The sequence below is a fragment of the Pseudonocardia zijingensis genome (assembly GCF_042657305.1).
Taxonomy (GTDB): domain Bacteria; phylum Actinomycetota; class Actinomycetes; order Mycobacteriales; family Pseudonocardiaceae; genus Pseudonocardia; species Pseudonocardia zijingensis.
On the sequence record NZ_JBHSKO010000003.1, the window covers coordinates 401,859 to 456,945 of the forward strand.

55 protein-coding genes and 1 tRNA gene (1 of these 56 running past the window's edge) are annotated in these 55,087 nt (G+C 73.5%); 20 read left to right on the forward strand and 36 right to left on the reverse strand.

What is annotated here, in order from left to right; genetic code table 11:
• The 5 genes from ACFPL3_RS08915 to ACFPL3_RS08935 all read left to right on the forward strand — a co-directional run.
• Window positions 1-1,174 carry the 3' portion of an ABC transporter substrate-binding protein gene (locus ACFPL3_RS08915; protein WP_343943133.1) on the forward strand. The gene continues 515 nt to the left of window position 1, outside the view, so only the last 1,174 of its 1,689 coding nucleotides appear in the window; the start codon falls outside the window, past its left edge; its stop codon occupies window positions 1,172-1,174.
• A gap of 71 nt (window positions 1,175-1,245) precedes the next feature.
• The gene (locus ACFPL3_RS08920) at window positions 1,246-2,250 is read left to right on the forward strand and encodes an ABC transporter permease (RefSeq protein WP_343943146.1); all 1,005 of its coding nucleotides are present in this window, start codon (window positions 1,246-1,248) and stop codon (window positions 2,248-2,250) included.
• Entirely contained in the window at window positions 2,247-3,170 is a 924-nt protein-coding gene (locus ACFPL3_RS08925) for an ABC transporter permease (RefSeq protein ID WP_343943132.1), read from the forward strand. The genes ACFPL3_RS08920 and ACFPL3_RS08925 overlap by 4 nt, the downstream gene beginning before the upstream one ends.
• Entirely contained in the window at window positions 3,167-4,195 is a 1,029-nt protein-coding gene (locus ACFPL3_RS08930) for an ABC transporter ATP-binding protein (RefSeq protein ID WP_343943131.1), read from the forward strand. The genes ACFPL3_RS08925 and ACFPL3_RS08930 overlap by 4 nt, the downstream gene beginning before the upstream one ends.
• Before the next feature lie 5 nt (window positions 4,196-4,200).
• On the forward strand, window positions 4,201-5,325 hold the full coding sequence (locus tag ACFPL3_RS08935) for an ABC transporter ATP-binding protein (RefSeq protein WP_343943130.1): 1,125 nt from the start codon (window positions 4,201-4,203) through the stop codon (window positions 5,323-5,325).
• 61 nt (window positions 5,326-5,386) lie between these two features.
• Here the strand turns inward: ACFPL3_RS08935 and leuA are convergent, their stop codons facing one another.
• On the reverse strand, window positions 5,387-7,183 hold the full coding sequence (gene leuA, locus ACFPL3_RS08940) for a 2-isopropylmalate synthase (RefSeq protein ID WP_343943129.1): 1,797 nt from the start codon (window positions 7,181-7,183) through the stop codon (window positions 5,387-5,389).
• Between the two features lie 281 nt (window positions 7,184-7,464).
• Here leuA and ACFPL3_RS08945 point away from each other — a divergent pair, with 281 nt between their 5' ends.
• Complete coding sequence (locus tag ACFPL3_RS08945) at window positions 7,465-7,767, forward strand: hypothetical protein (RefSeq protein WP_343943128.1); 303 nt, start codon at window positions 7,465-7,467, stop codon at window positions 7,765-7,767.
• 76 nt (window positions 7,768-7,843) lie between these two features.
• Here the strand turns inward: ACFPL3_RS08945 and ACFPL3_RS08950 are convergent, their stop codons facing one another.
• Complete coding sequence (locus tag ACFPL3_RS08950) at window positions 7,844-9,958, reverse strand: helicase-associated domain-containing protein (protein ID WP_343943127.1); 2,115 nt, start codon at window positions 9,956-9,958, stop codon at window positions 7,844-7,846.
• A gap of 256 nt (window positions 9,959-10,214) precedes the next feature.
• On the opposite strand from ACFPL3_RS08950, the gene ACFPL3_RS08955 reads away from it, so the two are divergent.
• Together ACFPL3_RS08955 and ACFPL3_RS08960 are read left to right on the forward strand one after the other, a co-directional pair.
• Complete coding sequence (locus ACFPL3_RS08955; RefSeq protein WP_343943126.1) at window positions 10,215-11,480, forward strand: aspartate kinase; 1,266 nt, start codon at window positions 10,215-10,217, stop codon at window positions 11,478-11,480.
• A 71-nt stretch (window positions 11,481-11,551) separates the two neighbouring features.
• Window positions 11,552-12,604, forward strand: coding sequence for an aspartate-semialdehyde dehydrogenase (locus tag ACFPL3_RS08960; RefSeq protein ID WP_343943145.1), 1,053 nt, complete (start codon window positions 11,552-11,554; stop codon window positions 12,602-12,604).
• Window positions 12,605-12,622: 18 nt separating this feature from the next.
• Here ACFPL3_RS08960 and ACFPL3_RS08965 read toward each other — a convergent pair whose 3' ends face one another.
• Both ACFPL3_RS08965 and ACFPL3_RS08970 read right to left on the reverse strand, forming a co-directional pair.
• Window positions 12,623-13,666 carry an endonuclease/exonuclease/phosphatase family protein gene (locus ACFPL3_RS08965; protein WP_343943125.1) on the reverse strand — a complete coding sequence of 348 codons (1,044 nt, stop codon included), beginning with the start codon at window positions 13,664-13,666 and terminating at the stop codon, window positions 12,623-12,625.
• A 16-nt stretch (window positions 13,667-13,682) separates the two neighbouring features.
• A complete protein-coding gene (locus tag ACFPL3_RS08970) occupies window positions 13,683-14,897 on the reverse strand; it encodes an MFS transporter (RefSeq protein ID WP_343943124.1) in 1,215 nt (404 codons plus the stop codon).
• Between the two features lie 190 nt (window positions 14,898-15,087).
• Between ACFPL3_RS08970 and ACFPL3_RS08975 the strand changes: the two genes are divergently transcribed.
• A complete protein-coding gene (locus ACFPL3_RS08975; protein ID WP_343943123.1) occupies window positions 15,088-16,014 on the forward strand; it encodes an SCO4651 family lipoprotein in 927 nt (308 codons plus the stop codon).
• Here the strand turns inward: ACFPL3_RS08975 and ACFPL3_RS08980 are convergent.
• The 4 genes from ACFPL3_RS08980 to ACFPL3_RS08995 form a co-directional block, all read right to left on the reverse strand.
• Window positions 16,011-17,069: a LacI family DNA-binding transcriptional regulator gene (locus tag ACFPL3_RS08980; RefSeq protein WP_343943122.1), complete on the reverse strand. Its 1,059-nt coding sequence runs from the start codon at window positions 17,067-17,069 to the stop codon at window positions 16,011-16,013. The genes ACFPL3_RS08975 and ACFPL3_RS08980 overlap by 4 nt on opposite strands.
• A 15-nt stretch (window positions 17,070-17,084) precedes the next feature.
• Window positions 17,085-17,999, reverse strand: coding sequence for a carbohydrate ABC transporter permease (locus ACFPL3_RS08985; protein WP_343943121.1), 915 nt, complete (start codon window positions 17,997-17,999; stop codon window positions 17,085-17,087).
• Window positions 17,996-18,964 carry a carbohydrate ABC transporter permease gene (locus ACFPL3_RS08990; RefSeq protein WP_343943120.1) on the reverse strand — a complete coding sequence of 323 codons (969 nt, stop codon included), beginning with the start codon at window positions 18,962-18,964 and terminating at the stop codon, window positions 17,996-17,998. The genes ACFPL3_RS08985 and ACFPL3_RS08990 overlap by 4 nt, the downstream gene beginning before the upstream one ends.
• A gap of 93 nt (window positions 18,965-19,057) precedes the next feature.
• Window positions 19,058-20,482 carry an ABC transporter substrate-binding protein gene (locus ACFPL3_RS08995; RefSeq protein WP_343943119.1) on the reverse strand — a complete coding sequence of 475 codons (1,425 nt, stop codon included), beginning with the start codon at window positions 20,480-20,482 and terminating at the stop codon, window positions 19,058-19,060.
• A gap of 254 nt (window positions 20,483-20,736) precedes the next feature.
• Between ACFPL3_RS08995 and ACFPL3_RS09000 the strand changes: the two genes are divergently transcribed.
• Complete coding sequence (locus tag ACFPL3_RS09000; RefSeq protein ID WP_343943118.1) at window positions 20,737-21,822, forward strand: ABC transporter ATP-binding protein; 1,086 nt, start codon at window positions 20,737-20,739, stop codon at window positions 21,820-21,822.
• Between the two features lie 80 nt (window positions 21,823-21,902).
• On the opposite strand, the gene ACFPL3_RS09005 is transcribed toward ACFPL3_RS09000, so the two are convergent.
• The 3 genes from ACFPL3_RS09005 to ACFPL3_RS09015 all read right to left on the reverse strand — a co-directional run bounded on the left by ACFPL3_RS09005 (window position 21,903) and on the right by ACFPL3_RS09015 (window position 25,800).
• Window positions 21,903-22,946 (reverse strand): GNAT family N-acetyltransferase, encoded by a 1,044-nt coding sequence (locus tag ACFPL3_RS09005; RefSeq protein ID WP_343943117.1) that lies wholly within the window; start codon window positions 22,944-22,946, stop codon window positions 21,903-21,905.
• A gap of 79 nt (window positions 22,947-23,025) precedes the next feature.
• The gene (locus ACFPL3_RS09010) at window positions 23,026-24,858 is read right to left on the reverse strand and encodes a S9 family peptidase (protein ID WP_343943116.1); all 1,833 of its coding nucleotides are present in this window, start codon (window positions 24,856-24,858) and stop codon (window positions 23,026-23,028) included.
• 18 nt (window positions 24,859-24,876) lie between these two features.
• Window positions 24,877-25,800, reverse strand: a complete 924-nt coding sequence (locus ACFPL3_RS09015) for a cation diffusion facilitator family transporter (RefSeq protein WP_343943115.1) — start codon at window positions 25,798-25,800, stop codon at window positions 24,877-24,879.
• Window positions 25,801-25,876: 76 nt separating this feature from the next.
• On the opposite strand from ACFPL3_RS09015, the gene ACFPL3_RS09020 reads away from it, so the two are divergent.
• Window positions 25,877-26,308 carry a DUF1707 SHOCT-like domain-containing protein gene (locus ACFPL3_RS09020; RefSeq protein ID WP_343943114.1) on the forward strand — a complete coding sequence of 144 codons (432 nt, stop codon included), beginning with the start codon at window positions 25,877-25,879 and terminating at the stop codon, window positions 26,306-26,308.
• Window positions 26,309-26,314: 6 nt separating this feature from the next.
• Here ACFPL3_RS09020 and ACFPL3_RS09025 read toward each other — a convergent pair whose 3' ends face one another.
• Window positions 26,315-26,692: a VOC family protein gene (locus tag ACFPL3_RS09025; RefSeq protein ID WP_379588699.1), complete on the reverse strand. Its 378-nt coding sequence runs from the start codon at window positions 26,690-26,692 to the stop codon at window positions 26,315-26,317.
• A 222-nt stretch (window positions 26,693-26,914) separates the two neighbouring features.
• Here ACFPL3_RS09025 and ACFPL3_RS09030 point away from each other — a divergent pair, with 222 nt between their 5' ends.
• On the forward strand, window positions 26,915-28,087 hold the full coding sequence (locus tag ACFPL3_RS09030) for a Cmx/CmrA family chloramphenicol efflux MFS transporter (RefSeq protein ID WP_343943113.1): 1,173 nt from the start codon (window positions 26,915-26,917) through the stop codon (window positions 28,085-28,087).
• Here the strand turns inward: ACFPL3_RS09030 and ACFPL3_RS09035 are convergent.
• Window positions 28,038-28,613 carry a dienelactone hydrolase family protein gene (locus tag ACFPL3_RS09035; RefSeq protein WP_343943112.1) on the reverse strand — a complete coding sequence of 192 codons (576 nt, stop codon included), beginning with the start codon at window positions 28,611-28,613 and terminating at the stop codon, window positions 28,038-28,040. The two genes, ACFPL3_RS09030 and ACFPL3_RS09035, sit on opposite strands and share 50 nt — an antisense overlap.
• A 222-nt stretch (window positions 28,614-28,835) precedes the next feature.
• Window positions 28,836-29,336 carry a redox-sensitive transcriptional activator SoxR gene (soxR, locus tag ACFPL3_RS09040; protein WP_343943111.1) on the reverse strand — a complete coding sequence of 167 codons (501 nt, stop codon included), beginning with the start codon at window positions 29,334-29,336 and terminating at the stop codon, window positions 28,836-28,838.
• Window positions 29,337-29,391: 55 nt separating this feature from the next.
• Here soxR and ACFPL3_RS09045 point away from each other — a divergent pair, with 55 nt between their 5' ends.
• A complete protein-coding gene (locus tag ACFPL3_RS09045; RefSeq protein WP_343943110.1) occupies window positions 29,392-30,888 on the forward strand; it encodes an MFS transporter in 1,497 nt (498 codons plus the stop codon).
• A gap of 4 nt (window positions 30,889-30,892) precedes the next feature.
• On the opposite strand, the gene ACFPL3_RS09050 is transcribed toward ACFPL3_RS09045, so the two are convergent.
• On the reverse strand, window positions 30,893-31,063 hold the full coding sequence (locus ACFPL3_RS09050) for a hypothetical protein (RefSeq protein ID WP_343943109.1): 171 nt from the start codon (window positions 31,061-31,063) through the stop codon (window positions 30,893-30,895).
• A gap of 232 nt (window positions 31,064-31,295) precedes the next feature.
• On the opposite strand from ACFPL3_RS09050, the gene ACFPL3_RS09055 reads away from it, so the two are divergent.
• On the forward strand, window positions 31,296-31,700 hold the full coding sequence (locus tag ACFPL3_RS09055; RefSeq protein ID WP_343943108.1) for a YybH family protein: 405 nt from the start codon (window positions 31,296-31,298) through the stop codon (window positions 31,698-31,700).
• 1 nt (window position 31,701) lies between these two features.
• Here the strand turns inward: ACFPL3_RS09055 and ACFPL3_RS09060 are convergent, their stop codons facing one another.
• Entirely contained in the window at window positions 31,702-32,136 is a 435-nt protein-coding gene (locus tag ACFPL3_RS09060; protein WP_343943107.1) for an Rrf2 family transcriptional regulator, read from the reverse strand.
• Between the two features lie 126 nt (window positions 32,137-32,262).
• On the opposite strand from ACFPL3_RS09060, the gene ACFPL3_RS09065 reads away from it, so the two are divergent.
• A complete protein-coding gene (locus tag ACFPL3_RS09065; RefSeq protein ID WP_343943106.1) occupies window positions 32,263-33,012 on the forward strand; it encodes an SDR family NAD(P)-dependent oxidoreductase in 750 nt (249 codons plus the stop codon).
• Window positions 33,013-33,078: 66 nt separating this feature from the next.
• Here ACFPL3_RS09065 and ACFPL3_RS09070 read toward each other — a convergent pair whose 3' ends face one another.
• On the reverse strand, window positions 33,079-33,357 hold the full coding sequence (locus ACFPL3_RS09070; protein WP_343943105.1) for a cupin domain-containing protein: 279 nt from the start codon (window positions 33,355-33,357) through the stop codon (window positions 33,079-33,081).
• 82 nt (window positions 33,358-33,439) lie between these two features.
• On the opposite strand from ACFPL3_RS09070, the gene ACFPL3_RS09075 reads away from it, so the two are divergent.
• Entirely contained in the window at window positions 33,440-34,186 is a 747-nt protein-coding gene (locus ACFPL3_RS09075; protein ID WP_379588703.1) for a phosphotransferase family protein, read from the forward strand.
• A gap of 113 nt (window positions 34,187-34,299) precedes the next feature.
• On the opposite strand, the gene ACFPL3_RS09080 is transcribed toward ACFPL3_RS09075, so the two are convergent.
• Window positions 34,300-34,737 (reverse strand): MarR family winged helix-turn-helix transcriptional regulator, encoded by a 438-nt coding sequence (locus ACFPL3_RS09080; protein WP_343943103.1) that lies wholly within the window; start codon window positions 34,735-34,737, stop codon window positions 34,300-34,302.
• 299 nt (window positions 34,738-35,036) lie between these two features.
• Between ACFPL3_RS09080 and ACFPL3_RS09085 the strand changes: the two genes are divergently transcribed.
• The gene (locus tag ACFPL3_RS09085) at window positions 35,037-35,768 is read left to right on the forward strand and encodes an amidase family protein (protein WP_379588784.1); all 732 of its coding nucleotides are present in this window, start codon (window positions 35,037-35,039) and stop codon (window positions 35,766-35,768) included.
• Between the two features lie 127 nt (window positions 35,769-35,895).
• Here the strand turns inward: ACFPL3_RS09085 and ACFPL3_RS09090 are convergent.
• Window positions 35,896-35,972: transfer RNA gene (locus ACFPL3_RS09090), tRNA-Pro, on the reverse strand.
• Window positions 35,973-35,996: 24 nt separating this feature from the next.
• Complete coding sequence (locus ACFPL3_RS09095) at window positions 35,997-36,938, reverse strand: metallophosphoesterase (RefSeq protein WP_343943102.1); 942 nt, start codon at window positions 36,936-36,938, stop codon at window positions 35,997-35,999.
• A gap of 45 nt (window positions 36,939-36,983) precedes the next feature.
• Here ACFPL3_RS09095 and ACFPL3_RS09100 point away from each other — a divergent pair, with 45 nt between their 5' ends.
• Entirely contained in the window at window positions 36,984-37,454 is a 471-nt protein-coding gene (locus ACFPL3_RS09100) for a GatB/YqeY domain-containing protein (protein ID WP_343943101.1), read from the forward strand.
• A 9-nt stretch (window positions 37,455-37,463) separates the two neighbouring features.
• Here the strand turns inward: ACFPL3_RS09100 and topA are convergent, their stop codons facing one another.
• From topA to ACFPL3_RS09130, 6 genes are all read right to left on the reverse strand, one after another.
• Window positions 37,464-40,163, reverse strand: a complete 2,700-nt coding sequence (gene topA / locus ACFPL3_RS09105) for a type I DNA topoisomerase (RefSeq protein WP_379588705.1) — start codon at window positions 40,161-40,163, stop codon at window positions 37,464-37,466.
• A 382-nt stretch (window positions 40,164-40,545) separates the two neighbouring features.
• Window positions 40,546-41,136 (reverse strand): hypothetical protein, encoded by a 591-nt coding sequence (locus ACFPL3_RS09110; protein ID WP_343943099.1) that lies wholly within the window; start codon window positions 41,134-41,136, stop codon window positions 40,546-40,548.
• 84 nt (window positions 41,137-41,220) lie between these two features.
• Window positions 41,221-41,844, reverse strand: coding sequence for a hypothetical protein (locus tag ACFPL3_RS09115; RefSeq protein ID WP_343943098.1), 624 nt, complete (start codon window positions 41,842-41,844; stop codon window positions 41,221-41,223).
• Between the two features lie 4 nt (window positions 41,845-41,848).
• The gene (locus ACFPL3_RS09120; RefSeq protein ID WP_343943097.1) at window positions 41,849-42,391 is read right to left on the reverse strand and encodes a hypothetical protein; all 543 of its coding nucleotides are present in this window, start codon (window positions 42,389-42,391) and stop codon (window positions 41,849-41,851) included.
• Window positions 42,392-42,531: 140 nt separating this feature from the next.
• Window positions 42,532-43,077, reverse strand: coding sequence for a hypothetical protein (locus ACFPL3_RS09125; protein ID WP_343943096.1), 546 nt, complete (start codon window positions 43,075-43,077; stop codon window positions 42,532-42,534).
• 104 nt (window positions 43,078-43,181) lie between these two features.
• Entirely contained in the window at window positions 43,182-45,494 is a 2,313-nt protein-coding gene (locus tag ACFPL3_RS09130; RefSeq protein ID WP_343943095.1) for a sodium-translocating pyrophosphatase, read from the reverse strand.
• A 214-nt stretch (window positions 45,495-45,708) separates the two neighbouring features.
• Here ACFPL3_RS09130 and ACFPL3_RS09135 point away from each other — a divergent pair, with 214 nt between their 5' ends.
• Window positions 45,709-48,090 carry a DEAD/DEAH box helicase gene (locus ACFPL3_RS09135; protein ID WP_343943094.1) on the forward strand — a complete coding sequence of 794 codons (2,382 nt, stop codon included), beginning with the start codon at window positions 45,709-45,711 and terminating at the stop codon, window positions 48,088-48,090.
• A gap of 492 nt (window positions 48,091-48,582) precedes the next feature.
• Here ACFPL3_RS09135 and ACFPL3_RS09140 read toward each other — a convergent pair whose 3' ends face one another.
• Complete coding sequence (locus ACFPL3_RS09140) at window positions 48,583-48,876, reverse strand: hypothetical protein (protein ID WP_343943093.1); 294 nt, start codon at window positions 48,874-48,876, stop codon at window positions 48,583-48,585.
• A 108-nt stretch (window positions 48,877-48,984) separates the two neighbouring features.
• Here ACFPL3_RS09140 and ACFPL3_RS09145 point away from each other — a divergent pair, with 108 nt between their 5' ends.
• The gene (locus ACFPL3_RS09145; RefSeq protein WP_343943092.1) at window positions 48,985-49,170 is read left to right on the forward strand and encodes a MerR family DNA-binding transcriptional regulator; all 186 of its coding nucleotides are present in this window, start codon (window positions 48,985-48,987) and stop codon (window positions 49,168-49,170) included.
• A gap of 349 nt (window positions 49,171-49,519) precedes the next feature.
• On the opposite strand, the gene ACFPL3_RS09150 is transcribed toward ACFPL3_RS09145, so the two are convergent.
• Genes ACFPL3_RS09150 through ssd form a run of 9 tightly spaced genes read right to left on the reverse strand, consistent with a single transcriptional unit; the run spans window position 49,520 to window position 55,041 of the window.
• Window positions 49,520-49,885, reverse strand: coding sequence for a helix-turn-helix domain-containing protein (locus tag ACFPL3_RS09150; protein ID WP_343943091.1), 366 nt, complete (start codon window positions 49,883-49,885; stop codon window positions 49,520-49,522).
• Window positions 49,876-50,073 carry a MerR family DNA-binding transcriptional regulator gene (locus ACFPL3_RS09155; RefSeq protein WP_343943090.1) on the reverse strand — a complete coding sequence of 66 codons (198 nt, stop codon included), beginning with the start codon at window positions 50,071-50,073 and terminating at the stop codon, window positions 49,876-49,878. The genes ACFPL3_RS09150 and ACFPL3_RS09155 overlap by 10 nt, the downstream gene beginning before the upstream one ends.
• A 3-nt stretch (window positions 50,074-50,076) precedes the next feature.
• Window positions 50,077-50,553 (reverse strand): Rv3654c family TadE-like protein, encoded by a 477-nt coding sequence (locus tag ACFPL3_RS09160; RefSeq protein ID WP_379588708.1) that lies wholly within the window; start codon window positions 50,551-50,553, stop codon window positions 50,077-50,079.
• Window positions 50,550-50,921, reverse strand: a complete 372-nt coding sequence (locus tag ACFPL3_RS09165) for a TadE family type IV pilus minor pilin (RefSeq protein ID WP_343943088.1) — start codon at window positions 50,919-50,921, stop codon at window positions 50,550-50,552. Before ACFPL3_RS09165 ends, ACFPL3_RS09160 begins: the two co-directional genes overlap by 4 nt.
• The gene (locus tag ACFPL3_RS09170) at window positions 50,921-51,157 is read right to left on the reverse strand and encodes a DUF4244 domain-containing protein (RefSeq protein ID WP_343943087.1); all 237 of its coding nucleotides are present in this window, start codon (window positions 51,155-51,157) and stop codon (window positions 50,921-50,923) included. Before ACFPL3_RS09170 ends, ACFPL3_RS09165 begins: the two co-directional genes overlap by 1 nt.
• 38 nt (window positions 51,158-51,195) lie before the next feature.
• Entirely contained in the window at window positions 51,196-51,933 is a 738-nt protein-coding gene (locus ACFPL3_RS09175; protein ID WP_379588709.1) for a type II secretion system F family protein, read from the reverse strand.
• Window positions 51,930-52,733 (reverse strand): type II secretion system F family protein, encoded by an 804-nt coding sequence (locus ACFPL3_RS09180; RefSeq protein WP_379588710.1) that lies wholly within the window; start codon window positions 52,731-52,733, stop codon window positions 51,930-51,932. The genes ACFPL3_RS09175 and ACFPL3_RS09180 overlap by 4 nt, the downstream gene beginning before the upstream one ends.
• Window positions 52,730-53,932, reverse strand: a complete 1,203-nt coding sequence (locus ACFPL3_RS09185; protein WP_379588711.1) for a TadA family conjugal transfer-associated ATPase — start codon at window positions 53,930-53,932, stop codon at window positions 52,730-52,732. Before ACFPL3_RS09185 ends, ACFPL3_RS09180 begins: the two co-directional genes overlap by 4 nt.
• Window positions 53,929-55,041, reverse strand: coding sequence for a septum site-determining protein Ssd (ssd, locus tag ACFPL3_RS09190; RefSeq protein WP_379588712.1), 1,113 nt, complete (start codon window positions 55,039-55,041; stop codon window positions 53,929-53,931). The genes ACFPL3_RS09185 and ssd overlap by 4 nt, the downstream gene beginning before the upstream one ends.
• Between the last annotated feature and the right edge of the window lie 46 nt (window positions 55,042-55,087).

Consider the following 55,087-nt stretch of genomic DNA (forward strand, 5'->3'; position numbering starts at 1 on the left):
GCCGAACCCCACCACTGCGGTCGTCAAGCTGAACCGGGCGAAGGGTGCCTTCCCCGCGGCGTTCGGGCTCACCTCGCTGTCGATCTCCAGCCCCACCGCGCTGCAGCAGTACAACGCCGACGAGGTCACGCAGAGCGGCGAGTCGTTCAGCTACAGCGCGTACGCCAACGAGCACCCCACCGGCACCGGGCCGTTCCGCTTCGAGAGCTACGACCGCACCAACCAGACGATCACCCTGGTGCGCAACGACCAGTACTGGGGTCAGCCGGCCAAGCTCGACCGATTGATCTTCCGCGTGATCCCGGACGAGAACGCCCGCAAGCAGGAGCTGCAGTCCGGCACCATCGACGGCTTCGACTTCCCGTCGGCCGCCGACTGGCCTGCGCTCGAGGAGGCGGGCCACCAGGTCCTCGTGCGGCCCGTGTTCAACATCCTCTACCTGGGCATCAACCAGCAGAAGAAGCCTTCGGCGAATCCCGCGATGCAGGACGTGCGGGTGCGCCAGGCGATCGCGCACGCGATCGACCGTGAGTCGCTGGTGCGCACCCAGTTCCCCGAGGGCGCCGTCGTGGCGTCGCAGTTCATCCCGGAGACGGTGGCCGGCTACAACCCCGACCTGCAGCCGATCCCGTACGACCCGGAGCGGGCGCGGGCCCTGCTCGCGGAGGCGGGCGCCTCGAACCTCACGGTGGACTTCTACTACCCCACCGAGGTCAGCCGGCCGTACATGCCGAACCCGACCAACATCTTCACGGCGATCGCCGAGAACCTGCGCCAGGTGGGGATCACGGTGAACCCGGTCGCGCAGCCGTGGAACGGTGGTTACCTCGACTCGGTCCAGGTCAACGGCGTGCACGACCTGCACCTGCTCGGCTGGACCGGTGACTACAACGACGCGGGCAACTTCCTCGGCAGCTTCTTCGGCTCCGCTGGCGCCGAGTTCGGGCTCACCCCGGACTCGCCGATCATCGCCGGCATCAACCAGGCGGACGCCACGGTGGGCGAGGAGCCGCACGCCGCCGCTTACCGCGACGTCAACGAGCTGATCATGGACCAGCTGCCGGGCGTGCCCCTGTCGAGCTCGCCTCCCGCGATCGTGGTGCGGCAGGGCGTCTCGGGTCTGATCCCGTCGCCCCTCACCGATGAGCGGTTCCTCACGGTCAGCGTCGACTGAGAGGAGCTTCGAGTGGCACCGCCCCGCGGGGCGGTGCCACTCTCGGGTTCCAGTTCATCGGAGGGGGGATGATGCTGCGCTTCGTGGTGCGGCGCCTGCTGCAGGTGATCCCGACGCTCCTGCTGCTGTCGATCGTGGTCTTCGCGTGGCTGCGCTCCCTGCCCGGAGGGCCGGCCACCGCGCTCCTGGGGGACCGGGCCACTCCCGAGAGGATCGCGGAGCTCAACCGGGTCATGGGCCTCGACCAGCCCATCTGGGTGCAGTACGGCCGGTTCCTCGGCCGGGTCGCCACGGGCGACTTCGGCACGTCCTCGATCACCGGGCAGCCGGTGCTCGACGAGATCGGGCGGGCACTGCCCGCCACCATCGAACTGTCGCTCGCCGCGCTGGTGATCGCGGTCGGGCTCGGGATCCCGCTGGGATACGTCGCGGCCCGCTACCGGGGCAGGCCGCTGGACGTGGTCACGGTGATCGGCACACTCGTCGGTGTCGCCGTGCCGGTGTTCTTCCTCGGGTACGTGCTGAAGGACGTCTTCGCGGTCGACCTGGGCTGGTTCCCGCCGTCGGGCCGCCAGTCGGTGGCGGTCGACGCCACGAACGTCACCGGGTTCGCGGTGCTCGACGGCATCCTCACGCGTGAGTTCGACGCGAGCTTCGACGCGCTGCGCCACCTGGTGCTGCCGTCGCTCGCCCTGGCCACCATCCCGCTCGCGGTGATCGTGCGGATCACCCGGGCGTCCGTGCTGGACGTGCTCGGCTCCGACTTCGTCCGCACGGCCAACTCGAAGGGCCTGGCGCCGAGCACGATCCGCGGCCGGCACGTGCTGCGCAACGCGTTGCTGCCGGTCTCCACGACGATCGGGCTGCAGGTGGGCCTGCTGCTCGCCGGGGCCGTGCTCACCGAGCGGGTGTTCGTGTGGGGAGGCGTCGGCACGCTGCTCGCCGACGCGATCACGCTGCGGGACTACCCGCGGCTGCAGGCGGTGCTGCTGCTCGGCGCGCTGATCTACGTGCTCGTGAACCTGCTCGTCGACCTCTCCTACGCGATCATCGACCCCCGGGTGCGGCTCTCATGACCACCACGTGGCTCGAACGCCGCCGCAGCCGTATCGACGACGTCGCGGCCGGGCGCAGCCTCGGGGCCGAGGCGTTCCGCCGGCTGCGCCGCGAGCCGGCCGCGATCGTCGGTGCGATCATCATCGGGCTCTTCGTCGTCGTGGCCGCGTTCGCGCCGCTGCTGGCGCCGCACGACGGGGGCCAGGCGTTCCCGCAGCTGCAGGAGAACCTGCGGCCGGGGAACATCCCCGGCCCGCAGGAGGGCTTCCCGCTCGGCAGCGACCAGCTCGGGCGCGACTTCTTCTCCCGGATGATCCTCGCCTCGCAGCAGACGCTGCTCGTGGGCGTGCTGGCCACCCTCATCGGGCTCGTGTTCGGAGTGGTGATCGGCACGGTGGCCGGCGCGTTCGGCGGCTGGGTCGACACCGTCCTCATGCGGGTCACCGACGTGCTGTTGGCGATCCCGAGCCTGCTGCTCGCGATCTCGGTGGCGGCGCTGGCGGCCAGCCCCTCGCAGACCACGGTGATCATCGCGGTGTCCATCGTGAGCGTGCCGATCTTCGCGCGGTTGCTGCGCGGGGCGATGCTCGCCCAACGCAACAGCGACCACGTGGTGGCCGCCACCGCGCTCGGCGTCAAGCGGCCGGCCGTGGTGCTGCGCCACATGCTGCCGAACTCGATCGGGCCCGTGATCGTGCAGGCCACGCTCACCCTGGCCACCGCGATCCTGGACGCGGCGGCGCTGTCGTTCCTCGGCCTCGGCGACGCCGACCCCGGCCGGGCGGAGTGGGGGCTGATGCTCGCGCAGGCCCAGACCTACCTCGACGTGCGACCGGCGCTCGCCTTCTACCCGGCACTCGCGATCATCCTCGTCGCGCTCGGCTTCACGTTGCTCGGCGAGTCGTTGCGCGAGGCCATCGACCCGAAGGGGCGCCGATGACCGCCGTGCACCACGCGGACGACGCGCGCAGCACCGGGACCGCGTCCGCTCCGCTGCTCTCGGTCCGCGACCTGCGGGTCGCCTTCCAGCGCAAGGGTGAGCCCGAGACCGTCGCGGTCGACGGCGTGAGCTTCGACGTCGCCCCCGGGCAGGTCGTCGGCCTGGTCGGGGAGTCGGGCTGCGGCAAGTCGGTCACCTCCATGGCGATCATGCGGCTGCTCCCGGAGCGCGGCGTGCGGGTGAGCGGCAGCGTCGTGATGGACGGCACCGACCTCCTCACGCTGTCCGATGCGCAGATGCGCGAACGCCGCGGCCGTGACCTGTCGATGGTCTTCCAGGACCCGCTGACCTCGCTCAACCCCGTGATACCGGTCGGGCTGCAGATCACCGAGGTGCTGCGGCGCCACCGCGGGATGGGCAAGGAGGCCGCGCGCAAGGCGGCCGTGGAGCTGCTCGACCGGGTGGGCATCCCCGACCCCCGGCGGCGCCTCGACTCCTACCCCCACCAGCTCTCCGGCGGCATGCGCCAGCGGGCCCTGATCGCGATCGCGCTCGCGTGCAGCCCGCGGCTGCTCATCGCGGACGAGCCGACCACCGCGCTGGACGTCACCATCCAGGCGCAGATCCTGGAGCTGTTGCGCGAGCTCGTCGAGGAGACGGGCGCGGCCCTCGTCATGATCACCCACGACCTCGGCGTGGTGGCCGGGCTGTGCGAGACCGTCAACGTCCTGTACGCGGGCCGGATCGTGGAACGGGCCCAGCGCCACCGCCTCTTCAGCACGCCGCGCCACCCCTACACGCACGGCCTGCTGCGGTCGATCCCGCGGCTGGACAGCCCGCAGGGGGAGGAGCTGCCCGCGATCCGGGGCTCGGTGGTCGACAACGTGCCGTGGACCCACGCGTGCGCGTTCGCGCCCCGTTGCCCCCGAGCGCTGGACCTGTGCCGGGAGGAGACGCCGGCGGGTGAGACGTCCGGGGGGCGGCTGCTGCGCTGCCACAACCCGGTGCCGGCGAGCGCGGAGTGAGCGTGATGGCGGAACCCTCGAGCGGACCCCTGCTGGACGTGCACGACCTCGCCGTCCACTTCCCGATCAAGCGGGGCCTCGTGCTCGACCGCACGGTCGGACACGTGTACGCGGTGGACGGCGTCTCCCTGCAGGTCGACCGCGGCGAGACGTACGGCCTCGTCGGCGAGTCCGGCTGCGGCAAGTCCACGCTCGGCCGGGCGATCCTGCGCCTCGTGGACCCGACGGCCGGCACCGTCGAGTTCGACGGCGTCGACGTGGCCCACCTGGCCGGGGAGAAGCTGCGCCGCATGCGCCGGCGCTTCCAGATGGTGTTCCAGGACCCGATGTCGAGCCTGGACCCGCGCCAGTCCGTGGAGTCCCTGCTGCGCGAGGGGATCCAGGCCCACGGGTTGTCGCGCGGCCCGGAGGGCGACGCCGCCCGGCTGCGGGAGCTGGTGGACGCCGTCGGGTTGCCGGCGGCCGCGCTGCGCCGCTACCCGCACGAGTTCTCCGGCGGGCAGCGGCAGCGCATCGGCATCGCGCGCGCCCTCTCGGTGGAGCCGGACCTGATCGTCGCCGACGAGCCGGTGTCGGCGCTCGACGTGTCGGTGCAGGCCCAGGTGCTCAACCTGCTGGGCCGGCTGCAGGCCGACCTCGGGCTGACCTACCTCGTGATCGCCCACGACCTCGCGGTGGTGCGCCACGTGAGCGACCGCGTGGGCGTCATGTACCTCGGCGGCATCGTCGAGGAGGCGCCGTCGCAGGCGCTCTACGACGACCCGCAGCACCCGTACACGAAGGCGCTGCTGTCGGCGATCCCGGTGCCCGACCCGGAGCTGGAGGACCGCCGCGAGCGGATCCTGCTCACCGGGGACCTGCCGTCCCCGGCGGCCCCGCCGTCCGGGTGCCGGTTCCACACCCGCTGCCCCTGGCGGCAGCCCACGCGGTGCGACTCCGAACGCCCCGAGCTCCGGGTGATCCCCGGTGCGCCCGCAGGCCACCGGGTGGCCTGCCACTGGGCCGAGGAGATCCGCAGCGGCGCGCTGCAGCCGCACCGCGTGGAACCCGCCGCGGCGGCCGATGACGTGCTCGGGCCCGGCGCTGTGCCCGAGCACCCCGGCTCGGTGACGGAGATCCTGGGCCGCTGACCCGCAGCCGTGAGTGGATTCGAGTGCTCTGGCACCCGTAGCCACTCACGGGTGGGTGGCGTCAGCGCATGGCGCGGTTGATCGCCGAGACGACGGCCTTCAGCGAGGCGCTCACGATCGAGCCGTTGACGCCCACACCCCAGAGCACGGTGTCCTCCACCGCGCACTCGACGTAGGCGGCCGCCCTGGCGTCGTCACCGGCGGACATGGCGTGCTCGTGGTAGTCGAGCACCCGCACGTCGAACCCGATGCCGGCCAGCGCGTCGACGAACGCGGCGATCGGGCCGTTGCCGCTGCCGGTGATCTCGTGGAGGTCGTTCTCGACGCGGACGGTGGCGACGATCTCGTCGTTGCCCTCGCCGTCGCTGGTGATGCGGTGGCGGATCAGCTTGAGGGGCGTGACGCGGTCGAGGTACTCGCCGTCGAAGACGTCGCGCATCTCCTTGGGCGAGATCTCGCCGCCCTCCGAGTCTGTGACCTCCTGGATCACCCGCGAGAACTCCATCTGCAGCCGCCGCGGCAGGTCGAGCTGGTGCTCGGCCTTCATGATGTAGGCGACGCCGCCCTTGCCGGACTGGGAGTTCACCCGGATCACGGCCTCGTACGTGCGGCCGATGTCCTTCGGGTCGACCGGCAGGTAGGGCACCTCCCAGCGGAAGTCGGCCACCTCGACGCCCGCCTCGGCGGCGTCGGCCTGCATGGCCTGGAAGCCCTTGTTGATGGCGTCCTGGTGGCTCCCGGAGAACGCGGTGTACACCAGGTCGCCGCCCCACGGGTGGCGCTCGGCCACCGGCAGCTGGTTGCAGTACTCGACGGTGCGGCGGATCTCGTCGATGTCGGAGAAGTCGATCTGCGGGTCGATGCCCTGGGTGAACATGTTCATCCCGAGCGTGACCAGGTCGACGTTGCCGGTGCGCTCGCCGTTGCCGAACAGACAGCCCTCGATGCGGTCGGCGCCGGCCTGGAAGCCCAGCTCGGCGGCGGCGACCCCGGTGCCGCGGTCGTTGTGCGGGTGCAGCGAGAGCACCACGGCGTCGCGGCGGGCGAGGTGGCGGTGCATCCACTCGATGGAGTCGGCGTAGACGTTCGGCGTGGCCATCTCGACGGTCGCCGGGAGGTTGACGATCATCGGCGACTCGGGCGTGGGCTGCCACACTGCGCTCACCGCGTTGCAGATGTCCACGGCGTACTCGAGCTCCGTGCCGGTGTAGGACTCGGGCGAGTACTCGAAGCGCCAGTCGGTGGAGGGGTACTTCTCGGCGAAGCGCAGCACCTCTTCCGCGCCGTCGGTGGCGATCTTCGTGATGCCCGGGCGGTCGGACCGGAACACGACACGGCGCTGCAGGATCGACGTCGAGTTGTAGAGGTGGACGATGGCCCGGGGGGCGCCTTCGCAGGCCTCGTAGGTGCGCTCGATCAGCTCGGGCCGGGCCTGCGTCAGCACCTGGATCGTGACGTCGTCCGGGATCACGTCCTGCTCGATGATCTCGCGGACGAAGTCGTAGTCGGTCTGGCTCGCCGCCGGGAACCCGACCTCGATCTCCTTGTAGCCCATGCGTACGAGCAGGTCGAACATGCGGCGCTTGCGGGCGGGGCTCATGGGGTCGATCAGCGCCTGGTTGCCGTCGCGCAGGTCGACGGCGCACCACAGCGGGGCCTTGGTGATCCGCTTGTCCGGCCAGGTGCGGTCGGGCAGCGGCACCGGCTCCACCAGCTCGTGGAAGGGCCGGTAGCGGTGGACGGGCATCTGCGAGGTGCGCTGCGGGTTCCAGGCGGGCTGGCCCTCGGGTACCGGGCCGTCCGGGGTGCGCAGCCGGCTGGACGTCGACGATGTGAAGGCGTCGGGGGACGTGGTCATTCAGGGTGCTCCTGGAGGTGTGGACCGATCATCGAGACCGGCGCACGCCACGACCCGCGACGAGGGGCCGGTCGGTCAGACCCCGCCGCGGCGGCGAAGGAGCAGGCGTGCCACGTCCCCGAGAGTAGCCCCGGGGTGGGGGAGTACCGCAACCCACCCCGGCCACCCGCGCCCGGCGGGACACTCGAACCGGTGTCACTCGATCGGGTAATACCGATCGGTAGCGCACGCGGGTGGGCACCGTGGGATCATGGCGGGCAACGAGCCCGGGGAGGTCGCCAGTGGCAGTGGGGAGCACGGCACGGCGGGGTATCGACGCCCTCGGCAACGTGCTGCGAATCGTCGGAATGCTGATCGTCACGGTTCTCGTGGTGCACATCGTGCTCACGTTGCTCGGCGCGAATCCGGCCAACGGGCTCACGCAGCTGATCCGGGACGCGGCCGACACGTTCAACCTCGGCCTGAGCGACCTGTTCCTGCCCGAGGACCCGCGGCTGGGCGTGGTGCTGAACTACGGCGCCGCGGCGCTGCTCTGGTTCGTGATCACCACGATCGTGGTGCGGTTGGTGCGCCGGATTCCCTAGCGCTACACCGCCGGTTTCGGTTGTCCATTGCGGTCGCCGCAACGATGGGCAACCGAAACTGCCGATCGGGAGCACGTCACCCCGAGTCTGCGAGGTGGGCGGCGATCGCGGCCACGTCGGCCGGCAGCCCCGGCCGCTGCGCCGCGGCGGGCACTGCTGCCCGGCGCACCGGTGGCCGGGCGATCACCGGGGCGCCCAAGGCGTCCTGCTCCGCAGGCGAGTAGCCCGCCGAGCGCAACGCGTGGAGGACCTCCGCCGCCGGGTGCTCGCTCACCAGCACGGTGTCGGTGAGGGGGCGCAGCCGCAGCGGGGCGAGCGCGCGGTGTGCCGCGAGCTCGGCGCCCAGCGCCGCGTCGGCCACGCGGACGCAGGTGGCCACCGCGCACACCTGCACCTGGCCGTACTGGCGGGCGACGTCACGGACGAGGTAGTCGAGCGGCTGGGGGAGCGGGCGGTCGGCGGCCTCGGCGAGCGCGGCCAGCAACCCGTCGGCGGTGTGGCCCGCCTCCAGCGCGCGCCGCACGCTCCCGGCCGTGAACCTCCAGATCGACGCGGTGTCGCGCCGCTCGGGATCGGCGGCGGACTGGAGGAGCCGGGTGAGCGGGGCCGCGGCGGTGCCCGTGACCATCGCGGTGAGGTCGGGCAGGAACGTGGCGGTGCGGGTGGGCGCGGGCAGCGCCTCGGCGAGTGCGCTGCGCAGCGCCTCGTGCGCCCCGTCGGTGCGCACCGCGGCGAGGAGCCGGTGGCCGATCGGCGTGAGCGCTCCCGCGGCGACGAGGCCGAGCAGCTCGGCCTCCTGGACGGTGGCGCGCAGCCGGGCGGCGTCGCCCGGGAGGTCGCGGTCCGACGGGGCACGGTGCTGCAGCAGCTCGCGCAGCGCGCCGGTGTCGACGATGCCCCGGTGCGGCCCGAGCGAGGCCAGCGCGGTGAGGGCGGAGGCGCGCATCCGGACGTGCTCGGGGTGGCCGTAGCTCCGGACGAGGGCGGGGGCGGGCCGGCCCGACTCGTCCACGCGCAGGCTGGGCACCATCGGCAGCCCCCACCAGGCGAGCAGGAGCCGGGCGTGGGCGTCGTCGGGCTCGGCCTCGAGCCACTCGTCGGCCGCCTCGGTGGGCATCGCGACGCCGACGGGATGCGCGGTGGCGCGGCCCTCGCCGTCGCGGGCGAGCGCGACGAGGCCGGCCGCGGCGGCGGTCTCCAGTCCGAGCCGCACGCCTGCGACGTCGGAGCCGATCTCCTTGGCCGCCCGCCGCAGCTCCCGCGCGCCGATGCCGCCACCGCGCACCGTGGCGAGCGGGGAGCGGTCGAGCAGCGTGATCAGGGCCCGGACCGACTCCAGCGCCGCGAGCGCCGCCCGCTCGCTCGCCGCGCGCAGCTGCCCGCGATCGACGGGCGCGGTGGCGGGGCGGGGCGGGGTGGCGTCGAACGGCGCGTGGTAGCCCGGGCCCCGCACGGCCAGCGCCATCTCCCGCGGCATCTCGGCGATGCCCCACTCGGTGGGCACCGCCCAGCCCTGCAGTGCGAGCAGGCGGCCCACGTGGTGGTCGGCGGGCTCTCCGGGCTCGGGGAAGCGCACCCCCGAGCGTCGGGGCCCGTGCCAGGCCAGCTGCCGGACGGCCGCCGCGACCTCCGCGGGTGCCTCGGCCAGGCGTGCCTGCACGGCGTGCGGATCGGTGAGCGTTGCCACCACGGTGTCCAGGCCCGCCCGGTCGAGGCCGGGGATGCCGTGGTGGGTGCCGACGCGCCTGAGCTGCTCGGGGCTGAGCAGGCCGTAGAGCGTGCGCGCCGGGCGGCCGAGGCCGAGCGGGTGCGGCGTGACCGCTCCCCACCCGCCGACCTGCCGCACCTTCCCCTGCAGCGTCCAGGCGAGCGCCACGCCGGTGAGCTCGGAGACGGCGTCGTCGACCGCGGACTCGAGGACGGCATCGCGGGCACCGAGCAGCGCGTGCAGCTCGTGGCGGGCGGCCGAGCCACCGAGGGCGAGCAGCGCCTCGGCGACCTGGAGCGCGGGCTGGGAGAGCGCTGCCAGCGCCCGGTTGACCGAGGCCTGGGCCGACAGCCGCTCGGCGAGCATGGCGAGGTCGGTGGGCACGGGGTGGCGCAGCACGTCGGGCCGGGCGCGCAGGATGGCCTCGAGCTCGGGCGCGCCCACCGTGGAGAGCCATGTCGCCAGCTCAGCCACGCGGCTCATGACAGCAGGGTAGGTGGGTGCCCCGACAGTGGGTCCCCATCTCGCGCCGACCCGGCGCCGCTGCTCGACGGGCGGTAGCGGGTAGCGATCCGGCGCGCTGTGGCGAATGCCATTTCGACCTGCGTCACCGGGTGCTGCCGGTAGGGTGGGGTCCCGACCAGCACCCGGTGGTGCACGTCCCCACGTGCAGACACCTGCGGTGATGAGCCCGAGGCCGCGGGTGGAACGTCCACGTGGCCAGTACAGGAGGTCGGCGGTGGCCCTCGTCGTGCAGAAGTACGGCGGATCTTCCGTTCAGGATGCGGACCGCATCAAGAAGGTCGCCGAACGGATCGTCCGCACGCACAAAGAGGGCAACGACGTCGTCGTGGTCTGCTCCGCGATGGGCGACACCACCGACGACCTGCTCGACCTCGCCGACCAGGTGTCGCCCGCTCCACCGCCGCGCGAGCTCGACATGCTGCTCACGGCAGGCGAGCGCATGTCCAACGCGCTCGTGGCGATGGCGATCCACTCCCTCGGGGTGCAGGCGCGCTCGTTCACCGGCTCGCAGGCCGGCATGGTCACCACGTCCAAGCACGGCGACGCGCGCATCGTGCAGGTCAACCCGCAGCGCCTGCGCGAAGCCCTCGACGAGGGCTCGATCGTGCTCGTCGCCGGGTTCCAGGGCGTGAGCCAGGACTCGAAGGACGTCACCACGTTGGGCCGCGGCGGCTCCGACACCACGGCCGTGGCGCTCGCCGCCGCTCTGGAGGCCGACGTCTGCGAGATCTACTCCGACGTGGACGGTATCTACACGGCCGACCCGCGCATCGTCCCCGACGCGCAGCTCCGCGAGACGATCACCTACGAGGAGATGCTGGAGATGGCGGCCTGCGGCGCCAAGATCCTGCATCTGCGCGCCGTCGAGTACGCGCGGCGCTACAACGTCCCGCTGCGGGTGCGCAGCTCGTACAACGACAAGCCGGGCTCGCTCGTCACCGGCTCGATCGAGGAGATTCCCGTGGAAAAGGCGATCCTCACCGGAGTCGCTCACGACCGGTCCGAAGCCAAGATCACGGTGACCGACGTCCCGGACACGCCCGGCATGGCGGCCCGGATCTTCCGCACCGTGGCCGACGCCGAGATCAACATCGACATGGTGTTGCAGAACGTGAGCCGCACGTCCGCGCAGCGCACCGACATCACGTTCACGCTGCCGCGCACCGACGGCCCCCGCGCCGTGGCCGCGCTCACGGCCGCGCAGGCCGAGATCGGGTTCGCCGAGGTGCTCCACGACGACGAGGTCGGCAAGGTCTCGCTGATCGGTGCCGGGATGCGCTCGCACCCGGGGGTCACGGCCACGTTCTGCGAGGCGCTGTCGAAGGCGGGCGTCAACATCGAGATCATGAACACCTCCGAGATCCGGATCTCGGTGCTCTGCCGGCCCGACCAGCTCGACACCGCGGTGAGCGCGCTGCACGCCGCGTTCGATCTCGGTGGCGACGAGCAGGCCGTCGTCCACGCCGGAACGGGGCGGTGAGCGACGTGACGAACGGGTTCTCCCAGGAGCAGCACGGCCGCCACGAGCACGGTCGCCACGAGCGGGGCCCGGTGCTCGCGCTCGTCGGGGCCACCGGCGCCGTCGGCACCACCATGATCGAGATCATCGACGCGCGCGAGAACGTGCCGTGGTCGGACATCCGGCTGATCGCCTCGCCCCGCTCGGCGGGCAAGGTGCTGCGGGTGCGCGGGCAGGACGTCACCGTGCAGGCGCTCGCGCCCGAGGTCTTCGACGGCGTCGACATCGCGCTCTTCGACGTTCCGGACGAGGTCAGCGCGCAGTGGGCCCCGATCGCGGCCGAGCACGGCGCGGTGGTGGTCGACAACTCCGGCGCCTTCCGCATGGACCCCGACGTGCCGCTCGTGGTGCCGGAGGTCAACGCCGAGAAGGCCGCCGAGCGGCCGAAGGGGATCATCTCCAACCCCAACTGCACCACGCTGTCGATGATGGCGGCCATGGGTGCGCTGCACCGCGAGTTCGGGCTCGAAGCGCTCGTCGTGGCCTCCTACCAGGCCGCGTCCGGCGCCGGCCAGGGTGGCATCGACCGGCTGTACGCGGAGCTGTCCGCCGTGGCCGGTCAGGAGGTCGGGGTGCGGGGCGGCGACGTCGCCGCAGCCATCGCCGCAGCAGGGCTCGACGCCGCCGAGTCGCCGTTCCCGGCGCCGCTGGCGCTCAACGTCGTGCCGTGGGCGGGCTCGCTCAAGGACGACGGCTGGTCGTCGGAGGAGCTCAAGGTCCGCAACGAGGCCCGCAAGATCCTGGGCATCCCGGACCTGAAGGTGTCCGCCACGTGCGTGCGGGTGCCGGTGGTCACCACCCACTCGCTCGCGGTGCACGCCACGTTCGCCCGCGAGGTCACGGTGGACGCCGCCCGCAAGGTGCTCTCCGAGCAGCCCTCGATCGTGCTGCGCGACGACCCGGCGGCGGGCGAGTGGCCCACCCCGGCCGACGCGGTCGGTGGCGACCCCACCTGGGTCGGGCGCATCCGGCAGGCGCTGGACTTCCCCCACACGCTCGAGCTGTTCGTGTGCGGCGACAACCTGCGCAAGGGTGCCGCGCTCAACACCTACGAGGTGGCGGAGACGGTGGCCGGCAGCCTCTGACCGGTCGCCTCCGACCGTTCAGGAGGTCGCGAGGCGCAGCGTCGCGAGGACGGCGCGGTGGTCGCTGCCGCGGATGTCCCGCACCTCGAAGGACTCGGCGACGATGCCCTCTGTGGCGAACACGTGGTCGATCTGGGGGCCGAACTCGCGCAACCGCGGGCTCGGCCCCCAGGTCGGCACCAGCCCGGCGCCGCGCTGAGCCGCTGCGTCGCCGCAGCCCGTGGTGCCCGCGCGCAGCGCGGAGTGGTCGAGCGTGGCGTTGAAGTCGCCCGCGATCACGGCGGGAGTGGGCCCGGAGCACCAGCGCGACAGCATGGCGAGGTCGGAGTTCCAGTCCGGCACGGATCCGGGCACCGGTGCCACCGAGTGGAACGCCACGAACCGGAGCGTGTCGAGCTCACCTCCGGTGACCTCGATGTAGGGGAACGTCGACGTGTCGTCGCCGACCTGGACCTCGACGTCGCCGAGCCCTTCGGACACGACGGCGGTGACCTCCTCGACGTCGTCGTCGTCGGCGTCGCCGGTGGAGACGTGCACCCGGTAGCCCAGCTGGTCGACGAGGGGTGAGAGCCGGTCGGCGAAGCCGGGACCCGATTCGCTGATGGCCACCACGTCCGGTTGCTGGTCCTCGATCAGGGCGGCGAGCTCGCCGGCGTCGGCCTCGCCCTCGAAGGTGTTGAACGCCAGCACCCGCAACGGCGCGCCGCGGGCGGGCACGTCGTCGGCCAGCATCCGGGGCAGCACCATCCCGCCGCCGACGAGGAGCACGGCGAGGGTGCCCGCCACGAACGGCAGCACGCGCCGTTCGAAGATCATCACCACGAGCAGCAGCACGAGCAGGGCCGCGACGCCGCACAGGATCCAGGGGCGCATCGAGACGACCTGCACGAAGGGGCTGCGCCGATCGAGCCCGAACAGCAGGTCCGGCACCGCGGCCACGGCCACGAGCAGCGTGAACACGGCCGCGACGACGTAGCGGGCGATGCCACGGCGACGCCGGGGGCCCGCGCGGGGCGGATCCGGCGGCGGGGCGGGGGCGAGCCGGTCCGGCGGTGCGCTCATCGCCGCGAAGTCTTCCCTAAATCGGTTGAGAAGGAGCTGAGGGCGTGCCGCGCACCCCGCCGTGCGGGCGCGTGAGCAGCGCGACGAGCACGGCGGCGGCCAGGCCGGCGGACCCCACGGTGAGCACGGCGACGGCGGGTGAGGCGATGTCGACCAGCGCGCCGGTCAGCGGCGTGGCGACGGCGGCCCCGAGCGTGATGGCCGAGCCGTGCAGCCCGGTGACGAGCCCGCGCGCGTGCTCGGGAGCCAGCCGGCTCACGGTCTCGGCGCTCGCGGCCATCGACGGGGCGATCAGCAGTCCGACGGGCACGAGCAGGAGCGCGTAGGACCACCAGGACCCGGCCAGCGCCACCGGGAGGGCCGCGGCACCGAGGCCGCCGACGAGCAGCGGGAGCGACCGCGACCGCCGGGCGGCGCCGTACACGAAGCCGCCGACGAGCGAGGCCAGGCACCAGACGGCGTTGACGGCGGGGATCCAGCCGGCGTTCCCGCCGAGTTCGAGGCCGGCGATCATCGACAGTTCGGTGCCGAAGACGACCGTGACCGCGGCCGTGGTGGCGAGCAGCGCCCCGAGCAGGCGCCGGTCGAGCCATTCCCGGACGGGCGGCGGCGGGCCGGGTTCCGCGGCGGCCGCGCGCGTGGGCGGGTTGAGCAGCAGGAGCGCGGTGCCCGCCACGAGCCACCCGGCGCCGACCGTCCACATCGCGGTGGTGGAGGACGCCCGCAGCGCCAGCACCGCGCCGGCCGCGGGCCCGATGATGTAGGAGATCTCGACCGACATGGAGTCGAGGGCGAAGGCCGGGCGCCTGCGCTCGGGCGGCACCAGCACGGCGAGCGACTGCCGGGTGACGGAGAAGACCGGCACCCCGAGCAGCCCGCCGAGCAGCGCGCTCACGAGCAGCGCCGGGTAGGGCAGGAACGGTGCCACCCCCCAGAACACCGCCTGCGCGCACAGCGTGACCGCGAGCATCGTGCGCAGGCCGCGCCGGTCGACGACCCGCCCGAGCAGCGGCGCCCCGATCGCCATTCCGACGGTGGCCGCGGCGCCGACCGCTCCGGCGGCCGCGTAGCCCTGGTCGAGCGTGAGCACCACGTGCAGGGTGAGCGTGATGGCCGCCGCCGACGCGGGCAGGCGGGCGAGGAACGAGACGGCGGTGACGGCGCCGACCCCCGGGATGGCGAGGACCGCGCGGTAGGCGGCGGGCCCTTGCGCGGGGGTGTCGACGTCCACCGGCCCATGGTGCCCGCGGCGGACGCCGAACTCGACCGGGTTCAGGCTCTCGCGGCGGTCGACGTCGCCCCGCCTGGTCTCGTTGCGTGGTGGTCACGGTCCCCCCTGACCGTGCCGGGGAAGGGTAGCTTTTCCGCGCCGATGATCTCTGCCTGCCGGGGCACGGGCGCACACGATGAGGGGGAAACCGATGGCCTACAGCGTCGTACGACGGGGTGCGGTCGCCGTCGCGAGCTGCGTCGCGGGGGTCGCGCTGCTGGCCGGGTGCGGGGGTTCCGGGCCCGGCGGTGGGCTCGCGGCGTCGCCGTTCGACGTCGCGCGTGCCGCGCCGGACCTCACGAAGGCCGCGGGCACGTCCCGCTACGAGGTCGAGATGACCTACAGCACCAGCGGTGGCCCCTTGGGCGACATGACGATGAGGTCGCACGGCTCGGGCACCTACGACTTCGAGGGTCAGATCGGCGACGGCACCTACACGAACGACGACCCGATGACCGGTGCGCCCACGCAGGAGGAGGTCGTGTTCCGGAACAACGTGCTCTACCAGCGCCAGGTGGGGGCGAGCAGGTGGCACGAGGTCGACTTCTCCGGCGTCGTCGACACCCCCATCGGCCAGCACGACCCCTCGCAGCAGCTCGACCTGCTCCGCGGCGTCTCCGACGACGTGCGCGAGGTGGGCTCGGCCGAGGTGCGGGGCGACGAGGTCACCCGGTACGACATCACCATCGACCCGCAGCGGCTCGTGGGCGACAGCGGTGTCCTGGTCGACGACCCCCTCATCCGGGCCGCGATGAGCGCCGCCCGCCCGATCCCCGGCTCCGTGTTCGTCGACTCCGACGGCCGGGTGCGCAGGCTCGAGTTGCGCATCGAGACCGCAGGCTCGGACATCGCCGTGCCGCCGGAGCTCCAGGAGATGCTCGGCGAGGGCTCGCGGCTCCAGGAGATGCTCGGGGACCGGCGCAGCACGTCGGACGTCAGCGTCGAGTACTTCGACTTCGGGGTGCCGGTCACCGCGCAGGTGCCCGATCAGTCCACGGTGGACACCGGTCCGATCTTCACCGCCGTCCCCGGCATACCCGAGCTCCCGGACCTCTCCGAGTTGCCCGGCGGGAACTAGACAACGGGTCGATCACGCACTGCTCGTTCGCCCGTGGCGCTGCCCGTGTCGGGTGGTCGACCGACCGGCCCGGTCGTGCGCCGCACCACGAGCTCGGTCGGCACCACCACGGCGGGGGGCTCCTGGTCCGGGTCGGCCAGGGCGGAGAGGATCATCTCCGCCGCCAGCACGCCCTGGGCCACCACCGGCTGGGCCACGGTCGTGAGGTCCAGCAGCTGCGCCATCTCGTGGTCGTCGATACCGATCACCGAGACGTCCTCGGGCACCCGCAGCCCGGCGTGCCGGGCGGCCTGGAGGGCGCCCATCGCCATCTCGTCGGACGCGGCGAAGAGGGCCGTCGGCGGCTCGGGGAGCGCGAGCAGCCGCGCCGCGGCGGCGTACCCGCCGCTCACGGTGAAGTCGCCCACGGTCTCGAGCTCGGTCGCCGCGGGCCGGCCCACGGCGGCGAGCTCGGCGCGGTAGCCGCGGCGCCGCTCGCCGGGCATCGGAGTGCGCAGCGGGTCGTCGCCGCCGATGAAGCCGATCCGCCGGTGGCCGAGCTCCACCAGGTGGCGCACGGCGCAGCGTGCGGACGCCTCGTCGTCGATGCGCACGCTCGCCCAGCCGGGCACGGCGGCGCCGACCACTGCCACCGGCCCGCCCACCGCGGAGAGCGTGGCCGCCTCGTCGGTGGTGGGGTGCAGGGCGAGCACGAGTACCCCGTCCACGCGCTTGCGCAGGAGGGTGCCCGAGAACGCGCGGCGCCGCTCGTGGGCGTCGGTGCCCAGGCTGTAGAGCAGCAGGTCGTAACCGGCCGCGCGCAGCCGTTCCTCCGCGCTGTGCACGATCGCCCCGAAGTACCAGCGGTTGATGTACGGGGCCACCACGCCGATCGCGTGCGTCTGGCCGCTCGCGAGGCTCGCCGCGCTGGGCGATGCCACGTACCGCAGCTCGGCCGCCACGGCGAGCACGCGCTGCCGGGTGGCCTCGGAGACCCGGGGCAGCCCGTGCAGCGCGCGCGAGACCGTCGCGATGGAGACCCCGGCGGCCTCCGCGACGTCCTTGATCGTGCTCACGGCGGGCCGTCCCGATCAGCCCTTGACGCTGCCGGCCAGCAGACCGCGCACGAAGTAGCGCTGGAGTGCCACGAACACGACCAGGGGCACGACGATCGCCACGAACGCGCCGGGCGCGAGCAGGTACCAGTTCGACCCGCGCTCGCCCGCCAGGTTGGCGAGGCGGACGGTGAGCGGGGCGACGTCGAGGGTGCCGCCCGCGAACACGAGTGCGACGAGCAGGTCGTTCCAGACCCAGAGGAACTGGAACACCGCGAACGCGGCGATCGCGGGCTTCATCAGCGGCACCATGATCGTGGTGAAGATGCGGACGTGGCCCGCCCCGTCCACCCGCGCGGCCTCCACCAGCTCCGCCGGGATGTCCCGCATCGAGTTGTGCAGCAGGAAGATCGCGAGCGGCAGCGCGAACGTGGAGTGCGCGATCCAGACCGTCCAGAACGACCCGGCGAGGCCGGTGCCCACGAAGATCTCCAGCAGCGGCAGCAGCGCGACCTGCAGCGGCACGATCTGCAGGGCGAAGACGGCCACGAACAGCGTGTCCCGCATCGGGAACCGCGTCCAGGCGAAGCCGTACGCGGCCATCGTGGCCAGGATGATCGGGATCGCCACGGACGGGATCGTGATCAGGATGGAGTTGGCGAAGAAGCCCGCGAGCGGCTGGCTGCCCCCGAACAGCACCTCGGCGTAGTTGTCGAGGGTGATGTCCGGGTTCGCGAAGAACGTCCACCACCCGGTGCGCTGGACGTCGCGTTCGGGTCGGAACGACGAGAGGAACAGCCCGAAGGTCGGGATGGTCCACAGCACGGCGATCACGATGGCGGCGAGCGACGCCCACGGTGAGGAGAGCCGCTTCCTGGCCACCGCGGAGCGGGTGGGGGTCTGCTGGACCGTGCCGGATCCGGCCGTGCCGTCCTCGGTCAGAACGGTCATCGCGCGTCCACCTTCCGCATCTGCCGCACGTTGTAGACGACGATCGGTACGACGAGCAGGAACAGGATCATGGCGAGGGCCGACCCCACGCCCAGGTCGGAGAGCCGGAAGCTCTGCACGTAGAACTCGTTGGCCACCACGCTCGTGTCGAACTGGCCGCCGGTCATCGTGCGGACGATGTCGAACACCTTCAGCACCGCGATGCTGATCGCGGTGACCACCACGACCACGGCGGGGCGGATGCTCGGCAGCGTGATGTAGAAGAACAGGCGCAGGCCGCCGACGCCGTCCAGGCGCGCGGCCTCGATGATGTCGCTCGGGATCGCCTTGATCGCGGCCGACAGCACCGTCATCGCGAAGCCGGCCTGGATCCAGATCATCACGACGATCAGCAGCAGGTTGTTCCACGGTCGCTGCAGGATGAAGTCGACCGGTTCCATGCCCAGCCACACGAGCAGCTGGTTGAGCAGGCCGATCTGCTGGATGCCCTGCTGGTTCGGCCGGTAGGCGTAGACGAACTTCCAGATGATCGCCGCGCCGACGAACGAGATCGCCATCGGCAGGAAGATCAGCGCCTTCGCGGCGGCCTCGAAGCGGGTGCGGTCCACGAGCACCGCGTAGACCAGGCCGATCGCCGTGGAGAGGATCGGGGTGATCACCACCCAGAGCAGCGTGTTGCGCAGCACGACCACGAGGTCGGGCTGGGTGAAGATCTTGACGTAGTTGTCGAGTCCGACGAAGCCGGCGCTGCTGGCGTCCAGGAACGACTGCACCGCCGTGCGGCCCGCGGGGTAGATCAGGCCGACGAGCAGGAGCAGGAAGGCAGGCGCGGTGAACGCGATGCCGGACACCAGGTCGGTGCGGCGTCCCCGCACACGGTCGGCGACGAGCAGGACCGCGCCCATCACGGCGGCGAACACGAGCACCGCCACCAGCAGTTGCAGCAGTTTGTCGAGCAGGGTCAAGCCGGCTCACCTCCGAGGGGTTGCTCGAGCACGCCGAGGGGAGGCGCCGGGACGGCGGATCACGCCGTCCCGGCACCGGGTACCGCTACCGGGTCAGGAGGAGGCGGGCCAGGACTGCTCGATGGCGGTGAGCGACTCCGTGGTGCTCTGGCCGGTGATCCAGTCGGTCATGCCCTTCCAGAACGACGCCGAGCCCACGGCCGCGGGCATCAGGTCCGAGCCGTCGAACCGGAAGGTGTTGGACTGGTCCTGCAGGATCTCGGCGGAGAGCTTGTCGATCGGGTTGGACAGGTTGTTCGGGTCCAGCCCGGTGTTGGCGCTGATCCAGCCGCTCTGGCCGAGGTCGCTACCGGCCTTCGCCTTCGCGTTGGCCCATTCCGGGGAGGACAGGTACGCCTGGAAGGCCTGCACCTCCGGCCGGTCGGAGAAGGCCACGACGAACTCCGAGCCCACGAGGATCGTCTGCTGGCCGCCGGGGTTGATCGGGGGCAGTTCGAACGCGAAGACCTGGCCGTTCTCCGAGATGTCGGTGCCCTCGGGGAAGTTCGCCGCGTAGAAGTTGGCCTGCCGGTGCATGTAGCAGGCGTTCATGCCCGGGGTCGCCTCGTCGAGGATCGGCAGGCCGCCGTCCTGGAACGTCGTGGTGGCGATCGAGGACACGTCGCCGAGGCCGCCGTTGACGTACTCGGAGTTCTTGAGGATCGAGCCGACGCGGTCGAGCGCCCGCACCACGCGGGGGTCGTTGAACGGGATGGCGTGCGAGACCCACTGGTCGTAGACCTCGGGACCGTTCTCGCGCAGCATCACGTCCTCGAGCCAGTCCGTGAGCGGCCAGCCCGTGGCGTCGCCGGAGCCGATGCCCGCGCACCAGGGCTTGCCACCGTCGGCGACGATCCGGTCCGAGAGCGCCACCATCTCGTCCCAGGTGGTGGGCACCGCGTAGCCCTTCGCCTGGAACGCCTGCGGCGAGTACCAGACGTAGGACTTCACGTTCGAGCCGAGCGGCGCGCCGTACAGCGTGCCGTCGACGCTGCCCGCCGACTTGAACGTCTCCGAGTAGTACTGGTCGACGTTCGCCACCACGGCCTGGGGAGCGGGCTTCACGGCGCCCGGGTTCTGCGAGACCAGGGTGTTGATCATGCCCGGCTGGGGCACGTACGCGATGTCGGGCGGCGAGCCGGCCTGCACCCGCACCGGCAGCTGCGCCTCGAACTCCTTCGAGCCCTCGTAGACGACCTGCGTGCCGGTGCACTCCTCGAACTGCCGGTAGGAGTCGATGTGCGGCTGGTCCTCGGGGGCGACGATCGAGGTGTAGATCGTGACCCGGGTGCCGGACAGGTCGCCGTACTGCGCGAACGCCGCGCAGTCCTCGCTCGATGCGGCGGGGTTCCCGCCGCCGCCCGCGACGTTGCTGCCGCTGCAGCCGGCGAGCACCAGGCTGAGACCCAGGGCGGCGCCGACCACGGCCGTGCCGCGGGACGGTCTCCGCAGGATCGATCCGGACTTCGGGGCTGGCATCGCACCCTCCGCGTCGATGGGGAGGAGCGGGCGGGGCGCCCGCTCCCTGTTGAGATCCGCGCAATGGAAGCGTTTACGCACGATCACGGGCAACAAGGAGGGGTAACGATGCCGTAACTCCCACTGCAGGTAGCGGACCGCTCACGGTGCGTGTTTGGTCTTCTCCTCGGAGCCCTGCCATGGCAGGCTGCAAGCGCTTTACTCCCTCTCACTCGGATCGTCCGGCACGTTCCTGCCGGTGGAAGGAGCACAGCATGGCTGCTGTGACTTTTGACAAGGCGACCCGCATCTACCCCGGGTCCACCAAGCCCGCGGTCGACGCGCTCGACCTGGAGGTCGCCGACGGCGAGTTCCTCGTCCTGGTCGGGCCCTCCGGATGCGGCAAGTCCACCTCCCTGCGGATGCTCGCCGGGCTCGAGGACATCGACCAGGGCTCCATCCACATCGGCGGCCGTGACGTCACGCGCGTCCCCCCGAAGGACCGCGACATCGCGATGGTCTTCCAGAACTACGCGCTCTACCCGCACATGACCGTCGCGGAGAACATGGGCTTCGCGCTCAAGATCGCCGGGCGCCCGAAGTCGGAGATCCAGGAGCGGGTGCGCGAGGCGGCGAAGATCCTCGACCTCGAGGACTACCTCGACCGCCGCCCCAAGGCCCTCTCCGGTGGTCAGCGCCAGCGCGTGGCGATGGGCCGGGCGATCGTTCGCTCCCCGCAGGTCTTCTGCATGGACGAGCCGCTGTCCAACCTCGACGCCAAGCTGCGCGTCTCCACCCGCACCCAGATCGCCTCGCTGCAGCGCAGGCTGAACATCACCACGGTCTACGTCACGCACGACCAGACCGAGGCCATGACGATGGGCGACCGCGTCGCCGTGCTGAAGGACGGGCTCCTGCAGCAGGTCGACACGCCGCGGGCCATGTACGACAAGCCGGCCAACGTCTTCGTGGCCGGGTTCATCGGCTCGCCCGCGATGAACCTGCTCGACGTCTCGGTCGACGGCGACACCCTGCACTTCGGTGGCGCGGACATCAACATCCCGCGCTCCGCGGTGGAGGAGGTCGGCTCCACCCGCTCGGTCACCGTCGGCGTGCGGCCCGAGGACATGGAGGTCGTGAGCGCCGGGGCCGGGCTGGCCACGGAGGTCGAGGTCGTCGAGGAGCTCGGCGCCGACGCCTACGTCTACGGCTCCACCGAGGTGGGCGGCGAGCGCCGTTCGATCATCGCCCGCGTCGACGGGCGCACCCCGCCCGACAAGGGCTCGGTGATGCACTTCGCGCCGCGCCAGGGCCACCTGCACCTGTTCGCGGGTGACACCGGCGAGCGCATCGACGCCTGACCCGCACCCCACGACCACCGCAGCCCCGGCACCGCCCAGGTGCCGGGGCTGCGGTGTGGATGGCCTCGTCCCGCGAGCGGCTAACCGACCGGCGCGGGCAGGGGGGCGCGCAGCCGCACCTCCGTGCCGTGGATCTCGGCCGCCGGGCGCAGCCCGGCCCGCCGCAGCAGCCGGGTGATGCCGACGTCGTCCGGGCGGGCGCAGCCGACGATCTCGGCGAGCCCGTGCTCGGCCGCCACGTCGGCGACGCGGCGCAGCAGCGCGGTGCCCAGCCCGCGGCCCTGCCACGTGTCCTCGACCAGCAGCGCCGCCCGGGCCGACCCCGGGATGTCCGGGTCCGGGTCGAGGTTGGCGATGCCGACGGCGCTCCCGCCGTCGGTGGTGACGGCCAGCACGGCGTGCAGCGCGCCGGGAGATGCGGACGGGCCGAGGAGCGCGGCCAGCTCGTCGGGTTGGAGCCGCGGCGTGGGGCTGAGGTAGCGGGCCCGCCGCGCCGCGGGCGAGCAGCGGGCGTGCAGGGCCGCCACCAGCGGGCCGTCGCCTGCGTCCGCCGCCCGCAGCCGCACCTCCGACCCGTCGCGCAGCTGGAGGGTGCGATCCGCCATCGGGCGGACCGGCGCCCGCATCGTGAGCTGCGTGGCGAGCTCGAGCAGCGCCGCGGCCCGGGAGAGCTCGGTGGCGGTGAACGGCCACGGGCGCCCGACGTGGATCTGCTGGGTGCCGCCGCGCAGCGTGTGGACGTGCTCGGACGACGGCACCGCCGGGTCGACCAGTCGCGCCCGCAGCATGCCCGCCACCGCGCTCGGGGCGCTGCCCGGATCGGCCACGACCATCCGCGCGAGGGCCAGCGCGGTGGTGGCCGGGTCCGACAGCTCGGTGGCGTCGGCCCGCACGAGCAGCGTGCACGGGATGCCCGCCGCCTCGACCGCGTTCATCAGCACGGCCGGCTCGATGCGCTCGGGGACCTCCACCAGCAGCTCGTCGGTGACCGCGCCGTCGTCGGCCGGCTCGCCGACCACGTGGAGGGAGAGGATGTTGCATCCTGCCTCGCCCACGGCGGTGGCCAGCCCGCCCAGTCGCCCGGGCTGGTCCTCGAGTTCCACGTGCATCCGCCACAGCGCCACGTCGGCCAGGGTTCCCCGGCGATGTTTCCGAACCGCTACCTGCGCATGACGGGCCCGCTGCGATCGGGTTGCGCCCCGATCAGGCGAGCGCCCGCCGGGCGAAGCCGATCTCGGTGGCCACGTGCCGGAGCGTCTCCTCCACCACCAGGCTCCCGTGGCCCGCGTCGAACCGGCTCACCTCGTAGGGCACGTCGCCGCGGGCGGCCAGGGCGTCGAGGTAGTTCTCGACCTGCCGGATCGGGCAGCGCGGGTCGTTCTCGCCGGCGAGCACGAGCACCGGCGCCCGCACCCGGTCGACGTAGGTGAGCGGTGAGGAGTCCCGGTAGGCGTCCGGCCGGTCCTCGGGGGAGCCGCCGAAGAGCGCACGGTCGAACGCGCGCAGCTGCTCCATCTCGTCCGCGTATGCCGTGAGGTAGTCGGCCACCGGCACGCCCGCGATCGCCGCGGCCCACCGCTGCGGCTGCGTGCCGACGGCGAGCAGCGCGAGGTAACCGCCCCACGACCAGCCCTCCACCACGCACCGGCCGGGATCGACCAGGCCGTCGGCCACGCAGCGGTCGAACACCGCGGCGACGTCCTCCAGCTCCGTGAGACCGGGACGGCCCTCGATGGCATCGCGCCACGCGGAGCCGTAGCCGGTGGAGCCGCGGTAGTTCACCTCGACCACGACGAATCCGGCGTCCACCCACGCGGCCCGCCCCGCGTCGAACCGGTCCTCGTCGGCGGCGTGCGGCCCGCCGTGCAGGGCGAACACGGCCGGGGCCTGCCCGGCCACGCCGGTGGGGCGGGCGACGAGGGCGTGCACGCGGCCACCCGGCCCGTCCACCCACAGGTCCTCCACCGGTACCGACGCCGGCGCGCGCTCGCCCGGCGGCGCGACCAGCACGCGGTCGGTGCCGTCCGGGTGCAGGGCCCGCACCGCGGGCGGCTCGGCGGCCGACGAGCACGTGTACTCGACGGTGCCGTCGGGCCGCACCTCGGCGGACCCCACGCACCCGGTGGCAACCGGCAGCTCGGCCAGCTCGCCGGACTCCAGGTCGTAGCGGTACAGCCGGGTGCGGGCGGCAGCGGTGTGCCAGACCAGCAGGTTGTGGCCATCGGGGTGGAAATCGGCGTACACCTCGCCGGGCAGGCCGAGGTCGATCTCGCGCTCGGTGCCTGCGAGCACGTCCCACAGCAGCAGCTCCTCGCGGCCGTGCCGCTCGTGCAGCAGCAGGAGCCTGCCGTCCCCGTGGATCGGGGCGAACACCAGCGGGGTGAGGCCCTTCCCCGGGCCGTCCGACTTGTCGGCCACGACCTCGCCGTCGGCCACCCGCAGCACCCGCACCGCGGGGTGCCGCGAGTCGCCGTGCTCGGAGTGGCTGATGGCGAGCAGCGTCTCGTCCTCCGACAGCGCGCCGACCCCGGCGTCCTCCGCGTGCTGGTAGACGACCTCCGCCGGGCCGTCCCCGCGGCGCAGCCAGATCTTGGTGCCGTCGTCGGTGGATGTGCCCGCCGCCACCACCGCGCGCCCGATCTCCAACCCGGCCGGGTAGCCCTCCTCTACGGCGGGGAGCGCCGGCTCGGCCTCGTCCTCGGCCGGCCGCCCGGCGAAGGGTTCGCGCACCCAGCGCCCGAACTCGTCGCCGTCGGTGTCGGCGAACCACCACACCGTGGCGCCGTCGGGCGGGAGCGTGGCGATGTGGGTGCCGCTGCGCCGGTCGGTGACCTGCCGGTGCTGGTCGGTGACGCGATCCCACACGTACACCTCGGTGGTGCCGCTGGCGTTCGAGGTGTAGACGCAGCGGTCCGGTGCGTCGCGGGCCCACGCGGGCCGTGACATCCGCGGCGCCGTGAACCGGGCGCGCCAGCGTTCCTCGCGCTCGTCGTCGAAGAGCCGGTCCGGAACGGGGGCGACGGGGTGCTCGGTCACCCCCGGATCATGCCCCAGCTACCACCGCAGTTCAGCGCACCCGGTGTTGGAGCCCGGCGGCTCGACCTGCACCGTGAAGTGCGCGAGCTGATGGCGTTCGGTGAGCAGCCGCTGGGCCGAGGTCAGCACCACCGCGGGGTCGCACGTCGCCCCGACGGTGAGGTGCGCCGAGCCCACCTCCATGCCGGACGTCAGCGTCCACACGTGGACGTCGTGCACGTCCTGCACGCCCTCCAGGGCGCCGAGCTCGGCGCGCACGGCCGCGACGTCGACGTGCGCGGGTGCGGCCTGCACGAGGATGCGCAGGGCCTGGCGGCCGAGCGACCACGTCCGGGGCAGGATGAACAGCCCGATCCCGATCGCGACGATCGGGTCGGCGTAGCGCCAGCCGAACAGGAGCGTGACGGCGCCGGCGAGGAGCACGCCGACGGAGCCGAGCGTGTCGGCGATGACCTCCAGATAGGCGCCGCGGATGTTGAGGCTCTCCTGCGCGCCGCGGCGCAGCAGGGCGAACACGAAGAGGTTGGCCGCGAGCCCCACCAGCGCCGTGAGCACGATGGGCAGGCCGGGCACCTCGGGCGGGTCGGCGAAGCGCTGCACGGCCTCCAGCACCACCCAGCCGGCCACCCCGAACAGCAGCACGGCGTTGGCGAGGGCGGCGAGCACCTCGGCGCGGTAGAGCCCGAACGTGCGCTTGTCGTCGCTGCGGGCCGCCCGGGCGGCCGTGATCGCCGCGAGCGCCATCCCCATCCCGAGCACGTCGGTGAAGTTGTGCCCGGCGTCGGACAGGAGTGCGAGCGAGGAGGTCAGGAGCCCGACGACGACCTGCAGCACGAGGGATGCCAGCAGCACGCCCAGTGAGATCGCGAGCCGCCGCACGTGCCGGCCCGATGCGCTCGTGGCGGCCGCGGCATCGGTTCCGTGCCCGTGCCCTGCACCCATGGCCGCGAACATATGCGAAAGTACGCATGAGTTCAATGTGACGATCGATCGGGTGACGGTCTGCCATGATGCGCGCGTGAGCAGCGAGCCCCCCGTGCGACCCGACGACCTGCGCATCTCCGACGCGGAGCGCAGCGCGGTGCAGGACCGGCTGCGGCGGGCCCACGAGGTCGGGCAGCTGGACCTCGGCGAGTTCGACGAGCGGGTGCGCTCCGTCTGGGCCGCGCGCACCCGCGGCGACCTCGCCCGGGTCACCGCCGACCTGCCGGAGCCGCCGCCGCCCGGGCGCAGGAAGGTCTTCTCCGACACCGGTGGCGGCGTCACGATGCGGGTGCTCACGATCGTCTGGAGCAGCCTTGCCGCGGTCAACTTCGTCGTGTGGGGGCTGCTGGGGCTCACCACCGGCGACTTCCTGCACCCCTGGTGGGTCTGGGTGGCGGTTCCCCCGGGCATCGCGCTCGCGGTGCTCTACGTCGCGGGCATCGGCCGCCCGCCGCGGCAGCCCTGAGCCCCGTCAGGGGTTCACGAAGAAGCAGAACGGGTGCCCCGCGGGGTCCAAGAGCACCCGCACGTGCTCCTGGGGCTGGAACTCGGCGAGCGAGGCGCCCGCGTCGAGCGCGTAGGCCACGGCGCCGTCGAGGTCCTCCACCTCGATGTCCAGGTGCAGCTGCATCTGCTGCCGCTGCGGGTCGGCGGGCCAGGAGGGGCGCACGTGGTGCTCCTCGAGCTGGAACGAGAGCCCGTAACCGCCACCCGGCGGGCGCAGCGTGACCCACGTGGGATCGTCCTCGACCACCGGCCAGCCGAAGAGCCGCTGGTAGAACGCGGCGAGCGCGCGCGGGTCGGGGGCGTCGAGCACGGTGGCGGACAGCGTCAACGCAGGTCGCTCCACCCCGCGCAGTATGCCGCTGGCGCGGCCCGTGCGCAGGCCGGTAGCGTCCCGCCCGTGTCGAGCCCCGAGGCGTCCAGAGCCTGACCACCGGTCGATCGGTGGTCGGTGAGCCGGTGGCTCACCCCTCGTGCTCGCAGTTCCCGCACCCGCTCCGTTCGACCGGTCCGGCCTCTCACCGACCTCGTCGACTCGACAACGGAGTGCGCTGTGCACAAACCGTCCATGCCGCCTGTCGTCCACCTGCTGGGCACAGCGGTGTTCGCCCAAGGGACGTCCGAGTTCATGGTGGCCGGCCTCGTGCCGGACATCGCGTCGGACCTGTCCGTCTCCCTCCCCGCCGCCGGCCTGCTGACCTCCGCGTTCGCGGTCGGGATGGCCGTCGGCGCGCCGCTCGTGGCGCTGCCTGCGATGCGCTGGCCGCGCAGGCAGGCGCTCCTCGCCTTCCTCTCGGTGTTCGTGCTCGCGCACGTCGTCGCGGCCGTGACCACCAGCTACGAGGTGCTCCTCGCCACGCGTGTGGCCGGGGCGCTCGCCAACGCCGGGTTCCTCGCCGTCGCGCTGGCCGCGGTGACGAGCCTCGTCCCACCCGACGCCAAGGGCCGCGGGCTCGCGGTCCTGCTCGCGGGCACCACGATCGCCTGCGTCGCGGGCGTGCCCGGCGGGGCGCTCCTGGGCGACCTGTGGGGCTGGCGGTCGGCGTTCTGGGTGGTGGCGCTGCTCTGCGTCCCCGCGTTCGCCGCGATCCTGACGTCGGTGCCCGGCGGCCGCTCGGGCGGGGCGCCGCCGCGGGCGCGCCGGGAGCTGCAGGTGCTGCGCCGGCCGCTCCTGCAGGCGCTGCTGCTGCTCGGCGCGCTGGTCAACGGGGCCACGTTCTGCTCGTTCACCTTCCTCGCGCCGGTGCTCGTCGAGCTCACGGGCGTGGACGGGGCGACGATCCCCGCGATGCTCGCCCTGTTCGGCGGTGGCTCGTTCCTCGGCGTCCGGCTCGGCGGGCGGTGGTCCGACTCGCACCCCGTGCCGCTGCTGCTCGCCGGGGGCACGCTGCTCGCGGCCGGGTGGGGCGCGTTCGCCCTCGCCGCGACCCACGTCGTCGCGGTGATCGTTCTCGTCCCGGTGCTGGGCACGCTGTCGTTCGCCGTCGGGAGCACGCTGATCGCCCGCGCCCTGTACGCGGCGGCGGCCGCGCCGAACCTCGCCGGGAGCTACGCCACCGCGTCGTTCAACGTGGGCGCCGCCGCCGGGCCGTGGCTCGGCGGGCTCGCGATCGGGGGCGGGCTCGGGCTGACCGCGCCGCTGTGGGGCAGCGCGGCACTTGTGGCCGGGGCGCTCGTGCTCGGTGCGCCGCTCACCCTCGCCGGTCGGCGACGTGCAGGAACGCGAGCGCCCGCCGCATGACCAGCGCCGCGGCCTCCGGATCGTGGTCCGGGGAGCCGGGGTCGGTGAACAGGTGCCCCTCGCCCGGGTAGAGGTGCAGCTGCGCGCCGGCGACGGCCGCGACGAGCTCGTGTGCGACGTCCACGTCACCGAGCTCGTCGTCGGCCATCGTGTGGATCTGGAGGGGCACCCCGTCCGGCCACGTGCCGCCGAACTCCGGGAGCGGCACGCTGCCGTGCACCAGCAGGGCGCCCGCCGCGCCGGGGCGGGTCTGGGCGAGCCGCTGCGCGGGCATCACACCCAGTGAGAAACCCGCGAGGACGATCCGCGCGGGAAGCGCCTCGGCGGCGCGCATCCCGCGCTCGGTGACCGTGTCGAAGCCGAGCTGCTCCGCGTGGCGCACACCCTCGGGCACGGAGCCGAACGTGCGCCCCTCGAACAGGTCGGGGGTGTGCACCACGTGGCCGACGGCGCGCAGCTCGTCGGCGAACGCGCGGCAGCCCGCCGTCAGCCCGAGGGCGTGGTGGAACAGGAGGACCTCGGCCACGGGACCGGCGTCACTCCTTGTCGACGATCCGCGTGATGAACGCCAGGAGCGCGATGAGCAGCAGCACGGACGGCAGGAAGATCGTCACCGTCCAGTAGTCCAGGACGAAGTCCCAGGGCGAGTCCATGTGCCTGCCATCCCTCCGAGTCGGATCACCCTCGACGGTAGCAATCGTGCTGCCCGTGCGCGGCGACGGTCCTCAGCGGACTCGCAGACTCGCGCTCACGACCGGGTGGTGCCCGGGTCGCGGTGCTCGTCCTCCTCCGCGCGCACGGCCCGGGTGAACAGCCGGCGCGGGCCGCTCCCGCGCGCGCCGAGCCGGTCGTCGCGGTTGCGCAGCAGGCAGCGGTCCAGCGACAGGCAGCCGCAGCCGATGCAGTCGGCGAGGTGGTTGCGCAGCCGGGCGAGCTGGTCGATGCGCGTGTCGAGTTCGTCGCACCACGCGGCGGACAGGTGGGCCCAGTCGTCGCGGTCCGGGGTGCGCCCGTCCGGCAGCGTGGCGAACGCCTCCTTCACCACCCGCAGTGGGATGCCGACGCGCTGGGCCACCCGGATCACGGCGATGCGCCGGAGCGTCTCGCGCGGGTAGCGCCGCTGGTTGCCGCTCGTGCGGCGGCTCGAGATGAGCCCCTTCTGCTCGTAGAAGTGCAGCGCGCTCACGGCGACGCCCGACCGTGCCGCGACCTGGCCGACGGTGAGCTCCGGAGGCGGGGTGCTGGTCACGGGGGCGAGAATAGCCCCTTGACCTCAATCATGGCTGAGGTTTGAGGCTGGTCCGGTGACCAACTCCGCGACACGGGCCGGTACGCGCGAATGGGCCGGCCTCGCTGTGCTCGCCCTCCCCGCGCTGCTCGCCTCCCTCGAGCTCACCGTGACCCACCTCGCCCTTCCCGCCATCGCCGCCGACCTGGGTGCGAGCAGCACCCAGCTGCTCTGGATCGTCGACGTCTACGCGTTCCTGCTCGCCGCGGTGATGATCCCGCTCGGGGTGCTGGGCGACCGGATCGGCCGGCGCAGGCTCCTGCTGGTCGGCGCGGTGGCGTACGGCGTCGCTTCCGTGCTCGCCGCGTACTCCCCGGATCCCGGTCTGCTCATCGCCGCCCGGGCGATGATGGGCGTGGCGGGAGCGACGCTCATGCCCTCGACGCTGTCGCTGACCGCGGCCATGTTCCGCGACCCGCACCAGCGCGCCGTGGCGATCGGCGTGATCATCGCCAGTGTCTCGGGCGGCACCGCGATCGGGCCCCTCGTGGGTGGCTGGCTGCTCGAGCACTTCTGGTGGGGATCGGCCTTCCTCCTGGCCGCGCCCGTCATGGCGGTGCTGCTGGTGATCGGCCCGGTGGTGCTGCCGGAGCACCGTGAGCCGCATCCCGGCCGCCTCGACCTCGGCAGCGCGGCGCTCGTGTTGCTCGCCGTCCTGCCGGTCGTGTACGGGCTCAAGCAGATCGCGGCCGGCGGGTTCGGCCCCGTGCCGGCCGGCGCCGTGGTCCTCGGGATCACGATGGCGGCGGTGTTCGTGCGGCGCCAGCGCCGGCTCGCGGACCCCCTGATCGACCTCGGGCTCTTCGCCGGGCGGGCCTTCCGCGCCGCCATCGCCGCGTTGACCGTCGGGATCTTCGTGCTGTGGGGCTCGAACTACGCGATCGCCCAGTACCTGCAGCTCGTGGAGGACCTCTCGCCCCTCCACGCGGGCATGTGGACCGCCCCGTCCGCCGTCGGCGTGATCGCCGGCTCTCTGCTCGCCCCCCGGGTGGCGCGACGCCTGCCCGCGCCGGTGGTGATCGGCGCAGGGCTGGTCGTCTCCTCCCTCGGGTACCTCGTGCTGGCCACGCTCCTGCCCGCAGGCGACCTCCCGAAGCTCGTGCTGGGCGCGATCGTCGTGTCCGCCGGGCTCGGCCCGATGATGGCGCTGGCCACCGCCGCGGTCGTCGGAGCGGCACCCGTCGACCGCGCAGGCGCGGCCGCCTCCCTCTCCTCCACCGCCCCGCAGATCGGGGGGGCCTTCGGCGTGGCGATCCTCGGCAGCATCGTCACCGCGGTCTACCGCGCGGCGATGGCGACGGCCGTGCCGCCAGGCGTCCCGGAGGCCGTGGCCCACGTGGCGCGCGACAACCTCGGGGCCGCGGCGACCGTCGCCGGGTCCCTTCCCGGGCCGGTCGCGGACCCGCTCCTCGTGGCCGCGCGGGCCGCGTTCACAGCGGGGTTCCGGCTGACCTCGCTCATCAGCGCCGTGGTGGTGGCGCTCGTCGCCGTGCTCGTGCTGCGGCGCCGGTGAGCCGTCAGCCGCCCGCGGACGGCGCCAGCGCGCCCGCCCGGGGGCCGTCGAGATCGCCGAGGACCGCGTGTCGGCCGGAGACGGCCAGGAGCAGGGCCAGGGCGGTGCCGGTCACCTCCGGGCCCTCGCCGATCTTCATGTCGGCGTCCGTGGCCACCAGCCGGACGCGGGTCACCAGCTCCTTGGCGCCGCCGAAGGACGCCGGGGTGCGCGTCCTGCAGGCGCAGCCCTCGGACCACGGTCTCCGTGGGGTAGGAGCGGGTGATCCCCAGCGGGCAGACGTCTCCCGCGCCTTCTCCAAGGTGTCGGCGAATGCCCGAAGTTCTCCCCTCGGTTGCCGCATTGACCGCGGATCCGGGTCGGAGAACGGTGTGAAGCCTCTCACAGCCACCGGAGAGGGGTGCGTGATGGCGGAGACGGCAACGATCGAGGTCCGCACCGAGGTGGAGGAGGCCAACCGCCGCTTCATGGAAGCGTTCGAGCGGGGCGACGCCGCGAGCGTGGCCGCCCTCTACGCGGAGGACGCGGTGGTCCTCGCGCCCGGCGCCCCCATGATCACCGGGCGGCAGGCGATCGAGGAGTTCTGGCGCGGCGTGATGGCATCGGGTGCCCGCAGGGCCGAGTTGGTGACGTCGCGGTTGGCCGGCTCCGGCGACGTGCTGCACGAGATCGGTCGCGCGACCATCTGGATCCGGCCCGAGGGCGGCGAGGAGATGACCCAGGTCGTGAAGTACGTCGTGGTCTGGGAGCGCGCCCCGGGTGGTGGCCTGGCGCTCGCCGTGGACGCGTGGAACGACGAGCCCACCGGGTGAGCTAGCGCGACACCGCGAGGACGTCCCGCAGCACGTCCTCCATCGTGACGCGGGCGAGCTCGGCCCGCAGCTTCTCCTCGATCCCGCCGTAGATGCCCTGCATCGCGGGCTGGATTCCGTGGCCCACCACGCACCCCTGGTCCGGGGTGCCGCGGTGCATCGCGAACAGCGGGCCGGACTCCACCGCGTCGTACACGTCGAGCAGGGTGATCGAGCCCAGCTCGCGCGTGAGCGTCCAGCCGGCGCCCACGCCCCGTCGGGACTCCACGAGCCCCGCCGCGCGCAGCTCGCCGAGCAGGCGCCGGATCACCACGGGGTTGGTGTTGGCACTGGAGGCGATCTGCTCGGAGGTGGCCACCTCGTGGCCCTGGCGCTGGTAGAGGCCGATCCACGCCAGTGCGTGGGCGGCGATGGTCAACCTGCTGTTGGCGCTCACGGACACCTCCTCCCGCCGTAACTCCACATGTTACGACGCCCACTGTCGTAACAGAAGAGGTTGCGGCGATCTGTCGTAACAATTAGCGTTACGACTACCGATCGATCGAACAGCGAGGAGGGGACGATGAACGGACAGCTCAGCGGCAAGGTCGCCCTGGTGACCGGAGGCTCGCGCGGACTGGGGGCCGCCACCGTCAGGCTCCTGGCGGAGCAGGGCGCCGACGTGGGGTTCACCTACGTCAGCTCGGAGGCGAAGGCGCAGGCCGTGGTCGACGAGGTGCGCGGCACAGGTGTGAAGGTCGCGGCGTTCCGGTCCGACCAGGCGGACACGAGCGGGGCACCCGCGCTGATCGATGAGGTGGTCGCGTACTTCGGCGGCCTGGACATCCTCGTCAACAACGCGGCGATCTCGGCGGCGGGCACGGTGGACGACCCCGACGCGGACACCGACGCGCTGGACCGCATGCACGCCACGAACTACCTCGGCGTGATCGCGATCACCCGCGCCGCGGCCCGGGTGCTGCGGCCGGACGGCCGCATCGTCACGGTCAGCTCGGGTCTGGGTACCCGCGTCGGCGTACCCGGCGTCGCCGACTACGCGGCGACCAAGGCCGGGGTCGAGCGCTACACCCTTGGCGTGGCTCGCGACCTCGGCCCGCGGGGCATCACGGCCAACGTGGTGGAAGCGGGACTGATGGAGACCGACATGTCTCCGCCCGACGCCGAGACGCTCGATGCGCTGCTCGGTTCGCTGGCGCTGCAGCGCATCGGTCGTCCGGAGGAGATCGCCGCCGCGATCGGCTTCCTGGTGAGCCCCGCCGCCTCGTACGTCACGGGTGCGGTGCTCGACTCCCACGGCGGCTACAACGCCTGACGGGACCACAACGGCGAACGGCCTGGCCGGAGCTCCTTGCGGAGCCTCGGACCAGGCCGTTCCGCGTCAGTCCGCTCCCGTGACGTGGGCGATGACCGCGTCGAACTCGCGCGTGGGCGAGACGTCGACGTAGTCGGTGTCCTCCAGGGCCCGAGGAGCGTGGCCGGGCGACCAGTAGAACGCCTGGCCCGCCTCGTAGACCTCCACACCGTCCTTGGTCCGCATTTCCATCCTGCCCTCGAGCAGGTAGCCCCGGTGCGGATACGGGCAGAGATCTCCCGGCAACCCTTCCAGCACCGGGCTCAGGTCGGCGCCCGCCGGCAGGTGCATGAAGGCGACGGTCATGTCGCCCCCGCTCTCCTGCTTCCGCAGCGATGGGTGTACCCGCCGGCGACGCGGGCGATCATCCTCGGGACACTGGGCGGCCATGGATGAGGTCGAAATCGTCGTCGCCCATTCCGAGCGCGTGACCCTGCGCCTCGGCGACGTCTTCCTGAAGGTCGACGCCGACCAGGCCCGCATCGACCTCGAGGTCGAGGCGATGGCCGCGGCGCCGGTCCCGACGCCGGAGATCCTCTGGCGCACGCCGCCGGTGCTCGCGATCGCCGCGCTCCCGGGCACGGCGCTCGGCCGCCTCGGTGCGCCGTCGACCGCGTCCCCGGCGGCGTGGGCCGCGGCGGGCGCCGCCGTCCGGACGCTGCACGAGGCGTCGGTGCCGCACTGGCCCGGCCGGCGCCGCCGCGACCCCGACGAGCTGGCGGCGGAACTCGACCGCGAGTGCGAGCTGCTCGTGGCCAACGGCGTCCTGCCCGCCGACCTCGTCACCCGCAACCGCCGGATCGCCGAGGCCGCGATCCGGCCGTGGACCCCGGTGTTCACCCACGGCGACCTGCAGGTCGACCACGTCTTCGTCGACGGTGACGAGGTCACCGGCATCATCGACTGGTCCGAGGCGAGCCCTGGCGATGCGCTGTTCGACCTCGCCACCCTCACCCTCGGGCACGAGGAGCACCTCGGCGACGTCCTCGCTGGATACGGCACCGACGTCGACGTCGACCTGGTCCGCGCGTGGTGGTCGCTGCGCAGCCTGCTGGGGGTGCGCTGGCTCGTCGAACACGGCTTCGACGCGTTCGCACCGGGCTGCGAGGTCGACGTGCTGAGGTCCCGGATGTGAGGCCGCGGGCCCACGACGTTCCTCGTGTCGGGGTGACAGGAATTGAACCTACGACCTCTTCGTCCCGAATAGCGTTCGGTTCGGGTCCCGTGCAGTCCGGCTGCGCGGTGGTATCAGGGAAGCAGCGCCGGCGCGAGCCCGGCGAGCACGGCGTGCAGCGTGCCGACCGGGTCCTCGCCCGCCGCCGCCCGCATCTCCGCCTCGGCGTCCGCCACCGCCACGGCCACCTCGGTGTGCTTCTCCTGCCCGCGGGTGGTGAGGTAGAGCAGGGTGCGACGCCGGTCCTCCGGGTCGACCCGACGGAACACCAGGTTGGCTGCGACCATCCGGTCGACGACCTTGGTGAGGCTGGGGTTGGGCATGCCCGCGTACTCGGCGATCTCGCTCATCGGGCGCCCGCCCCGGGTGGCCAGGCTGGACAGCACCCACCACTCCTCGATCGGGCAGTCGGCGGAGCGGGCCGCCGCGGTGTACCGCCGCAGGATCTCGGCGTGCACGCGGCCCAGGAGCAGGGGAAGGCACAGCTCGGCCTGATCAACGCGTACCGCCATGGCCAAGATCCTACCCCGCAGAAGTATTTCGCAGGCAAGTGTTACTCCGGCGTCACAATCGGCGGCACGATTTTGTCCACTGTGCGACGACGGCGTCGGAGCGGATGGGTCGGACATGGCTGGTGCGCGGGCGGGGCGCGCCTCGGTCCTGACGTCACTGGCTGTGACCCTCCTCGCCGCTGACCTCTTGAAGAAGACACTTCCTGCAGGAACTATTCTGCTAGGAAGTAATAGCGTCGCGGATCGCCGCCCGTGTCTTCCGACCCTGCTCCTCTGTCACGGAGGTTCCGCCATGTCCACTGCACGCCCGGACGAGAAGGCCTTGGCCGCGATCGCCGAGGCCCGGCGCTCCGACTCGGCTGCGGGTCGGGGTGCTGGCCGAGCCGTGGGGCGGCAACCACCCGAGCGGCGCCGTCGCCGTCGCGGTCGCGCAGACCGCCGCCCTGTGCGCCGACCTCGGCCACGAGGCCTCCGTCGACCTGGGCGTGAGCTGGGAGGAGTTCGTCCGGCACAGCTCGGTGCTGTGGTCGGCGAACATCGCGACCTGGGTCGCGGACACCGCGGCGTCGACCGGCCGCGCGGTCGACCACTCCACGCTGGAGCCGCAGACCCTCGCGGTGTACCGCACGGGAACGGCGCTTCCTGCGCTCGACATGGTCCGCGCGCTCGACACCCGCAACGCGGTGACCCGCTCGGTCGTCGCCTCCATGGCGGACCTGGACCTGGTGCTCACCCCGACCCTGCCTGACGTCGCCGCACCCCTGGGCACGAACACGAACGACATCGACGGGTTCGACGGGCACGACTGGACGGCGCGGCTGTTCGCCCACTCGCCGTTCACGCCGTGGGCCAACACGGCCGGCCTGCCGGCCGCGTCGCTGCCGCTGTTCCAGGACGAGACGACCGGCATGCCGATCGGGATCGAGCTCGCGGCCGCCTCGGGCCGAGAGGACCTCGTGCTCGCCCTGGCCGGACAGCTCGAGCGGGCCGCCCCCTGGATCCACCGGCGCCCCGCTGTGTGGGCCGGCTGAGCGGGGGGGCTGGCGGCATCGGAGTCGCGTTCGGCCTGGTTGATCGGGGGTTCTCCCCAACGCTGCCCAGCAGAGCAGAAGGCCCGGTCGAACTCGCTGGCTGCGAGTCCCTGACCGGGCCTTTTGTTGGTCGGGGTGACAGGATTTGAACCTGCGACCTCTTCGTCCCGAACGAAGCGCGCTACCAAGCTGCGCCACACCCCGATGGCCCGTGGGCCGGGATCGAGTCTAGCCGACGTCTGCGGGCGCCGACGTCCGGGTGGTCTTCGCGGCCGCGGCGACCGACGGGCGCGGCACGAGGGTGAGCAGGGTGGCCTCCGGCGGGCAGGCGAAGCGCACGGGTGCGAAGGGCGAGGTGCCCAGCCCGGCCGACACGTGCAGCCAGGTGTGGGCGCCCCAGCGGGAGACGCCGCGGGCCCGGGACCGGTCGATGCCGCAGTTGGTGACGAGCGCCCCGACGCCGGGGAGGCGCAGCTGCCCGCCGTGCGTGTGGCCGGCGAGCACCAGGTCGTAGCCGTCGGCGGCGAAGCGGTCGAGCACCCGCGGCTCGGGGGAGTGGGTGAGGCCCAGGCGCAGGCCGGGATTCCCGTCATGGTGGCCCGCGACGCGGTCGTAGCGGTCCAGGCCCAGGTGCGGGTCGTCCACGCCCGCGGCCGCGATCTGGATCCCGGAGGCGGTGAGGTCCACGCGGGAGTGGGTGGCGTCGTGCCACCCGCGCTCCAGCAGCGCGGCCCGCAGGTCGCGCCAGGGCAGCGGCTCGCCGTGGCTGCGCCGCGAGCTCTTCACGAGGTAGCGCGCGGGGTTCTTGGGCGTGGGGCCGAAGTAGTCGTTGCTGCCGAACACGAACAGGCCCGGCAGGTCGAGCAGCGGGCCGAGCGCGGCGAGGACGGTGGGCACCGCACGCGGGTGGGCCAGGTTGTCGCCGGTGTTGACGACCAGGTCGGGCTCCAGCTCGGCCAGCCGGGCCACCCACCGCTGCTTGCTGCGCTGGCGAGGTGTGAGGTGCAGGTCCGACACGTGCAGCACGCGCAGCGGGCGCGCGCCCGCCTCCAGCACCGGGAGCGTGTTCTGCCGGAGCGTCCACCGGCGGCGCTCGATGCCGGCCGCGTAGGCGAAGGTGGCCGCACCGGTGGTGGTCGCGCCGAGCGCGAGCCGAGCCCAGCTGTTCACAACTGCAGCGTACGTCCAGCGGGGAGTGCATTAGCGTGCCCTCCCGTGAGCACCCTCAAGGAGCGGCTGCGGTCCGACCTGACCGCGGCGATGAAGTCCCGGGACGAGCTGGTGAAGACCACCCTCCGGATGACGCTGACGGCCATCGGCAACGCCGAGGTCGCGGGCGACGAAGCGCGGCAGCTCAGCGACGACGAAGTGCTCGCGATCATCCGCAAGGAGGCCAAGAAGCGCGCGGAGTCGGCCGAGGCGTTCGCCGGCGCGGGCCGCGAGGAGCTCGCCGCGCAGGAACGCGCGGAGGGCGAGGTGCTCGCCCGCTACCTCCCGGCGCAGCTGTCCGACGACGAGCTCGCCGAGATCGCCCGTGCCGCCGTCGAGCAGACCGCGGCCGAGCTGGGTGAGCGACCCGGCCCGCGGCAGATGGGCCAGGTCATGAAGCACGCCACGGCCGCCGCGGCCGGCCGGGCGGACGGCAAGCGCCTCGCCACGGCCGTGCGCGCCCTCCTCACGGCCTGACCGCGACGGTCAGCCCTTGGCCTCGGCCTTCTTGCGGGGAGCCGCCTTCTTGCGGGCCGGGGCCTTCTTCGTGGTGCCCGCCTTGGCGCGGCGCTCGGCCAGCAGCTCGCTCGCCCGCTCGTCGGTGATCTTCTCGACGTCGTCGCCCTTGCGCAGCGACGCGTTGGTCTCGCCGTCGGTGACGTACGGGCCGAACCGCCCATCCTTGATCACCATCGGCTTGCCGGTGGCCGAGTCCTTGCCCAGCTCCCGCAGCGGCGGCGTGGCGGCCGCCGTGCGGCGTCCGCGCTGCTTGGGCTGCTTGTAGAGCTCCAGGGCCTCCTCGAGCGTGACCGTGAACAGCTGCTCCTCGTCGGCGAGCGAGCGCGAGTCGGTGCCCTTCTTCAGGTACGGCCCGTAGCGGCCGTTCTGGGCCGTGATCTCCTCGCCGCTCTCCGGGTCGGTGCCCACCAGCCGGGGCAGCGACAGCAGGCGCAGCGCGTCCTCCAGCGTGATCGTGTCGGTGGTCATCGACTTGAACAGCGAGCTGGTGCGCGGCTTCGGCTTCGCCGCCTTCTTCTTGCCGTTCGACTCGGCAGGCGCCTCGGTGTCGGGCAGGATCTCGGTGACGTACGGGCCGTAGCGGCCCTCCTTCGCCACGATCTCGTGCCCGGTGACCGGGTCGACGCCCAGCGAGCGGCCCTCCTGGGGCACCGAGAACAGCTGCTCGGCCACCTCGGGCGTGAGCTCGTCGGGCGGCAGGTCGTCGGGCAGGTTGGCGCGCTGGGACTGCCCGTCGCGCACCCGCTCCAGGTACGGCCCGTACCGGCCCACCCGCACCACGACGTCGTCGAACACCGGCACCGAGTTGATCTCGCGGGCGTCGATCTCCTCGAGGTTGACGCCCACGAGCTTCTTCAGCCCGCCCGCCCGGGCCACCGAGCCCTCCGCCGCCTGGTCGGCGCCGAAGTAGAAGCCCGACAGCCAGTCGGTGCGCTGCTGGGTGCCCTGCGCGATGGCGTCGAGCTCGTCCTCCATGGTGGCCGTGAAATCGTAGTCCACCAGCCGGTCGAAGTGGTGCTCGAGCAGGCCGATCACGGCGAACGCGACCCAGGACGGCACGAGCGCCTGCCCCTTCTTCCACACGTAGCCGCGGTCCTGGATGGTCTTGATGATCGACGAGTACGTGGAGGGGCGACCGATCCCGAGGTCCTCGAGCGCCTTGATCAGGCTCGGCTCGGTGTAGCGGGACGGCGGGTTGGTGGTGTGGCCCTCCGGCGTGAGCTCGGCCGCGGTGAGCGGCTGCCCCTTGGTGAGCTCCGGCAGCCGGGACTCGGCGTCGTCGGCCTGGCCGTCGCTGCCCTCGTCGAGGGTCTCCACGTAGGCCTTCAGGAAGCCGGCGAACGTGATCGTGCGACCGGACGCGGCGAACGTGACCTCCTCGCCGGTGGCGGCGCTGCCGGCGATCCGCACGCTGACGGTGGTGCCCCGGGCGTCGGCCATCTGCGAGGCGACCGTGCGCTGCCAGATCAGCTCGTAGAGCCGGAAGTCGTCGCCGTCGACCTCGCCCGCGATCTCACCGGGCGTGCGGAACGTCTCCCCGGCGGGCCGGATCGCCTCGTGGGCCTCCTGCGCGTTCTTGACCTTGCGCGTGTACTGCCGCGGCTGCGGCGAGACGTACTCGGCGCCGTAGAGCTCCCGCGCCTGGGTGCGGGCGGCCTGGATCGCGGCGTCCGACAGCGTGGTGGAGTCGGTGCGCAGGTAGGTGATGTAGCCGTTCTCGTAGAGCCGCTGCGCGCTGCGCATCGTGCGGTCGGCCGTGAACCGCAGCTTGCGGCCGGCCTCCTGCTGCAGCGTGGAGGTCATGAACGGCGCGTACGGCTTGCGCGTGTAGGGCTTCGACTCGACCGACTCGACCGCCAGGTCGCGGCCCTGCAGCGCCTCGGCCAGCCGGCGGGCGCTCGCCTCGTCCAGGGCGCGGGCGGCCTCCTTGCCCCGTGCGGCCGCCTTCAGCTGCCCGTCGGGGCCGAAGTCGCGGCCGGTGGCCACCCGTGTGCCGTCGACGGCCACCAGGCGCGCCGGGAACTGCCGCGGCGACGCCTCGGCACCGGCGTCCATCAGCGCCGCGATGTCCCAGTACGACGCCGTGACGAACGCCATCCGCTCGCGCTCGCGCTGCACGACGATCCGCGTGGCCACCGACTGCACGCGGCCGGCCGACAGCCGCGGCATGACCTTCTTCCACAGCACGGGGGAGACCTCGTAGCCGTAGAGCCGGTCGAGGATCCGGCGGGTCTCCTGCGCGTCGACCAGGTCGTGGTCGAGATCGCGCAGGTTCTCCACGGCCGCCCGGATGGCGGGCTCGCTGATCTCGTGGAAGACCATCCGGCGCACCGGGATCTTCGGCTTGAGCGTCTCGAGCAGGTGCCAGGCGATCGCCTCGCCCTCGCGGTCGGGGTCGGTGGCGAGCAGGATCTCGTCGACCGACTTCACCGCGTCCTTGAGCTCGGCGACCTTGCCCTTCTTCTCCGGCGTGATGATGTAGAGCGGCGCGAACTGGTTGTCGACGTCGACCCCGAGCCGGGCCCACGACTCGCCCTTGTACTTGGCGGGCACGTCGGCAGCGCCGCGCGGCAGGTCGCGGATGTGGCCCACCGAGGCCTCCACGACGTAGTCACGGCCGAGGTACTGCTGGATCTTCTTCGCCTTCGTGCCGGACTCGACGATCACCAACCGCCTCGTCGGCCGCCCGTTGGCGGCGCCCGTGGACGTGCCGGTACCCCGGCCACCGCCTGCCGCGGGGCCGCTGCCCGTGCCCTTCCGGCTGGCGGGCTTCGCACTCGTCGTTCCGGTTGCCACCTGGTCCTACTCCATCGTCTACGGACGTTCCGGCGAGCGCCTCTCGTCGGCACGCGCACCGGCCGTCGCCCGGTACCCACCGCGCCGGCTGCACGGGGGCCAGGACACCGAGTATGCGGGGCCTCGGGAGCGGCATCGGCCGGACCCTCGCGTTCGCACACCCACCCGCTGTGTCACGCTCGTCACATTCAGCTGCGGAACCGCGAGGAATCCACGTGCCACCGACATGCGCCGCGAGAGCGTAACCACACCGTCAAGACGCCGTTCTACCCCAGTACCTCGGCCACTCGGCGGTGGCGGCACCCGGCGGTACCGGGCCCACGAGCTCGACGAGCCTGGCGACGCGCCGCGTGCCGCTGATCCGCAGTGCGGGCCCGCGACCGTCGCGAGCAGGGGGAAGTCCGGCCCGCGTGGCCGCCGCGATGAGCGGGAGGTGCGTCTCCGGTGCGTGCGGGTCGAGCGCCAGCAGGTAGCCGCCACGTTCATCCGGACGGCCTGCCGCGAGCGCCCACATGCGTAACGCCGCGCCGTCGAGTTGCCATCCCTCCGGCACGCATTTCGTCGATCCGCGCATCCATGCCCGTGCGAGGCCGACCAGGTCGCACCGGAACGCGGTGCGCAGGGCGAGGCCCGACTCCGTGCGTACGGTGGTGACCGGGATGCCGGTGGCCGCGCACGCGGTGGCCACCGCGGGGGCGCGCGCCGCGTCGGGCAGGACGATGGAGAGCCGCGCCTGGTCCCCCGCCCCGAACCGGACGATCTGACCCGGACCGCAGAGCAGCCCCGCCAGGTCGCTCACCTGTGGCGGCCGCGCCTCCGCTGAGAACATCGACAGCTGCGACACGAACCGCAGAGTAGAACACGCGTTCGATTCGTGGTACTGGGGCGCGCCGAGTGGTCGGGCCGGGTGCGCGGGCCACCGACCGGCTCAGCGAGGGGCGGCCGCGGCCAGCCCGGACAGCTGCTGGCACTGCGTCGACCGCTCGGCGGCCCGGTAGAGCCGGGGCGCGGTGGTGAGGTCGGCGAGCGGGTTCGGCACCGTGACCGCCGAGATCGTCGTCTCGACCCGCGTGAGCGTGGTCATGAAGCCCTCCGGGTCGTTCGGGTTCATGCCGTCGACCGCGGTCTTGACCCCGCCGAACTCCTCCTCGAGCGCCCCCAGGGCCTCCCGCGCCCGCCGTGTGGCCTCGTCGCCCGCGGGCTCCGGAGCCGCGCCCACCTCTCCGAGCTGCGCCTGGCCCTGCTTCGCGCCGGTGACCACCGCGTTCAGGTAGGAGCTCACCGTGCGTTGCACGGCGGGCAAGTCGCTCGTGCGCGAGTAGTCGGGCGGCGACGTCGCGGGCTCGGCGAAGCTCAGCACCCCTTCGCACAGGCGGTCGGCCCACGCCACGGGATCGCTCCCCGGGCCCTCGGTCGGCACCGGAGCCGTGTCGGCGGCCGCCGCGCCGCCCACCGTGGTGGTGCAGCCCGTGGCGAACAGCGCCGTGGCGAGGCACGCCCCTGCGGCGAGCACCCCGATGCGAGCCGCCCCGCGCCGGGACGAGCGGGTCATGCAGTCACCTCCCGACCTCACGCGCGATCTGCCGGCACCCCGCCGCCTCCTGACCCGCCTGGGCGAGCTCAGGGCTGCTCTGCAGGTCGGACAGCGGGCCCGGGGTGTTGGCGAGCCGTTCCACCGACTCGATCGCGGCGGGCACCTCGCGCAGCAGCGCCTGACGGTCGTTGATGTCGACCCGCTCGATCCGGCTGCGCGCGTCGCGCAGCGACGCCTGCATCGTCTCCAGGGTGCTCCTCAGCCGGCCGACGATCTCGTCCCCGCCCGCCACGGGAGCCGGACCGGCCGCGGTCATCCCGTCGATCGCCGAACTGGCGCTCTCCTCGGTCTCGGTGAGGTAGCCGCTGATGTTCCGCACGAGGGTCTGCGCGTCGGGTGCCTCGCCCGGCTTCGGCGGGGAGCCCGCCGCCTTCAGGTAGGGCAGGAGCGAGCCGCAGATCTGGTCGACCCACTCGACGGCGCCCTGCGTCGCGGCCTCGCTGTCGGCCCGCGCGGCCCCGCTCACCGAGGTCGTGCAGCCGGCGGACAGCACGAGTGCTGCCACGGCCGGAAGGACGAGGACGGATGGGGTGATACGGGGCATGCGGCTGCTCCCGGCGCTGGGGACACGGTCAGCCGACAGTGTGCCCGCCGGTCGGACACGCCCAGCACCCACCCTCGACCGCACGCCGGCCCCGACCACGATCAACTCGCCGGGGCGCCGGTCGTGCGGAGCCCGCGGCAGCTCTCCGCCTGCTCGCTCGCCGCGCTGAGCCCTCCGTTCTCCCGCATGCCCTCGGTCGGGGCGGGCAGGTCCCGCAGTTCCTGCAGGGGCGCCAGCGCGGCCGGGACGGCCGTGGCGAGCTGCGCCGGGTCCGAGACGTCCACGGCCGCGAGCTGCGTGCGCGCCGAGTCGAAGCCCGCGCGGATGCCCCGCAGCGCCTCCTCCAGCCGGCCCACGTACGCGTCGCCGCCGTCCACGGGGGAGGGCCCGACCGCGTCCAGGTCGGTGAGGGACCGCTGCAGCTCCTCCGACGTCGCCCCGAGGTAGCGGCTCAGCTCCTGCACCGCGGCCACCGGGTCGGCCCGGTCGATCCTGGGGCTCGACGTCGCCGCGCGCGTGAAGCCCGCGAGCGCGTCGCACACCTGGTTCGTCCAGGCCACGGCGTCCGCGCTCGGTGCGGCACCACCGCAACCGGCGGCGAGCGCGGCGAGCACTGCGATCGTGCAGCTGACTCTGCGCGTCCTCATGGGTCCTCCCGGGGCTCCACCTGGCGGGCGTCACCCCTTCAACGACGGAGGCCGTCCACCCGTACGGGTGAACGGCCTCCGAATCGGCGGGAGGGTGAACGGCGTCAGCCGACCGCGCTCTCCGCCGGGGTGTCGGCGATGGTGGTGGTGCGCCGCTTCGACACGACGACCGCCGCGACGATGATGGCCACCGCGATCAGCGCGACGATGATGCGCACCGGCGCGGAGGCCGAGTCGCCCACCGAGAACGTCACGACCGCCGGGGCGATCAGCACCGAGACCAGGTTCATCACCTTGATCAGCGGGTTGATGGCCGGGCCCGCGGTGTCCTTGAACGGGTCGCCGACCGTGTCACCGATGACCGTGGCCTCGTGCGCGGGCGAGTTCTTGCCGCCGTGGTTGCCGTCCTCCACGAGCTTCTTGGCGTTGTCCCACGCGCCACCGGAGTTGGCCAGGAAGATGGCCATCAGGGTGCCGGTGGCGATGGCGCCCGCGAGGTACCCGGCCAGCGGGCCCACACCGAGGCCGAAGCCCACGGCGATGGGCGCGAAGATCGCCAGCAGACCGGGCGTGGCCAGCTCGCGCAGCGAGTCGCGGGTGCAGATGTCCACGACCCGGCCGTACTCGGGACGAACCGTGCCCTCCATGATCCCGGGGTCGTCCCGGAACTGCCGGCGGACCTCGAACACGATCGCGCCCGCGGCCCGGGTGACGGCGTTGATCGCCAGCCCGGAGAACATGAACACGACCGAGGCGCCGATGATCACGCCGACCAGGGTGTTCGGCGCGAAGACCTCGAACGCGAACGCCGTGCCCGCGTCGGTCAACGTGCCGCCGGCCTCGGCCAGCGCCTGGGTGATCGCGTCGCGGTACGAGCCGAACAGGGCCGTGGCCGCGAGCACCGCTGTGGCGATCGCGATGCCCTTGGTGATGGCCTTGGTGGTGTTGCCCACCGCGTCCAGCTCGGTGAGGATGCCGACGCCGTCGCCCTCGACGTCGCCCGACATCTCGGCGATGCCCTGCGCGTTGTCCGAGACCGGGCCGAAGGTGTCCATCGCGACGATGACGCCGACCGTGGTGAGCAGGCCGGTGCCGGCGAGGGCCACTGCGAACAGCGCCACCGTGATCGAGCCGGTGGCCAGCGCGAACGCGCCGAACACGGCCGCGCTGATCACGAGCGCCGTGTAGACGGCGGACTCGAAGCCGATCGAGATGCCGGCGAGGATCACCGTGGCCGCACCGGTGAGCGAGGACTCGCCCACGGTCTTGACCGGCTTGTCCTCGGTGCCGGTGAAGTAGCCGGTGAGCCAGAGGATCACACCGGCCAGCACGATGCCGATGATCACGGCGGCCGCGGCGATCAGCTGCGGGTTGGCCCCGCCCATGTCGGTCACGACGCTCGCGTCGCCGGGGTTGCTCAGCGCCTCGAAGCTCGACGGCAGGTACACGAACGAGGCGATCACGCAGAGCACCCCGGAGATGACCGCCGAGAGGTAGAAGCTGCGGTTGATCGCCTTGAGCCCGCCCTCGCCCTCACGGGCCCGCGTGATGTACACGCCGACGACCGCGGTGAGCACGCCGATGGCCGGCACGATCAGCGGGAACAGCAGACCCTGCTGGCCGAACGCCGCGGTGCCCAGGATCAGGGCGGCGACGAGGGTGACCGCGTAGGACTCGAACAGGTCGGCGGCCATGCCGGCGCAGTCGCCGACGTTGTCGCCGACGTTGTCGGCGATCGTGGCGGCGTTGCGCGGGTCGTCCTCGGGGATGCCCTGCTCGACCTTGCCGACGAGGTCGGCGCCGACGTCGGCGGCCTTGGTGAAGATGCCGCCGCCGACACGCATGAACATCGCGAGCAGCGCGGCGCCGAACCCGAAGCCCTCGAGGACCTTGGGCGCCTGACCGGTGTAGACCAGCACCACGATCGCGGCGCCGAACAGGCCGAGGCCGACCGTGAACATGCCGACCACGCCACCGGTGCGGAACGCGATCCGCATGGCCTTCTCCCGGCCACCGGACTCGCGGGACGCAGCGGCGACCCGGATGTTGGCCCGGGTGGCCAGCCACATGCCGAGGTAGCCGATGGTGGCGGAGAACACGGCGCCGATCACGAAGAAGATCGACCGCCCCACGCGTTCGCCGATGTCGCCGGGGAGCGCGAAGAGCAGTACGAACACGACCACGACGAAGATGCCGAGCGTGCGGAACTGGCGGTTGAGGTACGCCGCGGCGCCTTCCTGGACCGCTCGACCGATGTCCTGCATCTTCGAGGTGCCCTCGCCGGCAGCGAGAACCTCCCGGAGCAGGACGAAGCCGATGGCCAGGGCGGCGAGCGCGACCACCGCGACCACGCCGACAATGGCGTAATCGCCCCCCGCGAGCGTGATTTCGCTCGCGGCGAGGGTGGACACGGACATCCGTCCTCCTGGTCACTACGAAACGGGCCAGGGAACACGGACGGCAACCCTGGCGTCTGGAAAAGCCGTCGCCCCACGTGGGCGCGGTACAGGCGCGTGCAGTCTAAGTGTGTGTCGTAGAACACCGTGCAGTGAGCCCCCTCACCCCTCTCGTGATCGACTGCGGCGCGCACCGGATCGGCTCGTGGTCGGTGTGGTGTGCCAACCTCGGACCGTGGGTGGGCGCGAACCGGAGGGCCGTGGCGGCGTGTTGCTGCGCCGGCTGCTCGCCGGCGTGCCGGAAGGCGCAGGCGACGACGCGATCGGCCCGCTGCGCCACGCGGTGCGGCTTCCCCCGCGGCCCGGGCGCACCGCCGCCTGGCCGGGATGGGCGCCGCCCGCGCTGCGGGAGGCGTGGGCGCGCCAGGGGGTGGCGGCCCCGTGGAGCCACCAGGCCGAGGCGGCGGAGCACGCGTGGGCGGGCCGGGACGTGGTGGTGGCCACCGGCACGGCGTCGGGCAAGTCGCTCGCCTACCAGCTGCCCGTGCTCGCGCGGTTCGCGCAGGACCCCCGCGCCACCGCCCTGTACCTGTCGCCCACCAAGGCCCTCGCCGCCGACCAGCTGCGCGCGCTCGACGCCCTCGACGTGCCCGACGTGCGCGCGGCCCCGTTCGACGGCGACACCCCGACGGACGCCCGCGACTGGGCGCGCCGCCACGGCCGCTGGCTGTTCAGCAACCCCGACATGCTGCACCGCTCCCTGCTGCCGCGGCACGGCCAGTGGGCGATGTTCCTGCGCAGGCTCCAGTTCGTGGTGGTCGACGAGTGCCACACCTACCGCGGCGTGTTCGGCTCGCACGTGGCGCTGCTGCTGCGCAGGCTGCTGCGGATCTGCGCCCGTTACGGCTCGCACCCCACGCTCGTGCTGGCCTCGGCCACGGTGGCCGAGCCTGCGGCGTTCGCCTGCCGGCTCACGGGGCGCGACGTCGTGGCGGTCACCGACGACGGCTCTCCCGCGCCGGGGCGCACCGTGGCCCTGTGGGAGCCGCCGCTGCTCCCGGAGCTCACCGGGGAGAACGGGGCACCGGTGCGCAGGCCCGCGGGCACCGAGGCGGCCCGGATGCTCGCCGACCTGGTGGTGGAGGGTGCCCGCACGTTGGCGTTCGTGCGGTCGCGGCGCGGTGCGGAGGTCACCGCGCTCACCGCCCAGCGCCTGCTGGCCGACACCGATCCGGCCCTCGCCGACCGGGTGGCCGCCTACCGCGGCGGCTACCTGCCCGAGGACCGGCGGGCGCTCGAGGCCGGGCTCGCCGGGGGCGAGCTGCTCGGCGTCGCCACCACCAACGCGCTCGAACTCGGGGTGGACATCGCGGGCCTGGACGCGGTGGTGGTGGCGGGCTTCCCGGGCACCCGCGCGTCGTTCTGGCAGCAGTCCGGGCGGGCGGGACGTGCGCGCGACGAGGCGCTCGTGGTGCTCGTGGCGCGCGACGACCCCATGGACACCTACCTCGTGCACCACCCGGACGCCCTGCTGGGCGCGCCGGTGGAGGGCTGCGTGCTCGACCCGGGCAACCCCTACGTGCTGGCGCCGCAGCTGGTGTGCGCCGCCGCCGAGATGCCCCTGACCGAGGACGACGTGGCGGGGGTGTTCGGCGCCACCCCGGCCGCCGCCGTGCTCGACGAGCTCGTGGCGGACGGCACGCTGCGGCGCAGGCCCACCGGCTGGTACTGGCCGTCCACGCGGGAGCGGCCCGCCGGGTCGGTGGACATCAGGGGGTCCGGGCTCGGCCAGGTGGCGGTGGTGGAGGCGGGCACCGGTCGGATGCTCGGCACGGTGGACGGCGCCTCCGCTCCCGCCACGGTGCACCCCGGTGCGGTGCACCTGCACCGCGGCGAGACCTACCTCGTGCAGGAGTTGGACCTCGAGGCCGGCGTGGCGGTGGTGACGAGCGCCGACCCCGGGTTCCGCACCGACGCGCGGTCAACGGCCGACGTGGAGGTGGCGCGCGTGCTCGCCCACCGCGACCTCGGGGCGGTGCGGGTGTCGTTCGGCGAGGTGACGGTGACCTCGCAGGTGGTGGAGTACCTGCGTCGGGCCCCGGACGGCACCGTGCTGGCCACGGTGCCGCTGGACCTGCCCGAGCAGGTGCTGCGCACCCGCGGTGTCTGGTACGACGTGCGCGAGGAGGCGCTCGTGGCGGCCGGTGTGCCGCCGAAGCGGATCCCCGGCGCCCTGCACGCGGCCGAGCACGCCGCGATCGGGCTCCTGCCGCTGTTCGCGATCTGCGACCGGTGGGACGTGGGCGGGATGTCGACGGCGCTGCACCCGCACACCGGAGGGCCGACGGTGTTCGTGCACGACGGCCACCCCGGCGGTGCGGGCTTCGCCGAGCGGGGGCACGCGGTTCTCGGGCGCTGGCTGGCCGCCACCCGCGCCGCCATCTCCGAGTGCGAGTGCCGGGCCGGGTGCCCCTCGTGCGTGCAGTCGCCGAAGTGCGGCAACGGCAACGCCCCGCTCGACAAGGCGGGTGCGGTGCGGGTGCTCGACGTGGTGCTCGAGGCGCTGGGCGCCGAGGAGCGGGCGATGGTTCCCGCGGTGGGCTCCGCTCCGCGATAGACCGCGCTTCCGGATGGACCGTCGTCGGCCGGCCGCGTCGGGGGCCGGGCCGGCCGACGACGGTCGGCGAGCGGTGGGCCGGGAATGGGGTGGGCGTCGGTTCCGACGGTCCGGCCCCACCGCAGTCTGGGGAGCGGCTTCCGGGGTTCCGACCGGGCGGGCCCGGCCGGTGACTGCATCCAGTAGGCGCGTCCGAGCCGTGCGATGCCAGTGGCTGTCGCTGATCGGTCCCGGTGTGACGGTGAGCGTGCCCGTGGTGCGCTGAGTCGACGGGCGGGCACAGGGCGCCACGGGTGGGCGAACGGGCGCCGGCGCCGACCCCGCCCGCCCGCGCGTGCCGACCGCTCGTCGCCGGATTCGGCGGCATGCCACCAGAACGGGTGCCGACCGGGGGATCCGGCGGTGGTGCGTTCGGTGGTGCGGGCCGTCCGGACGGTGGCGCCGGGTGAGGAACGCCGGGTTCGGCGCCGGATCGCGGTGCTGCTGCAGGACCTACGCGGGCGGCAAGCCGAACAGTCCCCGGGGTCTCCGGTGGTGAGTCCCCCGGTGGGGCCGGTTGACGGCCTCCTTGCAGTACCACCAGGCGTCCTCCTCGGTTTCGGCCCAACCGTGGAAGGTCTTCCCCTCGTCCAGCACCACCGTCCAGCGGTACCGGCCGGTGCGCTCGTTGAAGTTCACCGACGCTCGCCCCTGTGCTCGGGCGATCTCCAACCGCGCCTCGGCCTCGTCTGCCGCCTCACCCATCGCGCACCCGCCTCCCGCGATCTCTGTCCACCAGAACGCCATGTCGACACGATAGACCCTAAGCGCGCCAAACGAACCAGACGGAACGTGACAGGACTCATGGGTGCCAGATGGGTGTAACTAGCCGTGACCAGGACATACGGTGCCTAGATGGGTCCGAAGTACGTCACGACGGCAGAGGCGGCGAAGCTAGTTGGCCTCTCACGGCGGACCCTCCAGCGATACCACCGTGAAGGCGTCATCGAGCCTGAGTACGTGACCGCTGGCGGCCATGCCCGTTGGGACCCTGACAAGATCATTGAGCAGCTCAGGGCGCTTCGGAAGAAGGACGACTAGCCCCTCCGGACGTCGGATCCGCCCTTGCCGCTTCCCCGGCCCATGGTCACCGGGGCACCGCCGATCCGATGATGCGCTCGGACCAGGAATTGCCCGCGGCGAGGAGTACGACGCCGACGACGAGCAGGACCTGCCCAAGCGGCCCGCCGCGCAGCACGCCTCGGCGAGCAACAGCTCGGCGGGTTCGATATGTTGCGGCGCGGCCACCGCGGTAGATCCCTTTCAGTGAGTTCCTTGGTCGGTACTCATCAAGATCACGCGGTGGCCGTCTCACGATGCCACGCCGGGTATCAGCGAGGGACTCGTACACCACCTCCGAGGACGCAGCCGCTGGTCCGCCCAGCGATGGTCAGCCCCGGCGGCCGGTACCTGTGGGACGTGGACGATCTTCGGGACCAACTGCTGAGGCTGCGGACCCGGCCCGAGTAGTACGGCAGGACCCGGCGGCGGTGCCGATCCGGCCCGCCCACTGCGTCAACAACCTCTGTAGCAGCCGCACCCAGTCGGCCGGGGGAAGCGGCCTGTCGAGTGTGCTACGTCTCTTCGTCTCCCCTGCAAGTGCTCGCATCTGCTCGTGTACGTCTTCCAGATCCCACCGGTACTGACCGCCCGGGGTGACCAGAGTGGGCCGGAGCTTTCCCGTCCGTTGGTACCGCTGGATCGTCTTGATGGAGAGGCGCAGCTCCTTCGCCAGCTCCGCGGTCGTCAGCAGCACCCCTCAGCCCTCCGGCGGAGCTGCCGTAGCTGCTCCTCGACGTCGCCGAGTCGCCAACGTGGGTGGCCACCAGGGGTGTACAGAGCGGGCACCAGCTTGCCCTCCTGGGCCCACCGCTCGATGGATCGTGCGGTCAGCCCCAACTCACGGGCGACTTGCCCTGTGGTCAGCAGGCGTTCGGCACTCACGGCTCACCGCATGTCGGCAAGTCCGACCAGGACGGCTGTTCTGGCAGGCCTGGCAATGCTCGCTGCAGAGTCGGCCGGACCGTGTTCGCTGATCGTCGCGGACCTCGGATCGCCGAGGATGTCGGGTTCGGGGACCGGGCCGGCGCGGGCCCGGCCGGTGGCCCGGTCGAGGCCGGGCACACCGATCGGGATGGGAACGTCCACCTCGACCACGGCGTCCCACCCGTCGAGCAGGCACGACGTGACCGTGCCGCCGCCAGCCGCCACGATCTGCGCGGCGCGCCGGCACGCGGCGTCGACACCCTCGACGGCGACGGCGGCCGCCGCGAGCGCGGCCAGGTCGGCCGCCGCCTCCGCGCGGTGGCGGGCGAGGACGGCGGAGCCCAGGTGCAGGCCGACCAGCAGCACGGTGGTGATCACCGATATCCCGATCGCGGCCCAGATGGTGGCGCTGCCCCGGTCGTTCGCGTGGCGGCTCACGGTGGTGCTGCTCCAGGTTCGACGGCGGCCACGGCCCGGCCACCGATCCGCACCGGGAGCGGCCGCAGGACCTCGGCCGACACCTCGGCGACGACGAGGTCGCCGTCGGTGTGCAGCGCGATCCGCGCCCCGGACGGTGCCAGCTGGGCTGCGACCGCGTGGCCCCGGTCGGCCTCGCCGCGGGCGGCGAGCCGGGCGAGTTCGCGGGCGGCGTCGACGCAGCGGATCGATCCGCCTGCCGCGGCGAGCGCACCGACCGCCACCGTGAGGAACACCGCGAGCGTGCACAGGGCGAGCGCGGCCTCCACCGTGACCGCGCCCCGGTCGCGGTGGTGGTCGCGGTGGCGGTCGGGGGCCCGGGCGCCCATCAGAACGTGACCGTGAGGGCGCGTTCGACGAGCCCGGTGAGCGCGGTGAGGATCGAGTCGCCGGTGACCACCGTGTAGAGCAGCGCCCCGAAGGCCGCGGCGGCCACGGTGCCGATGGCGTACTCGACCGTGCTCATGCCGTCGTCGTCGCGGTAGAGGCTGCGCACCCGGATGGGCAGCGCCGCCGCGAGCCGGGAGCGGGTGCGGGCGGGACGGGCGGGGACGGGCAGGGACATCGGTCTCTCCTTCGTATTTCTCGTTGGGGGTGGTGTGCTCACCAGCGGGCGAGCACCTCGCCGGCCAGGCCGACGACGACGGGGGCGATGCCCAGCGCCAGGAACGCGGGCAGGAAGCACACGCCGAGCGGTGCGGTGATGTGGACGGCCGCGCGCTGGGCCTTCGCCTGGGCGGTGTCGAGCAGGCCGGCCCGGATGTGCTCGGCCTCGGCGCGCGCGACCTGCGCCAGGGCGGACCCGGTGCTCGCCGACCGTCCCGCGGCGCGCGCGAACGTGGTGAGCGCGGGGAGGCCTTCGGCGGCATACCAGGCGGCGGCCGCGTCGGCACCGAGCTCGAGCAGCCCTGCGGTGCGGCGCAGCTGCGCGCCGACGGCGCCGTGCAGCGGCTCGGCGGCCGCCGTGACCGCGAGGGCCACAGGCAGGCCCGCCTCGAGGCAGACCGCGAGGAGCTCCCACCCGGCCGCGAGCTCGGTGGCGGGCTCCGTGGCGAGTGCGGGGTGACGCCTGCTGCGGCGCAGCGCGACGACTCCGGCGCCCGCCGTCGCGACCGCGAGCAGCAATGCGCCCGCGGCGCCCGCGATCAGGCTGCCCAGCGCGCCGGCTGTGGCCGCGCCGACCGCGATCCACGCCGGGCGCACCGGCGGCGCCTCGGCGGCGGGCGGGGGAGCGGGGGCCTGCAGCGCCCGGAGCCGGTGGTGGCCGTGGCGGGTGCCGCAGGTGAGGAGCGCGGTGGCGAGGAGCACGAGTGCCGCCGCGTGGGCGGGGAAGCTGGTCACCGGGGCACCGCCGATCCGATGATCCGCTCCGACCAGGCGCTGCCGGCGGCCAGGAGCGCGACGCCGATGACGAGCAGCGCCTGCCCGAGCGGCCCGCCGCGCAGCACGCCGATCGGGTGGGCCCCGATCAGCTGCCCGAGCCCGATCCCGAGCACCGGGAGCGTGGTGAGCACGGCGGCGGTGGCGCGCGGCCCGGCCAGCTGCGCCCGCACGGTGGAGGCGAAGCGGACCCGCCAGCGGATGTCCTCGTGGGCCCGGCCGAGCAGGTCGGCGAGGGGGATGCCGTGGCGCTCGGCGAGGATCCACGCCGTGGCGATCCGTTCGACGTCGCCGCCGATCTCCGGCCGGCCCGCACCGCCCCGGCGCAACGCGGGCACGATGCCGTCGCCGAGGCGGGCCGCCACCGCGGCGGGGGCGAGCACGGAGCGGGCGTGCGGGCCGTCGGCGTCGATGCCGGAGAGGGCGGCGGCCGGGTGGCTGCCCGCGCGCAGCTCGTCGGTGATGCGGGCGACGGCGGCGGCGAGCTGCTCGGCGGCGGTGTCGCGCAGGCGGGCGGCGCGGTGCACGGCGCGCCGGTGGCGGACCACGAGCGCGACCAGCGCGCCGGCGAGCGCACCGCCGACCCCGGCCAGCGCGGCCCCACCGAGTGCGCCCGCGACGACCGGGCCGATCAGGTGCGGACCGCTGCGGTGGCGGGCGCGCCGGGCGGGCCACAGCGCGGCGAACCTCGCGACCCCGCGCGGGGGTGGGGCGCACCCGATGGCCGCGGCGAGGGCGGCGCAGGCGACGGCGGTGGTCACCACGGCAGCGCCACCTCCCGCTCCTGCAGGAGCGCGCCGAGGGCAGCGCGATCGGAGGTCCAGGAGTGGCTGCGGGTCCACACCGGCCGGACGGTGGTGGTGTGGTGGCCGGCCTGGTGGTCGCGGCCCAGGACGCCGACGGTGTCGAGCACGCGCTGCCCGGACGGCATGCGCCGCATGTGCAGCACGACCTGGACGGCGGCGGCGAGCTGGCTGTGCAGCGCGTCGCGGCCGAGGCCGCCCGCGGCCGCGAGCGCCTCCATCCGGGCAGGCACCTCGCCGGCCGAGTTGGCGTGGACGGTGCCCGCCCCGCCGTCGTGGCCGGTGTTGAGCGCGGCCAGCAGGTCGCACACCTCGGCGCCGCGGACCTCCCCCACGACCAGCCGGTCGGGCCGCATGCGGAGGGCCTGTCGCACGAGGTCGCGCAGCGTGACCCCGCCTGCCCCCTCGATGTTGGCGGGCCGGGCGACGAGCCGGACGACGTGCGGGTGGCGGGGGCGCAGCTCCTCGGCGTCCTCGACGCACACCACCCGTTCCCGCGGGTCGACGGCCGCGAGCAACGCGGCGAGGATGGTGGTCTTGCCGCTGCCGGTGCCCCCGGACACGACGAACGCGAGCCGGGCGGCGAGCACCGCCCGCAGGAGCGCCTCGCCCGTGGCGTCGAGGGTGCCCGACGCGCGCAGCGCCGTGAGGTCGTGGGCGGCCGGGCGCAGGACGCGCAGCGACAGGCAGGTGCCGTCGGCGGCGACGGGCGGGAGCACGGCGTGCAGCCGCACGCCTGCGTCGGCGACCCAGCCGTCGACGTACGGGCTGGCGTCGTCGAGGCGGCGGCCCGCGGCGATCGCGAGGCGCTGGGCGAGTCGGCGCACCGCGGCGTCGTCGGGGAAGCGGACCGGGGTGCGCTCGAGCCCGGCGCCGCGGTCGACCCACACCGAGGTGGGGCCGCAGACCAGGACGTCGGTGGTGCGCGGGTCGCGCAGCAGCTGGTCGAGCGGGCCGGCCCCGACGAACTCCTGGCGCAGGACCCGCAGCGCGGAGAGGACGTCGAGGTCGGAGGCGACCCCGCCGGACTCCGCCCGGACCGCCGCGGCCACGGCGGCCTGGGTGAGCTCGCCACCGGTGGCGGCCAGCCGGGAGCGCACCCGGTCGACGAGCGGGGTGGCGCCCGGGGCTGCGGCGCCGGTGCCCGGGGCGCTCATGACCGCGCCCCCGAGGCCGCCCGCACCGCCGCGAGCACGGAGCGCGCGGCGCCGGCGAGCGGGCCGTGGGGTCGGGGTGGCGCCTCGCCGCGTTCGAGCGCCCGCGCGAGCCCCGGCTCGGGACGCATGGCGGCGAGCAGCGGGACACCCACGGCCCGGGCCACCTCGTCGGCGTCGACGCCGCTCGGCGCCGGCCCGCGGACCACGGCGCGTACCGGTGGGCCGTGCCGGCCGAGCAGCGCGGTGACCCGGGCGGCCGCGGCCGAGGAGCGGACGTCGGCCGGGACGACGAGCGCGACGAGGTCGGCGACGGCCAGCGCGGCCGCCGCGGCGTCGGTGGGGTAGCGGGGGAGGTCGCACACGACGGTGTCGCCCGCCCGGCGGCCCGCCTCGACGACGGCGCGCACCGCTGCCGGGGTGGGGCCGTGGGTGCTGCGGTCGCAGGACAGGACGCCGAGCGCGCCGTCGCGGCGGCCGACCCGGGGTGAGGGCAGGGCCGCGTGGAGGGCCGCGGCGGGCACCCGGCCGCCCTCGACCCCGACGCCGGGCCAGCGCAGCCCGCCGAGGTCCTCCGCGCCGAGCACGAGGTCGAGCCCGCCGCCCAGCGGGTCGCAGTCGACGAGGAGCGCGCGGGCGCCCTCCCGCACGGCGGTGACGGCGACGGCGGCCGCGAGCACCGACGCCCCGGCCCCGCCACGCCCGCCGACGACGGCGAGCACGCTGCCTGCGGCGCGGGGGCCCTCCGCGGCGTCGGTGAGCGCGGCGACCAGCCACTGCTCGGCCTCGGGCAGGGCGACGACGTGCTCGGCGCCGACGGCCACGGCGTGTCGCCACACGGTGGCGGGTGGTTCGCCGCGCACCGCGAGCACGACGTCGCCCCGCCGGGGCAGCCCGGCCTGCGCGCACTGGGCGGCAGCCGGGGCGTCGAGCAGCACCAGCGGGGCGCTGCTCCAGAACGGCCGGGCCTGTGGGGGATCGACGGCGCGCTGCAGCTCGCAGCCCGCGGCCGCCGCGAGCCGCAGCAGCGCGTCGAGCAGGTCGGGGTCGGAGACCATGACCAGGCCTCGTGGCGGCTCGGGCCGCTGCTCCGTCGTGTCTCTCGATCGCACCGCTGCCTCCTCGTGGCCCCGGACGGGCGAGCCGGGTAGGAGCCAG

What these genes read in the sequence shown, in the direction of transcription:
- ACFPL3_RS08920 (WP_343943146.1), top strand. Translation starts at nt 1,246, where the DNA reads ATGCTGCGCTTCGTGGTGCGGCGCCTGCTGCAGGTGATCCCGACGCTC.
- ACFPL3_RS08925 (WP_343943132.1), top strand. Translation starts at nt 2,247, where the DNA reads ATGACCACCACGTGGCTCGAACGCCGCCGCAGCCGTATCGACGACGTC.
- ACFPL3_RS08930 (WP_343943131.1), top strand. Translation starts at nt 3,167, where the DNA reads ATGACCGCCGTGCACCACGCGGACGACGCGCGCAGCACCGGGACCGCG.
- ACFPL3_RS08935 (WP_343943130.1), top strand. Translation starts at nt 4,201, where the DNA reads ATGGCGGAACCCTCGAGCGGACCCCTGCTGGACGTGCACGACCTCGCC.
- leuA (WP_343943129.1), bottom strand. Translation starts at nt 7,183, where the DNA reads ATGACCACGTCCCCCGACGCCTTCACATCGTCGACGTCCAGCCGGCTG.
- ACFPL3_RS08950 (WP_343943127.1), bottom strand. Translation starts at nt 9,958, where the DNA reads ATGAGCCGCGTGGCTGAGCTGGCGACATGGCTCTCCACGGTGGGCGCG.
- ACFPL3_RS08965 (WP_343943125.1), bottom strand. Translation starts at nt 13,666, where the DNA reads ATGAGCGCACCGCCGGACCGGCTCGCCCCCGCCCCGCCGCCGGATCCG.
- ACFPL3_RS08975 (WP_343943123.1), top strand. Translation starts at nt 15,088, where the DNA reads ATGGCCTACAGCGTCGTACGACGGGGTGCGGTCGCCGTCGCGAGCTGC.
- ACFPL3_RS08985 (WP_343943121.1), bottom strand. Translation starts at nt 17,999, where the DNA reads ATGACCGTTCTGACCGAGGACGGCACGGCCGGATCCGGCACGGTCCAG.
- ACFPL3_RS08995 (WP_343943119.1), bottom strand. Translation starts at nt 20,482, where the DNA reads ATGCCAGCCCCGAAGTCCGGATCGATCCTGCGGAGACCGTCCCGCGGC.
- ACFPL3_RS09000 (WP_343943118.1), top strand. Translation starts at nt 20,737, where the DNA reads ATGGCTGCTGTGACTTTTGACAAGGCGACCCGCATCTACCCCGGGTCC.
- ACFPL3_RS09015 (WP_343943115.1), bottom strand. Translation starts at nt 25,800, where the DNA reads ATGGGTGCAGGGCACGGGCACGGAACCGATGCCGCGGCCGCCACGAGC.
- ACFPL3_RS09030 (WP_343943113.1), top strand. Translation starts at nt 26,915, where the DNA reads ATGCCGCCTGTCGTCCACCTGCTGGGCACAGCGGTGTTCGCCCAAGGG.
- ACFPL3_RS09055 (WP_343943108.1), top strand. Translation starts at nt 31,296, where the DNA reads ATGGCGGAGACGGCAACGATCGAGGTCCGCACCGAGGTGGAGGAGGCC.
- ACFPL3_RS09065 (WP_343943106.1), top strand. Translation starts at nt 32,263, where the DNA reads ATGAACGGACAGCTCAGCGGCAAGGTCGCCCTGGTGACCGGAGGCTCG.
- ACFPL3_RS09070 (WP_343943105.1), bottom strand. Translation starts at nt 33,357, where the DNA reads ATGACCGTCGCCTTCATGCACCTGCCGGCGGGCGCCGACCTGAGCCCG.
- ACFPL3_RS09075 (WP_379588703.1), top strand. Translation starts at nt 33,440, where the DNA reads ATGGATGAGGTCGAAATCGTCGTCGCCCATTCCGAGCGCGTGACCCTG.
- ACFPL3_RS09080 (WP_343943103.1), bottom strand. Translation starts at nt 34,737, where the DNA reads ATGGCGGTACGCGTTGATCAGGCCGAGCTGTGCCTTCCCCTGCTCCTG.
- ACFPL3_RS09115 (WP_343943098.1), bottom strand. Translation starts at nt 41,844, where the DNA reads ATGACCCGCTCGTCCCGGCGCGGGGCGGCTCGCATCGGGGTGCTCGCC.
- ACFPL3_RS09125 (WP_343943096.1), bottom strand. Translation starts at nt 43,077, where the DNA reads ATGAGGACGCGCAGAGTCAGCTGCACGATCGCAGTGCTCGCCGCGCTC.
- ACFPL3_RS09130 (WP_343943095.1), bottom strand. Translation starts at nt 45,494, where the DNA reads ATGTCCGTGTCCACCCTCGCCGCGAGCGAAATCACGCTCGCGGGGGGC.
- ACFPL3_RS09140 (WP_343943093.1), bottom strand. Translation starts at nt 48,876, where the DNA reads ATGGCGTTCTGGTGGACAGAGATCGCGGGAGGCGGGTGCGCGATGGGT.
- ACFPL3_RS09145 (WP_343943092.1), top strand. Translation starts at nt 48,985, where the DNA reads ATGGGTCCGAAGTACGTCACGACGGCAGAGGCGGCGAAGCTAGTTGGC.
- ACFPL3_RS09165 (WP_343943088.1), bottom strand. Translation starts at nt 50,921, where the DNA reads ATGGGCGCCCGGGCCCCCGACCGCCACCGCGACCACCACCGCGACCGG.
- ACFPL3_RS09170 (WP_343943087.1), bottom strand. Translation starts at nt 51,157, where the DNA reads ATGTCCCTGCCCGTCCCCGCCCGTCCCGCCCGCACCCGCTCCCGGCTC.
- ACFPL3_RS09185 (WP_379588711.1), bottom strand. Translation starts at nt 53,932, where the DNA reads ATGAGCGCCCCGGGCACCGGCGCCGCAGCCCCGGGCGCCACCCCGCTC.